Origin of the sequence: Burkholderia sp. S171 (genome assembly GCF_009766085.1) — a bacterium.
GTDB lineage: Bacteria > Pseudomonadota > Gammaproteobacteria > Burkholderiales > Burkholderiaceae > Caballeronia.
In genome coordinates this window covers 1-57,671 of the sequence record NZ_LMUF01000017.1, presented here as the reverse complement: position 1 = coordinate 57,671, position 57,671 = coordinate 1, and the positions used below count along the sequence as shown (strand labels likewise).

Sequence of the window (57,671 nt, the reverse complement as noted above, 5' to 3'; positions counted from 1 at the left end):
TAGCACCTGCCTCTTGTACGTCGTGCAGATGGATTACACCGTCAAGCCGCGGGCGTGCGTTGCGGCCGAGCGGGTATGCCGATTCATTACGGCAAGAGCGATCAAGCCGGCGACCAGCATCCCGACAATGACACTGAAAAACAAAGTGCCCCCCGGTCCGCCTGCCTCAAGCAGGACACCGCCGCCTAGCGCACTTAAAATGCCCCCGACCCGACTTATGCCGACGCATACGCCAAGCGCAGTTGCGCGGTAAGTCGCGGGGTAAACCGTCGCGGCGAGTGCGTAGATGGTTGATTGCGACATGCCGCCGCCGAATCCCGCAAACACCATGGCAATATTCAACGCCGAGACTTTCGCCACGCCACCTGCGAGAAGACTCGGGAAGGCAATGCTGGCGCAGATGCCCATTGCGATCGACAGCAAAAGCAACATGCGCGATCCCGCGCGCGGTAGAAACACTGCGCAAACGAGGACGCCGAGTACGGCCGAGAATGTGTAGACCGACGTGCATCGAATGGCGGCAGGCACGTCGAATCCCGCCCCCACGAACACTGCCGGCGTCCAGGTTACATATGCAAAGGCTGCATACGACAACGCAAAGAATCCGACCCAAAGCCCTGCGTTGACACGCAGATTCGACGACGAAAGCAAGCGCGCCCCAGCTTCCGGCACTGACGCGTCGAGTCTCTTCCGGTCGCCCCCGACCGGAAGAGCGGTGACATCGCCGCCGAGCACCCGCTTGATCCAGACGAGGGCCTCGTCCTGACGCGTCTTGCGAATTAGGAACACCAGTGACTCCGGCAAGTAGATCATGCTCAACGCCGCGGCGACAGCCGTGATTGCGCCGGCCGCCACGAAAATGCTGCGCCAGCCGTACGCCGGAATCAACCATGCGGCAAGCAATCCTCCGAGCGTACCCCCAAGCATGGTTCCGATCGACATCAGGAGGACTAGCTGACCGCGTAGCGCGCGCGGGCACCACTCAGATGCGAGGGCCATCGCGGTGGGCACAGCGACTCCGAAACCGATTCCCGACATCAGGCGCAACACGATCAGTTGCGTGACCCCTCCGGCAAGCGCCGTTCCAAACGTGGTCATGCCAAACGCGGCAACGATGACGATCAGCGTGCGGCGGCAACCAAAACGATCCCCCGCGAATCCACCTATTAGCGCACCCACCGCCGTACCAATTAACGATACGGCCAATGCCGGCGCAAGTTGAGCTTTAGTGACATGCCATTCGCTTAGCAAAACGGGGCTTGCGAACGCGAGCATCTGAGCGTCCATGCCGTCGATGATCAAAACAATCAGGCAAACGGCAAAGATGAGCTTCTGTCGCGTGCTGATTGGGCGGGCATCGATTAAATCGTCAAACATGGCGTCCCCTTCGTTCTTTATGTTCCGTCTTGTTTCATCGGTACTCTCGTGATAGCGCGCGTAATCAGAAGCGGGTCGCCAGTCCTATGTTCATCGCAGCCTGACGCGACGAAGACGACTGCGAGAGGCCGTTCAGCCACGCATACGCAGGGCCGTCGCCGCCCGCCTGCTGGAACGCGGCTATCAGATAGATATCGGTGCGTTTCGACAGCCAATATTGAACCCCGGCGGAAACTTGATTCGCCTTGTTGTTGCTGAGTTGGCTATTGCCTTTCATGTACTGGTAATCGATGCCGAGAAGCCATGCATCGTTCAACCATCGCTGAGCGCCCCCCTGGACAACCCACACCTTGGCGCCCGTCAATGTGTTTTGGGTATCGGTGAACAACGCGCTCAACGTCACGTTATAGAGGTTGTACTTGATGCCCGCGCCGAAATTGCGGATGCCGTCGAGCCCGTTGTCCATGGACGGGTAGCGTTTTTCCAGATAGGCGAGCGCAGCGGAGAAATTAGTGCCTTGGTAGTTGAGCCCGAATGACATCGACCGATCTGCATTGAACGCGCCGGCTACGCCACCGAAGCCATACTGAGCGCCCCCTGAAAAGCCGTGAAAATTGGGCGATACGTATTTGACGGTGTTGTTGACACCAGCCGCGCCGAGGCTGTCAAATTCAAAGGCGCCGGTAGGGTTTTGCGGAATACCAAGCTTGGCAAAGGGCCCCTGCCTAAGGTTATAAAGGCCACCGTAATTGTAGGCACCGTCGTAGCCTGCAAAAAGCAGGTTGTCCATCATGAAGCTGTACTGGTTGCCCACTGTAATTTTTCCGTAGTTCTCGTTACTGAGACCCACCAGGGACACACGGTTGAACAACGTTCCCGGAGTAATCAGTGCGCCCGTACCCACGCTGAACTGCGATACCAACTGGAAAACCGCCTTGGTTCCTCCTCCCAAGTCCTCAGAGCCCTGAAACCCAAACACACTGGGAAAGGAATACGAATCCTGCAGCGCAGTCAGATGCTTGCCTTGTTCGTTCGTGACAAAGGCGAAACCTTCATTGAGCTGTCCGAAAAGCGTCACGCTACTCTGCGCGTGGACACTTAGCGAAACCCCCAATATCGAAGCTGCAAAGGCGATTTTCTTCATGTTGTCTCCAGTTTTTTGATTTGTATAAAAATCTGCAAGCGAACCGCGATTACCCTACTTATTTTTTTTAAATAGATATGCCGAGTTGTTATTTACCTCGTCCCCTGCGGGGTTTTCTTTGCAACACGGTTTAATTCTTCTATATTCCAATAGGTCTTCTGCGAGGACGAGTGTCGAGAACACGGATGCAAGGCTTCTTCTCAAGCATCATGTTTTCAGTGGCCATTACGGGTCTTGCTCAAGGCGTAGTGGATATCCGTCGCCGATGTATCGGCACGACAAGTGTCGGGGGTTTTTCCGCCGGAAGACAGATGTCAAATCGATGGCGCTTATGCCATCAGCACATAGCAGCTTGATTTGCAACCAACACCTGATTGACGGGACGAACAAGAACAACGGTCGAGCGTTAGGCGACCGGGACGCGAAGAGCGCCGAATTCAATCGGCGCAGGCATGTCGCCTTACTACGGCATGCTCACTTTGGGAGAGCATGAAGAAGGGTCGATCGCCGGTTGGCACCGGCGATGATCGGCTTGAGGTTTAGCGGCGTTCACTCCGCCATGCGGCAGGAAACGCCCCGTCGGTGCGATAGCTAGAAAGGAACTTGAAACGCACCGTTTGCTCGTCGTTCGTCTCGGGGCCAACAGTCTTGCCCAGTTGCTGAACGACGCCGCCCTCTCCGAACGCTGGCCAATCCGGAAGGTCCGGACCGTTGGGGTCAGCAGCCGTTGCGAAATTGACCCAATACGACATCATTGTCTCGGACAAGGCTCGGTCTTCGTCCGATGGCGGCGCTTTACCGCCAACAATGAATTGCGGCGTCAATGTACCGAACACAAAGGGTATCTCGACGAGGTGGGAGGCGATGGGCACATACGGCGACGTATAAGAAAACCGATAACCATAGACTGCTGCCTGGCCCGCGCGCTTCTGCAGTTTCAACCACAACCAGGTTTGCTCTGAAATGATCAGATCTCCGGCGAGAGCGTCAGCCGATGCCTTCGCCTGCACGTCGGTGTCCGCCGGGTAAAGCTTCAGAAATTCTTCCAAACGATCTGCTCCGAACCATCGCTGCGCTGCATGACGGAAAACCTCGGCGCTTTCCTGTGGCAGGCCCAGCGCGCGGAACGGAAAATATTCCGCATCATTCCAGCCAGCGAGGAGAGGAATCTGCATCTGCTTGCCGTGCACAAAGGTCTTCGCAGGCACCTCAGGTACAACGTGTCGGTCTACGTTGGGCGAGAACGCGGCAACGATTGGATTTCTGTCGAAATTCCACATAGCCGCCGCGTTGAGCTGCTCAGCGGGCATGGCGCGCAATTCGGCAACGGACGAGGCGCCGATCCGCTTGGCAAACTCCACGCCGCGCAAATGCGCTTCGTCGAACGATTCGAGAGGACCATTGCTGCCATCCCAGAACGCGCCACTTTGGCCGATCGCCTTTTCAAACAGACCGACGGCGAGCGGAGACGACATAAGGATGCCGATCGCGTGAGCGCCGGCCGACTCGCCGAACGCAGTGACATTCTCAGGGTTGCCGCCGAACGCAGCAATGTTGGCCTTGACCCAGGCGAAAGCCGCAAGCTGATCTTGCAAACCGTAGTTCCCCGAAGGCGCTTCGTGGTCCAACTCGGGGTGCGCCATGAAGCCAAGTACGCCTACCCGATAGTTGAAACTAACGACGACGACACCCTTCTGCGCCAGCCGCGATCCATTGAATGAGGGCGATGCAGACGATCCAAACTGAAACCCGCCGCCGTGAACCCAGACCATTACCGGGAGCCGCTCATCGGTTTTCTGCAGGGGCGTCCAGATATTCAGGCTCAGGCAGTCTTCGCTTCTAGGAGGTCCCGGTTCGGGATCGGCTTCCCACGCGGACAGACAACGAGCGCCGTATTGAACACACTCGCGCACTCCAGACCAGGCTTCGGCAGCCTGTGGCGCGTGCCAGCGCAGCTTGCCTACAGGCGCCGCCGCGTACGGAATCCCCTTGAACGCCAGCACGCCCCGTTCATCGCGAGCGGCTCCCCGCACTAATCCGGAGTGGATCTGTAGGACAGCGCCTTGTCCGGGCTCTTCGGCCCATGCCTCACCCAATGAGCTTCCTTGTACATTCATAGTAGCCACACATCCTTGAAAAATGGAGTCACACGAAATACTACTACCTCGAAATACTACGACCTCGACATTGCCAGGAGATCGCAACCGATTTTTTCCGCGTTAATCCGGAGAGAAAAAAAGCGGCGTTATCGAAGGACACCCTGTATGCGCTCCGCGTAGAACATCCCTCAGTATCCCGATCCAGCAATCTGCGCAACAGATGCCAAACGCATACAGGCTATGCCATCAATACATAACGCGCCTGAACCTCCCCGATAAATTCCGTGCATGTGCGGACGCTTGTGCCGAATGCTCTCCGTGGATCGACAGATTTAACGGGCGCGGACTGAATCGACAGTGATTGCGATGTGTCCGAGTGTCGCGCAGGTGCAGCTTCTTGGTGCACGGCGCATGCCGATTTGCCGCCGAGGGCACGCTTATGCAACCTGAGCATAGCCCACATACATTTGTCATCTGTCGGATTGCGAGGAATGTTCCGACACTAGCGGAACAAGACAGTACATTAGAAGAATGGAGACATTATGTTCGAGGATGCAATCAATGACCGGCCCATTAGCGGGCGGCAAAAGGTGATGTTTTCCCTATGTCTGCTCGTCCTGATCATCGACGGACTCGACGCCGCGCTGCTCGCCTTCGCGAGCCCCGTGCTGCTCGCTGAATGGCACGTTACCAAGGCTCAACTGGCCCCGGCATTAGCGATGTCACTCGTTGGCATGGCCATTGGCGCGCCACTGGGGGGCCTGGCAGGCGACCGCTTTGGGTGTCGTCGGGCGCTCATCACGGTGGTCGCATTGTTCGGTCTGACTACGCTTGCCTGCGCTTCGGTCAACGGCGTGTCGCAGCTGATTGTATTTCGCTTTTTGTCGGGTATCGGCTTTGGCATCGCCGTGCCGACGGCAATGGCGCTTGCGTCCGAGTGGAGCCCACGCAAGCTTCGAGGGCAAATGATCGTGTTGATGTCGGTGGGCCCCATGGTAGGTGGCACCCTCGGCGCCTTGCTCGCCGCAAAGTTGATTCCGGCATTCGGCTGGCGTAGCGTTTTCGTCGTCAGTGGGAGCATTACTTTGGTCAGCGCAGTGTTAAGTGTGATCTATCTGCCGGAGTCGCTCGTATTCCTGATCCGCAAGGGACGGCAAACTGAGGCCCTCGACTGGGTCAGCCGGATGGTTCGTGGCAGTGCCACAGCGGTGCCGGTCAGCGCTGAACGACGATCGCTCGATGTCCCAACGACTGCGGCCGGCACGCGCCTGTTCTCCTTGCAGAATCTGCGCTTGAATGGCGGGTTGTGGATCGCGTTCTTTACGCTGTCATACGCAGCCTTTGCCTACATATGCTGGACGCCGACGTTTCTCGTCGCAGACGGATTCAATCTGGAAAATGCAATCCGATATACATCCATCTATACCTTTTCTGCGGTGATCAGCGTACCAGTGTGCGCAGTGCTGTTGCCGCGCACCGGATCGCGCGCACTGCTTCTACTGTCGATTGCGGCGACCGCGGCGGCAACCATCGCATTCCCAAGTCTGTTGACGACAGGCGTGACCCATGCCGCGGCGGTCAAGATCGCGATGTTGCTGGCGGGTTTCGGCGGCGGCATGTCGCAGTCGACCATCTATGCGATCGCCGGAACGGCGTATCCCGCGACTTATCGAGCAACCGCGCTCGGCGTGTGCGTGGGTGTCAGCCGGGCGGGCGGAATTCTTGGCGCTTTGGGAGGAGGCGTTCTGCTCGAAGCCGGCGGAACGACGGAGGTCCTGTTTTTCGGCGTCATCGCGTGCATGCTGATTGCCGGTCTGATAGCCCTTGCTGCAATGAACAGGCATATCGCGGCGGCGTCTTCAATCCCCCGTCGCGTGACGATCTGAGACGTTTCGTCAACACGTTCAGGAACAAAATATGAAGTCGTACCGCCGTCCCGCCCGGGTCGTTGAAAGTCGTTATAAACGGAGATAATAAATGACGATACTCAAAACATCTTTTGGTTTGTTAGTCATCCTGACATCGCTTAACGGATACGCTCAGTCGAGTGGTGCCGGAGGCGCTTCAGAACCGACTAACGGCCTGGCCGCTTCGCAGCCGGACATGGCACCGTCGGATGTGAAAGCCACGAAAAAGGCTGAAAAACTGGCCAATCGGGCACTGCAGAGCGACGTGCGCCGGGCGCTTTCCAGAACCAAGGGTCTTAATATCGCCAACGTCACGGTCCAAGCGCGCGGCGGCGACATAGTGCTGGAAGGTTATATGCAAAATCAAACGCAAGCTGATCAGGCGGCCGAGGTCGCGAAAGGCGTCAAGGGGGTTACATCCGTGAAAAACCGGATAAGAGTCCGCTCTACCATGACTTCGTAACACGGCGATAGCCCACACCGTCGTGCTTGAGCGGACCGTTGCGGCATTCAAGCCCGACCAGAACTGATCCTAAGGAATTACGTTGAAAAAGATCGATATATACAACCACGTGTTGCCTCCCGCGTACTTCGAACTCGTCAAGGCACACTCTAAAGATGCGGGTATTGTCAAACGCATGGCCGGCTTACGGATGCTGTGGGACCTTGAAGCCCGCGCCGCGATGCTCGCGGAGCAGTTTCCGGACGTGGCGCAGGTCTTGACCTTGAGCCAGCCGTCGCCGGAAATGCTAGGCGGCCCGGGCGAGTCACCCGAGTTTGCGCGCGTGGCGAACGACGGAATGGCCGAGATATGCAAACGATGGCCTGAGCAGTTTCCCGTTTTCGTCGCAGCCTTGCCAATGAATAACGTACCTGCCGCGCTCGAAGAAATGGACCGCGCCATCGGCAAGCTCGGGGCTCGCGGCGTTCAGGTGGTCACCAATGTCAATGGCCGCCCGCTGGATGATCCCGAATTCTTCCCGATTTTTGAGGCGATGGCCACGAAGTATGACCTGCCTGTGTGGATGCATCCGTTCCGTCCGGGAACGGCGTCAGACTACAAAGGCGAAGAGCGCTCGAAGTATGAAATCTGGCAAGTGCTCGGCTGGCCTTTTGAAACCTCTGTTGCCATGTCGCGCATGGTCTTCTCGGGCTTGCTCGAAAAGCTGCCGGCATTGCGCATCATCACGCATCACTGCGGGGGCATGCTGCCGTATTTTGCTGGCCGCGCGGAATCGCTCTGGGCGCAACTCGGTAGCCGCAGCGCCGACGGCAGCGAGGCCGAGGTCCTCAAGCGGCTCTCGAAGCCCCCTATCGAGTACTTCAAGATGTTCTACGGCGACACAGTGCTGGGCGGCTCCGCGTCGGCACTGCGCTGCGGCCTGGACTTCTTTGGCATTGATCACGTGGTGTTCGCATCGGACTGCCCTTTTGATCCCGAAGGCGGCCCGATGTTTATCCGCGAAGGGATACGTTCCATCGAAGGTCTGGGGTTAAGCGACGAGGACCGCGAGAAACTCTATCTTGGCAACGCCCTCAAACTGATGCGCATCCCGCGCATCGGCAAGCCATGAGCCCGTCGGCGGGGCAGCCCGCGCCGAACGGAGCGGATGCGCCAACCCGCGTTGCGATGCCGGTTCCCGCGCTCTGTCTGCCGCGCACGTTGTTCGCCCCGAATGCGGTCGCTTCACTCGCGAACGAGCTCGCTGCGCTGCGCGTCCGACGCCCTTTGCTGGTGACAGATCGCGGCGTGGTGGCAGCCGGACTTGCCGAAAAGATCCTCGCCGCTTGCGGCAAAGAACTATCAGTCGTAATCTTCGACCACGTCACCGAGAACCCGTTATTCGCCGATGTCGACAGCGGCGCTGCGCTCTATGCGCGTGAAAGCTGTGACGGGGTGGTGGCTTTGGGCGGCGGTTCTGTTCTTGATACGGCGAAACTGATCGCATTGCTGGCAACCAATGCCGGTTCCGTCGCCGACTACGCGGGCGTGCCAAACGTCGCGCACGTCGCGGGTGCCCCGCTGATTGCAATTCCCACGACGGCAGGCACGGGCAGCGAGGCATCGCCTTCCTCCGGTATCCACCCCGATGCCGCGACTGCATCCGTCGGCATGAATTCCCGCCATCTGGTGCCGAGCGTCGCCATCCTTGACCCCGATCTGACGCGCAGCCTGCCAAGGCGCCTCACGGCGGCAACCGGTATTGATGCGTTGTCGCACTGCATCGAGGGATATCTTTCGACGAAGAGCGTGCCACTTGGCAAAACGATTGCGCTGGATGGGATCGCGCGCGTCGGCGGCTACCTGCGACGCGCGGTGGTGAGCGGCGACGACGACGCCCGTGGGGAAATGATGATGGCCGCTTATGCGGGCGGCGTATCGATTGGCATGGGATTGGGCCCGGCCCATGCAATCGCCTTGTCATGCAGCGATCAGGGCTTTCATCACGGCACATTAAGTGGCATCGGCCTCGTCGCGACCCTTGATTTCACCGCCGAAAGCAGGCCTGAACAAATCTTGGAAATCGGCAATGCCCTGGGACTGGACGCGTCTATGTCTCTTGCGCGCGGAGTGGCGGCGTTGATGCGCGAATTGGGGCTGCCGGCGACGCTCGCCGAGCTGGGCTATTCGGCGAACGATCTACCGACGCTTGCACACGCCGCGCACGTCAGCCACTTCAATATTTTCGCACCCGCTCGTCCGGCTCGCGCCGACTACGCAGCAATGCTGGAGACGTCGCTTAAGCGGATGTAGCGCTGGAGATGTTACGCGCGGAGTTCAGCTAACTAGGGTGCGACAGGACCCCCGGCCTCCGAACAGGCGCATCACTCCGCAAGGGCACTGCGAACTCCAGGTGCAATTGCATATCGCCTGGTGTTCACGCGGCAGCAGATCTCATATTTTTCTTTGTATCGAATAAGGAATCGAGATGGAAAACGTTTCAACAACGCAGATAAAGAAATATCGTCAACTAATAGCTGGCGAATGGGTCGAAGCGGCGGCGGAAGCCACCTTCGATGACATGAATCCGTACGACAACACCGTCTTCGCGCACGTCCCGGCGTCAAGTGACGTGGACGCGCAACGTGCCATCGACGCTGCTGCCAAAGCCTTTCCTGCATGGGCGGCGATGGGCGCTCGCGACCGTCAGGGTCTATTTCTCAAGGCCGCTGACATTCTTGTTCGCCGCGCGGACGAAGTGGTCCTGCTCATGGCGCTGGAAACCGGATGCTCAAACGCATTCGCCCGCTTCCAGATTCAATGGGCGGCGGGACTACTGCGGCAGGCCGCCGGATATCCGTATCTTTCTGGAGGCGAAATTGTTCCGTCGGATACCCCTGGCGTGTTCGCCATGGCGATTCGCAAACCGTTGGGCGTTGTAGGCGGCATTTCTCCGTGGAACGGTTCCCTTGCGCTGGGGTTCCGCACAGTGGTCGCACCGCTTGCCTGCGGAAATACCGTTGTGCTGAAGCCTTCAGAAGATGCGCCGGTGTGCGCGGGTCTGCTGATGGGCGAAATCCTGACCGAAGCGGGCTTCCCCGCCGGCGTGCTGAATGTCATCACCCACGCGCCCGGACAAGTGGGTCCGATCGCCGACAAGCTATTCGAGAGCAGGCATGTGCGCGCGTACAACTTTACGGGGTCATCGGCGACGGGGTCGATGCTGGCGGCACGCGCGGGTAAACATTTGAAGCGGATTTCGCTTGAACTGGGCGGCTATAACCCGATGATCGTGCTCAAGGACGCGGACCTCGATTACTCGGTCGATACCGCAATTTTTGCGGCGTTCTTCCATCAGGGCCAGATTTGCATGAATACGCGCAAGATTCTGGTCGAGCGGCCACTGTTCAATGATTTTCTGGAACGCTTCATATTGCGCGCTAAAGCGATAACAGTGGGCGACCCGGCAGACCCCAAGAACAAGCTCGGACCACTAATCAACAATCAGGCCGTTTCCAATGTAATGAAGGGCATCAACCAGGCGGTCGAGATGGGTGCTCGCGTCGTGGCGGGCGGAAATTGCAATGGGCGCTGCTTCGAGCCTACCGTGTTAGTCGACGTCCCTCCAGATGCGCCCATTTACTGCGAGGAAGTTTTCGGTCCCGTCGTGCTGGTCGAGCCTTTCGACAGCGAAGCGGAGGCATTGGAAAAAGCGAATGGCACTCAGTTCGGCTTGTCGGCCTCCATCATGACCGCTGACGTCTGGAAAGGAGTCACATTGGGCGGCGAGCTACAGGCGGGCATGGTCAACGTCAACGGGCCGACCATGGGTGGCGAGCCGCAAATTCCATTCGGCGGTGTCAAGGACAGTGGCTGGGCACGCTTCGGCCGATGGGCCATCGAGATGTTCACCGATCTGAATCTGGTCACCGTCAGCCGGGACAAGCGCAAGTATCCTCTGTGAACGACGCCTCGCCGGCGTGAAGCGCGGTAAGCGTTGCCAGGGTTCGGACGGCCGCGGTAGAAACCGGGCAATCGAACCCTGGCAATCGCCCGCTCCGGCTATATGTTTGTGGCCTGGAAACTGACTTGTTGCCACGCGCCGCGCGCGCGTGCCCACACCTGGGTCGTCATCACGTGCATTTCCACGCGCTGGGCCGACTCCTTCAACTCGATGCTCTGCGTCAATGCTCCCGTGGCGATCGCCACGTCGCCATGGACTCGCACCTCAAGGTGTTCGCGCGTCGCCGAAAGGAAGCGGATCTTCTTTTCGACCGTCAGCAGATAGGCGGCTTTGTCGTCGGCGTGGCCGGTTGCATGCACGTGCACGACGTCATCGGATACGAGCTGGTCCAGCGCGTCGAGATCGGCTTCGACAAGCGCGCGACATCGCGCCTGTTCTAGTCGAGTAATTTCCTGCTGGATAGATGCATCGGTCATTACTTGTTCTCCTGATTCCGTGGATCAACCGGCTTCCGGCCGGACTACGTTCTCGATCGCGCCGATTTCGTCAATCTCGACCCTGACCCGATCGCCTGAGCGCAGCCAGCGCGGTGGCTTGCACGCGACACCGACGCCGCCCGGCGTGCCCGAAAGAATCACGTCGCCCGGTTCGAGCGTCATGACCTTCGATAAATGCTCGACCTGCTCAAAGCAATTGAAGATCAACTCCCGGGTGTTCGAATCCTGGCGTTTTTCCCCATTTACGAACGTGCGTATGCCCAGTGCGTGCGGGTCCGCGATTTCATCGGAGGTCACGATCCAGGGACCAAACGGCGCGTGCGTATCGAACGACTTTCCCAGCATGAATTGCGAGGTGCGAACTTGCCAGTCGCGCACGCTGACATCGTTCGCCGCGCTGTAGCCGAAGATGACTTCATGCGCTCGATCGCGCGAAACATGGCGGCAGCGCTGACCGATTACGAAGGCGAGTTCCGCCTCGTAGTCCAGTTGTTCGGACACGCGCGGTAGATCAATCGATGCAAACGGTCCGGCAGCCGATGTCGGCATTTTGGCGAACCATAACTGATCGGCAGGTTTTTCCATGCCAGACTCAGCGAGGTGGTCCGCGTAGTTCAAGCCAATGCCGAGTATCTTGCCCGGCCGGGGTACCGGCGCGAGCAGCGTGACCGCATCAAGCGAGACATCGGCGCGGGTGTTTGCCTCCAGTTGCTGCAACCGGCTTCGGAAGTCGGGCCACGCGCTGATCAGGCCGATCATGTCGGGGGGAGCATCGGCAATATGTTTCGCTAAGCTAACTATCCCGCTTTTTACTACCAGTCCTGTCGAAGGCGCTCTGCCCGACACGGAAAATGTAACCAGTTTCATCGATAACTCCGCTTATAGAACACTGGACTTGCGGACCGCCGCAGTCCCAACCTTGCACAACTCGGCGTCGCTTGCGCCCGCCTGCCACATTCTGACGAGCTCGTCGGCATCGAACTCAACGCCGATGGGATTTTTCGCGAAGTCCTCCGAATGGAAATAGGCTCCCGCGTCGTCGTTGTTATCGACCTGAAACTCAATATCGTTGCCTTCCGGGTCGCGGAAATATAGCGACGTGGTCGGTCCGTGATTGATACACCAGTACGGCAGGATGCCGACCGCCTTCAGGCGGGCGTAGGTCTTGAGCACTTCGCCGATCGTGCGGAAGCTGTAGGCGACGTGATGCACCCCTGCGGTTTCCACACCCTTGGGCGGAATGTCCGGCATGTTGAAGAATGCAAGCCGGTGATGTTCGTCGTCGTACGTGATAAAGGTCAGCACGTCATCTTTGAACACAATGTGCGCCTGGAACAGCTTCAGATACCAGTCGACGGTCTGGTCGCGCTGGCGGCACCGGTAGACCATGTGGGCCATCTTGAACGGCACGACATGCTCGGGTGTCTCGGGCTGCGCCGTCGCGGCTGGTTGAAGCGTTTGCGTGGCAGTCATGTTTGTCTCCTTTTCCGGTGGACGCCCCGTTGGGTCTGCACGGGGCGAATGTCAGTCAACAAGGTGTTGGGGTTGCTAAGCCCCTCTTTTCTTAGGTACTCTTTCCTGTCACTAGCGATTCCACGGCGCGCCATGGGCGGCCTCGATGTCATAGCGCTCAAGCGCAAGAGCCTGCTTTGCAGGGTCTATAGCCGATAATGCAGCCGCCACTATGTGATAGCGATCCACCTCGAAGAAGCGCCGCAATGCGGGACGCGTATCGCTGCGTCCGAACCCGTCAGTACCCAGCGCGATGTACGGCGCCTCGACGTACGACGCAATCAACTGCGCATAGGCACGAACGTAGTCGCTTGCGGCCACCACCGGGGCGCCGCCCGCAAGACAGCGCGCCACGTGGCTCGGCTCTTTGTCCCCTGCCCCGAACATCCTGTCGCGCTCCAGCTCACGCGCGCCGCGGGCAAGCTCCGAAAAACTGGTCACACTCCAGATCTCGGACGCGACGTCCCAGTCTGTGGCGAGTAAATCGGCAGCCGCGATGACTTCGCGCAGAATCGCACCGGATCCAAGCAGGCGCACAGCCGGCATGACGTCCTTCGCACCGCGCACGCCGTATCGACGCATGCCTTTGATGACGTCGTCATGAGCGTCTGCTTCGAGCGGCGCCTGCGCGTAATTCTCGTTGGTGACCGTCAGATAGTAAAACTCGTCGTGCTGCGCTTCGGGCATGCGCCGGCTGCCGTGATCGATGATCACCGCGGCTTCGCCTGCAAAGGCCGGGTCATACGCGCGGCAGTTCGGCACCGTGGAGGCGATCAGTTGGCTTGTGCCATCCTGATGTTGGAGTCCTTCGCCCGAGAGTGTGGTGCGGCCCGCAGTCGCGCCGATCAGGAAGCCGCGTGCGCGCTGGTCGGCAGCGGCCCAGATCAGGTCGCCTACGCGTTGGAAACCGAACATCGAGTAATAGATATAGAACGGCAGCATGGCGACGCCGTTCACACTATACGACGTGGCGGCGGCTATCCAGGACGAAATCGCGCCCGCTTCAGTGATGCCCTCTTCCAGCAACTGACCGTCCCTGGACTCCTTGTAGTAGAGCATCGAAGCGGCGTCTTCGGGCTCGTAGAGCTGCCCAAGTGGCGAGTAGATGCCAACCTGGCGGAACAGGCTTGCCATGCCGAAGGTACGCGCCTCGTCGGCCACGATCGGTACGATGCGCGGGCCCAGTTCCTTGTCCTTCAAAAGATTCGTAAAAAGGCGCACAACCGCGGTAGTGGTCGAAACCTCGCGCGGCTCGTCCGGCTGCAGCGCAAACTTCGCGTAGCTTTCAAGCGGCGGCACCGAAACCGGCAACGCATGGGTCGCGCGCTTCGGCATATACCCGCCCAGAGCCGCGCGTCGCGCATGCAGGTAGCGCATTTCGGCGCTGTCTTCAGGTGGCCGGTAGAAACCCATTTCACCGATGGTCGCATCATCGAGCGGCAGACCAAAGCGGTCGCGAAATGCCTTGAGCGCATTGACATCGAGCTTCTTCTGCTGGTGCGACGTGTTACGCGATTCGCCCGCCAGCCCCATGCCATAGCCCTTCTTGGTCTTGGCAAGGATCACCGTGGGACGCCCGCGATGTTTCAATGCAGCGTCGAAGGCCGCATACAGCTTGCGAAAATCATGACCGCCGCGTCGCAAGCCGTCGATTTCTTCCGGCGACATGTGCGCGACGAGCGCCTGCAATTCGGGATCGAGATCGAAGAAGTGCGCACGGTTATAAGCACCATCATTGGCGCCAAGTGTCTGGTATTGACCATCGACCGTCTGTGCGAATCGGCGCAGCAATAAATGCTTATGGTCGCGCGCGAATAGCGCGTCCCAATCCGAGCCCCAGATCACCTTGATGACGTTCCAGCCCGCGCCTGTGAAGGTCGACTCGAGCTCCTGGATGATCTGGCCGTTGCCGCGCACGGGTCCATCAAGCCGCTGCAGATTGCAGTTGATGACAAACGTCAGGTTGTCCAACTGTTCGCGCGCCGCGAGGGAGAGGGCCGCAATCGATTCCGGTTCATCCATTTCGCCGTCGCCAAACACCCCCCAAACATGACGTTGCTCCGTCCTGGCGATTCCGCGATGATCAAGGTAGCGTAGAAAGCGCGCCTGATAAATTGAGCTGATTGGGCCGATGCCCATGGATCCGGTGGGAAATTGCCAGAAGTCGGGCATCAGCCAGGGGTGCGGATATGAACAAAGGCCGCCGCCGTCAACCTCCTGCCGATACCGATCCAGTTGAGCCTCGTCGAGCCGCCCTTCCAGAAACGCGCGGGCGTATACACCTGGCGCCGAATGGGGCTGGAAGTACACAAGGTCCCCTTTCGAGGTCGCACTATCGGCGCGGAAGAAATGATTGAAGCCAACTTCAAAGATCTCCGCCGCCGACGCGTAACTGGCTATATGCCCGCCCAGTTCGCCATAAGCTTTATTGGCTTTGGCGACCATGGCCAGGGCGTTCCAGCGGATGATCGACGTGATGCGCTCTTCCATCGCCAAGTCGCCGGGATAGGCCGGTTGCTCGTCGAGTTCGATGGTGTTCTGATATAGCGAATAGGGATGAGCCGCAGGCGAAATGCCCAAATGACTCGCGTGCTCGGCCAGACGTTGCATGAGAAATACAACACGATCGACGCCTGCAACACGCGCCACGCCTTCCAGCGCGTCGAGCCATTCCGAGGTCTCTTCGCGGTCAGGATCGTCGCCCGACAGGCCGGTCAAGAGATTCAACAGTTCAAGGGGTTCCAACTCCATCCGGAATGCTCGATAAGGTAAAGGTGATCAGTGGGTACCGCTGAACGCACGCGCGGTCAGGGTGCGCATGTCAGTAATCGTGCGAGCGCCCAACCGTCTTATTGAAACTGTGCGCCATATCGTCGGGAAGGCCCAGATGTGGCAATCGATACAGCTATGCTTGTTCCGCATAGGCCGATGAACGTTTTCCCTAAGTTTGAGGTTTCGCGAGCCAAACATCCTGTTTGTTCGCGAGACGTATCGAATCGCCCTACCATCCTTCAATGAATCCGTTTGCATTGATTGTCGAAGGATGGGTATGAACTTGTTGGTACTTCCCGCTATAGAAGATCAGCGGCCTGCGCTGCTCGCCAAAGCGCAAATGCTCGACTTCGCCGATGTAAAGCAAATGATCTCCCGCAGGATGCACGTCGACCGTGCGAGCAACGATATGGATCAAGCTCCCCTCGAGCAACGGTGTCCCCCGATTTTCATAAAAACGGGGATCGATCCCCGCCACCGGATGGCCGCTGAAATGTCCGCTAAGCACGCGCTGGTCCTCGCCAAGTATATTGATGCCGAAGCGGACATCCTCTCGCACCCACTGGTTGAAACGGGAAGCGGTCCGAACGGAAACGAGTACTAACGGCGGCTCAAGCGACACCGACATGAACGCGTTTGCGGTCATTCCCCCCCGTTGCCCGTCGGCCTTGAAGGTGATCACAGTCACGCCGGTTGCAAACAGCCCCATGGCCGTGCGCAACAGTTTCGGGTCCACGGAGTCTGCGCCGTGATGCACAAAAGAATCGCCCATTGCTATACCAACGGCGTGACCGTATTTTCAACGCCAAGCAGCCCCTTGCCGTACACCTCATTTCCGATGGCGGGCAATTGAAGGGCATGACGCGCCGCAGTATTCGAATCACGCCACCAACGCTGCATCGGACTGCCTTCCGCAAAACTTCCCGCACCATGCGCCGACAACAGCACATTGATCGCGTCAGTTATAAGCGTCGTAATCAGCCCCGTGTCAGCGCGAACCCGCGCGCGGGTCACTTAGTCGAGCGACTCGCCATGCTGAGCGGCCGCATCGATTTCATCGGCCGACCGGAATGCCCGCAAATGCGCCGTATCGATGTTTAGCGCGGCATCTGCGATCTGCATCTGGAACACGGTGGAATCGGTCTGTTTCTCGTAGGACGTATAAGCGATCGCCCGTTGCGGCGCCTTTTCGATCACGTACTTGAGAGCCGCGCGCCCCATGCCCAGTTGTGGTCCTGTCAGGATCAATGCGGCAAACGGCACGAAGGCGGCGCGATAGTTCGCCTCTTCCTTCAATTCGGTTGGGTAGTCGCCTTGCACGGCTGCCAAGATGTCGATCAAACGATGGTCCGGCACGAACACTTCATTGCCGACGATGCAATTGCTACCCGACGCGCGCATGCCAGCGGTGTACCAGGTGTCCTCGATCGACAACTCGCTCATGGGTACGAGCGCCAGAAACTGCTTCTTGAATGCGCCATGCTGATCATGTTCAATGACGCCGATCATCGCCCAGTCCGCGTGAAGCGAGCCTGACGAGAAATACCATTTTCCGGAGATGACCAGGCCGCCTTCTACACGCCGCGAATCCTTGGAGGGCGTGAAGACCCCGGAAACTCAGGCAGCGGGATTCGCTCCGAACACTTCGTCTTGCGCCCGCTGCGCAAACAGGCCGGTAAACCAGGCGCACACGTTGATCAACGCGACGACCCACGCCGTACCGCCGCATCCTTCGCCTAGCGCGGCAGAGACCTCCAGATGCGAGCGAAGCGTGCCTTCGTAGCCGCCGTAGCGCTTGGGCACCATGAGCCGAAACAGACCGGCCTCGTCGATTGCCCTGATATTCTCTTCACTGGCCCGCCGGTTCTTGTCTGACTGAGCAGCGTTCTTGCTGAGCAACGGCTGCAGAGCTTCGGCTCGCGCGGCCAACTCGCGCAAACTGGGCACGCTTTCCGGCTGTGTGGACATGTTCGTTTCGACGAGCGCGATTGCTGCATGAGTCATCATTGTCTCCATAGCAGGTATGGGGTTTTTAACGTATTGTCCGACTTCAAACTTTACGCTTGAAAATTTTCATTCGGATTCCTGATCTATTGAATATAATCTCCGCGAACATTGACGGGGATGCGTTCGGAACGACACTTTCGTCACTACGAGAGGCGAATGGAAATATAGAAACTTAACCAGAGGGGCGCAAGGGAATCCGGGGAAAGTGAGGGTATGCAGCTAGACCTGATTTGTCACTATGACAAATTGTCGAAATGAAATACGCCGACACGGCTGACCTCTGCTTCAGGCCTAAGCGCAAGCCATCAAGGTTCCGATGGACGGACCTGATCCATAACTTCTACATGAGAGCTATGGTGGTTAAACTCAACTTGGCGACACTGCGATCGGAGACATGCATGCTGAAAAATAAAGTGGTGAAAATCGGCGAAATCGAAATATGCCGGATACTGGACAGCTATCTACTTGGCGAAACGATGCAGGCTTGGTTTCCAGACTTCGACAGAGAAGCGGTGAGGCCTCACGAATCCTGGCTATGCCCCACCCACTACGACCCGGAAAGCGGGCACTTTGCAATGCCCGTTCATAGCTGGTTGCTAAAGGTCGGCGGCTATAACGTGCTGATCGACACGTGTATGGGCAACCACAAATCGCGGCCTGGTCTCGCGGAAATGCATATGCTCGCCAATCGCTATCTCGAACGCATGGCGGAGTGCGGAGTGCGACCAGAAGACGTCGACTATGTGTTGTGCACGCATCTTCACGTCGATCACGTGGGCTGGAATACGCGCCTGGATAACGGCCGTTGGGTGCCGACTTTTCCCAATGCCCAATACGTTTTTTCAAGAACGGAATATGAAGCCGCGAAAGACGAGGCAGCCAATCCCGATAGCCCGCCTTTCCTCAAAACAGTATTCGAAGATTCTATTTTCCCGATTGCCGACGCAGGCAAAGCAGTCCTTGTCGACGGAGTAGCGGAATTTCTCGATTGCCTGACATTGCGCCCGGCCCCCGGACACTCTCCTGGCCACGTCCGCATCGAACTGAGATCACAAGGCGAACTCGGCGTTTTCGCGGGTGATTTATTGCACTCTCCCGTACAGATCCCGTTCTGGAACTGGAGTAGCCGGGTGTGTTGGGACAAAGCCTTGTCCGCGAAATCACGTCGCGAGTTGCTGGAGTTTTGCGCATCTGAAAACGCACTGCTCCTGCCGGGACATTTCGAGACACCGTATGTGGGACGTATCAGGCAATCCGCAGGATCTTTTTCAATTCTGTTCGGTTGGTGAGCCAAAACGCGGGATCCAGGTCGCTCAATCAATTCGCACCCTAGGGTTATCACTGATTTGCATACGTATGCAAGCGTTCGACAGTGTTCGCGTGTATCAACGACTGACCAACTTCCCGGATATTGAACACTATGATTACGTACCTCAAGCGAGGCCGCACGGCGGCAGGTAAATCGGACAGCGACGCAAAGGTGCGCGCCACCGTTGAAGGCATCATTGAACACATCGAGAACAAGGGCGACGAGGCTGTGCGTGAATACAGCCGCAAGTTTGATAACTGGGATCCGAGCGACTTCCGGCTATCGCGCTCGGAAATCGAAACCGCGCGCAAGCAGCTTTCGGCGCGCGAGATCGAAGACATCGCTTTCGCGCAAACCCAGGTGCGCAACTTCGCGCAGATCCAGCGCGACTCAATGCTCGACGTGGAAGTCGAAACCCTTCCCGGTGTCGTGCTGGGCCATAAGCACATCCCCATGAACGCGGTGGGCTGCTACATTCCTGGCGGCAAATATCCGTTGCTCGCGTCCGCTCATATGAGCGTGTTGACAGCCAAGGTAGCGGGCGTAGCCCGGGTTGTATCCACCGCACCGCCCTATCAGGGCAAGCCGCATCCGGCAATAGTGACGGCCATGGACATGGCGGGAGCTGACGAAATTCTCGTGCTCGGCGGTGTCCAGGCGGTGGTCGCCATGGCGGTGGGAACGCCCAGCGTGGCGCCCGTCGACATGCTCGTGGGCCCAGGCAACATGTTCGTGGCAGAAGCCAAGCGGCAACTGTTTGGACGAGTTGGCATCGACCTTTTCGCTGGACCCACGGAGACGCTCGTGATTGCGGACGAAAGCGTCGATGGCGAACTCTGCGCCGTCGATCTGCTCGGTCAGGCGGAGCATGGCGCTACGTCGCCGTCCATATTGCTGACCAACAGCGAGAAACTTGCTCGCGAGACGCTTGCGGAAATTGATCGCCAGTTGAAGATCTTGCCGACCGCCTTGATTGCCGCGCAAAGCTGGGCTGATTGTGGCGAAGTGATCGTGTGCGACACGTACGAAGAGATGCTGCAGGTGGCCAACGATATCGCTTCGGAACACGTACAGGTCATGACAAAAGACCCGGAGTACTTCTTGAAGAACATGACGAATTACGGTGCGCTATTCCTCGGCCCGCGCACCAACGTAAGTTTCGGCGACAAAGTGATTGGCACCAATCACACGTTGCCGACAAATCGCAGCGCGCGTTATACCGGTGGACTGTGGGTTGGGAAGTTCCTGAAGACCTGCACCTATCAGCGTGTGACGACAGACGAAGCCAGCGCCACTATCGGCGAATATTGTTCTCGCCTTTGTCATATGGAAAACTTTGCCGGGCACGGCGAGCAAGCCAACATCCGCGTTCGCCGATATGGCAACCGCCCCGACCTTCCCTGGTACCAGCCGGCGGAGGCGCAATCGTGATCGAACTGCCGGCGGGACCCGATTTTCGGCTCGTCGGCCGGCGCGCCTTGGTCACGGGCGGAAGCAGCGGAATTGGCCTGGCAGCGGCTGCAGCACTCGGCCGTGCCGGCGCGCACGTGACGGTAGTCGCGCGGCGACAAACGGAGCTTGAGTCGGCTTGCGAAGCACTGCGGGCGGCGAGCATCGCGTGTGAAGCAGTGGTGCTCGACGTCACGGATTCGGCGTCCGTGGATCGCGTGGTGAACGCCCGATCGCCGTTCGATATTCTCGTCAACAGCGCCGGCATGAATCGACCCAAGCCGCTGACCGACTTGACCGACGACGATATCGACGCCGTGCTTCAGCTCAACGTGAAAGCGGCTTTCTATACCGCCCGCGCAGTCTCGCGGCGACTTGTCGACGCCAACCTTGGTGGATCGATCATCAACGTTTCGTCTCAAATGGGACACGTCGGCAGCCCGCGCCGCTCGCTTTATTGCGCGAGCAAACACGCGGTCGAAGGTATGACCAAAGCACTCGCGTGGGAGCTTGGGCCGGCGAGGATTCGAGTCAACAGCCTTTGCCCTACATTCATTGAAACTCCCATGACTACGTCGATGTTCGCGCAACCGGGATTTCGGGAATGGGTGTGCGAGCGCATTGCGCTGGGGCGCGTGGGTGAGATGCACGAGATCATGGGCCCGGTTGTCTTTCTCGCCAGCGATGCATCGAGCCTCATGACAGGCAGTGCGCTCATGCTCGATGGAGGGTGGACCGCAGCATGAAAAGTGCAACTCGCGCCCAGGACGTAGCGGACCTGGCCAAGGTATCGCAGTCTGCGGTTAGCCGCACCTTTACGCCGGGAGCCAGCGTCTCGGAAGAAACGCGTCGCAAAGTTCTGGCGGCCGCTAAGAAACTTGCTTATCGGCCCAACGCGTTGGCACGTAGCCTGATCACGCGCCGAAGTCATATTGTCGCGTTGGTGATGAGCTACCTCGAGAATCAGTTTTATCCACTGGCGCTTGAGAAAATGTCGCAGAAGTTGCAGAAAGAAGGCTATCACGTTCTTATGTTTATCGCCGAAATGGACGAGGACGCGGACGCGGTGCTGGCCGACATTCTGGAGTACCAAGTCGACGGCATTGTCATGGCGTCCGCGAACTTGTCGTCGAGGCTGGCACGAACCTGTGCGGACCTCGGCGTGCCGGTCGTGCAGTTCAATCGCGTATCGGACCCACGGCACCGCAGCCAAAACACGCTCAGCTCGATTACGTCCGACAACTATAGCGGTGGCCAGATGGTCGCCAATTTGCTCCTTGATCGCGGGTATCGGCGGATTGCATTCCTGGCGGGCCTCGATAATTCATCGACCAGTATGGAGCGCGAACGTGGCTTCACCGATGCGCTTGCAGCACGCAAAGTGCCACTCGCTCGTCGTGAGACCGGTCACTACGATTTCCAGAGGGCGAAGGAAGCCACGCACCGCCTGTTCACAACCGGTCCGGCGCCCGATGCATTGTTCGTCGCGAACGATCACATGGCTATTGCCGCACTTGACGTGCTGCGTGGCGAGTTGGGACTGCGTTCACCCAGGCACGTTGGCGTCGTAGGATTTGACGACGTACCCCAAGCGGCGTGGGGCGCATACCAACTGACCACCGTGCGTCAGGATCTTGAACAGATGATCTGCTCAACTGTCGCGTTGGTTTGCGAGCAAGTGACAGGCGAATTGCGTCCCACCAACATAGTCATACCCTGCACGCTGATTGAACGCGCCACCGTGCGACCCGCCGCTTGAATTGGCGGCCGATTTCCGACGCGCTTGTTCAGCAAATATTAACATCTCAACGGACGGAACATGTAGCGCCAATCGTTTCTTCGATGGCGCGGTTTCCTCGACCATTGACATGAGGATCAACGATGCCAAAATGAAAGCGCCCTGAAGATAAGGCACGGCAACCAGACCCCAGCGGTCTGCGAGCATGCCGCCGACCAAAGGCGTAACCACGCCACCGATAATTTCACGGGTTCCCATGACCAGGCCGATGGCCGCCGCGACCCGGCCATTCGCCAGCGTCTCGGCGGGAACGGTTGCCATCAGCATCGGCGCAAGGCTGCTGACCGAACATCCTATAAACAGCATGACCGCCAACGCAACGGGCGTCTGCCACACATAGATAGCGCCGATGGGCATGAGCAGCGCGAGCAAGCCTGTAGTTAGCATGACCGGCTTGCGTCCGACTCGGTCCGATATGCCAGGCACGACCAGGCCGGAAATCACTGAAGATAACCCCATGGTGCTCATCATCACGCCTATCTCGGTAGATGACATTTGCAACGACTGAGCGAAGTACACCGGCAGAAATACGAAACCCAGTACGATCGTTCCAACCATGAGGCCCGACAAGGTCATGCACAGCACAATGTTGCGATGTTGAACCATGTCACGCAGCGTAGCCGAACCTTGATGCACGCAATCCTGCGTCGCGGGCCTCTTTACGGGGTCGCGTACGGTGCGCCATGCAGCCACTGCGCAAAGGAGCCCCGGCACGCCTGCGACAAAAAACGCAGCGCGCCAGCCCCAGTGACTAGCAATAGCAATCAGGACGATCGGTGCGAGGAAGGCGCCCAGAGCGTTGCTGCCGAACGTTTGCATGAGCCCCATGTTGAATCCTCTGCGCCGTTCTGACGATGCTTGGGCCATCAGCGTCTGTGCGATCGGCAGCACGGGCCCTTCGGCCACGCCCATCAGGGCTCTTGAAAGCAGCAGCGCGATGAACGAATACGCCAGTCCTGATATGAACGAGCACAGCGAAAACGCGATCATCGCGAGAACCAGAACGACGCGATAACTACCGCGTTTGTCGCAAATACGGCCAAACGCATAGCCCGAAACTGCCCACGTGGCGGAAAGCGCAGACGCGAGCATGCCAATCTGCACGTTGCTAAGCGACAATTCTCGTGCGACGAATGGCGCTAAAAGACTCATCGCGGCTCGATCGAAAAACACGAAGCCAAAAGTGAGAGTTAACACGCCAAGCAACCGGTTTTCGTACGACGCTAAGGGTACGTTCCTTACTTCTCCCATGACGGCACTCCTTCATGGTCATGGCACATAAGTCTTGCGACAGAGAGAAATGTTGCGGGAGCTAGTACGGTTTCTGCGCACTGACGAGGGACCTTACTTTCCACATAGGCGAAGCTGGGTTCTCTCGTTGCTTCGCGAAGTACTCTTGCGTTGAACATGCGTCTCCTCTTTGCCGGTTCGATGCCGGCGATATCGTCGGTGGTCATATGTCAAAGCATTGCTTAAGAAGAAGCGGTGTTCGACGCGTGTTCCATCCTGTTCTCATGCGGCGAGGGACGAACGTCAGCTTTTGTCTCGCTAAGCATCGAGGCAGGCTCGCATCGACAAGCAATGGACAGGTGAACGGTTAAACGCTCACCCTATGCGCAACGACACGGGTAGATATATGTCGATCCATGGTCGTTAGCCCTATCAGGCCGGTAACGAGAAAGCACGCGATAACCGAAAAGAACACACCGCCCCCGGCTCCGCTCAGTTCAAGCACCACTCCGCCGCTCAGCACGCTGCATATGCCCCCTCCCCGACTGAGGCCCACGCATATACCGATGCCGGTCGAACGATACGTAGCGGGATACGCCATCGCCGCCAGAGCGTAGATGGTCGATGTCGACATGCCTCCGCCAAAACCCGCCAACAGCATGGCAACTTCGACAATGCCTTTGCCCGGAGTGCCATTTGAAAGAATGCTGGGCAGCGCGACGGTCGCCACGATGGTCAACGCAATCGAGCCGATAAGTATCCTGAGTGATCCTAAGCGTGGCAAACAGACGGCGCCCGCAAGCACGCCGGTAGCCGCGGCAAAGGTATAGATCGACGTGCATTTGATCGCTGCGAGAAGACCCAAGCCAGCACCCACCAGGACCGCAGGGGTCCAGCTCATGAAGGCATAGGAAGCAAACGAAATCGAGAAAATCCCAATCCATAATCCCACGTTGACGCGCAAATTTCCCGCCGATAGCAAGCGCGAGCCGGCTCCTGTCAACTCGGGACGGCCCCATGCATCAGTGGCAATGTCGCCGCTCGTCGCGACGGTTCGACCCATCACTCGTGTGAACCAGGCATCTGCCGCGCTTTGCCTGCCTTTCCTGACCAGGAACGAGAGTGATTCAGGCAGATAAACAATGCTAACCAGCGCGCTAAGCAGCGTCAGGCCGCCACTGACAATAAAAATGCTGTGCCATCCGAATGTGGGGATTAACCACGACGAAAGTAGGCCTCCGAGCGTGCCGCCCGCCACGGTACCGATCGACAAGAGCACGACCAACTGACCACGCCGTTTCCGCGGGCACCACTCGGAGGCGAGCGCCATTGCCGTCGGAACGGCAACACCGAATCCAAGCCCTGACAGGAAACGCATGACAGCGAGTTCGGAAACGCCCGTAGCGAGCGCGGTTCCAAGCGTGGTAATACCGAACGCGGCCACAAACAGAGTCAGGATGCGCCGGCAGCCGAAGCGATCACCCGCCAGGCCGCCGAACGCCGCGCCGATTGACATTCCGAAGAGCGCGGCGGCGAGAGCGGGTGCGAGCTGCGACTTGGTAATTTTCCAATCGGTAAGCAGCACAGGACTCGCGAAGGCAAGAAGCTGAAAGTCCATTCCGTCGATAATCAGCATAACAAGGCACAACGCAAATATGATCGTCTGCCGGCGGCCTATGCGCCTTCCATCAATCAATTGGTCGAACATTCCGTCTCCGTACTTGAATTGTCTGCCGGTTTCTGAAATTTCAGTTCCGAGCTTATGTAAAGGGCACATCAGAATCAGACGAGTCGCCGGTTTCGTGACTTTTCAACATGAACTAGTCGACGCACGTTGTAAAGGCGCATGAACAGCGGCGACCTATAGCCATTCAAGTGTCGGCAATTCCCTCACTGCGGTGCAGATGCCAAATCTAGCAACGGTATGCCGTCGTCACATAAGGGTTTTGCATGACTATCGATCTGCACCCCTCCGAACCCTGTTAACGATTACTTGCGCGGCGAGCAACCTTGCACGCAGATCAAGACTCTCCATCGTTTCCAACTTCGCGCAATATTCGTTGGCGGCCAACTCAACGTTAGCATTTGACGTTTCGTTTAGGCGGAGCAGCAGTCTATTGATCCGACACTGGCCGGCTACAACTTAACCTTTACGATGACAAATTTGTCACTTGATCCATCTATTGCGTATAAAGTCGCTAGGGGAGCCGGACAAGTGAATTTCATATTCCATGAGGTTTCTTCGAAGATTGATTCTGTCATTTGAAATGTCGCGAAGGAATTAAATTTTGTTGAAGCCAAATTTGTTTTTCAGGAGGGTGAAGTGGTAGACCACCGTTCGAAGGTCGCTGAAAAAAAACGAATGTTGATGCGTGCAAAGCTGCTCGACGCCGCGATGCGCGTTTTTTGGGAAAGGAACCGACCCAATCCCGTCATAGACGACGTAATTCGCGAAGCTAAGGTTTCCCGGGGAACATTCTATAAATACTTCGATTCGCTGGAACAGCTTCTCGTGGCGCTCGGTCAGGAGTTAAGCAACCAGACGACCGCCGACAGCCTGCCCATATACGACGTATTACTGGAACCCTGGCAGCGCGCCGCTGTAGGATTTCGTCTATTCCTGGTCCGTGCGCTGCTCGACAGGAGTTGGGCCGGCTTCGTAACCCGCGCCGACGTCTGGCCTCATACCATGCTCGTCGCCCAGTACATGGGTGCAGACCTCGAGAGAGGTAAAGCCGCGGGACAGTTCTCATTAGAAAATATCGACGTTGCGAAGGACTTCTTGATGGGCGCGTCCGCTCACGCGATACAAGCCATTAGCACGGGGGTAGACGACCCAAAGGCCTACATGGACGCGAGCGTCAGGATGGCGATGATGAGTTTGGGTTGCGACTTCCAGACTTGCGACCGCGGCGTAGCGTTCTCACTTGCATACCTAAAGGCGTGGGCGACCGGGGAGCTGACGGCGACTAGGCCACTGTGGGCTCTTGATTTGACTTCCGAAGAAGCCCGACTGTTTCTTTCGCCCGATCCATCGCAGGGGATGGATTTGCAAACAGTGCCTATCAGCCCACAGGCGGGACATGATGATGGCGTTCGTGCTGAAACCATGGCACATCGATCGCAGAGACGCGCGTGACTTCGTAACGGTTCGGCCTATGGAGCCTGTTGCGACCTGTTCGGCTCGATCTACCCCGGCGGGGCAGGAAAACGGCGATCCTTACCAGTACGCTCTACCCTTGCACGAACCGCGCACCCCTCGTTGCGTTCGCTATGCCAAGGATGTCGAAGGTCTATTGCCAACCCGCCGGTCACGCGATTTCTGTCGTCGTTGCCGATTTGCTAATTCGGATCAACGAATCCTAATTGGTCGATATCGTCTACCGAATAGTCCGAGCCCAGCAATATGCCATCGATATAGCAGTCCGGGGTGAGCCGCCGCTAAATTATGGCTTAACGAATAGCATGACTTCCCGCCTGCCACACACGAAAGCCGCGCGGGACCACCTCTTTACATGGACGTTTTGTTCCGCCCCTGCTCACAAGAAAGCGTCGAAGACATTGGCTGCGATGAATAGCGCGATCATCTGCTTAACGTGCGAGTCGATATCGCTACGTACATCGTCAAGATTCTCGCCCATTAACGATCTGAGAATTATTGGAGAGACGACCGCATCGAGCATTACGGCCGCAATTTCGCGCGAGCGGCGCTTTCTTGATCTGCACACCCGGATGTCGCCAGGAGACTGTGAATAGCCGTCGATCACTTGTGCCAAGACTTCTATCCCGCGCATTCGTCCGGCTTCGCTCATCAACGTCACAAGTGATGGAAACCGCGGAGCGTCCGCCATCACCATTCTCATCAATCCGATCACGTCGTCGTTGACTAAGCGAGTCACTAGCAACATGGTCACCGTCGAAACCCGGTCCGCAAGAGAACTTTGTTGCGGGGTCTCAAAAGCGAGGCGCAAGCTCTGTTCGCTTTTTCGCGCAACCACATCCAAAAAAAGCGCCTCTTTACCGCTGTACCGACTGTACAGCGTTGCCTTACCTGCGCCGGCCGCCTCGGCGATCCGTTCTAGCGATGCACCTGCATAACCATGCTGTATAAATACCCTAGTAGCAGCATCAAGGATTCGCTCTTCAACATGGCCCACCATCGCATGGGAGGGTCGCCCTTTTCTCGAAAAAACCTCTCGCACGCGGCAGGAAATGGGCTCTTCAGACGCATTTTCGGGTGTGGGTTTCACAACGACTCGCCTTCGCAGCGTCTTCGGTAGCATGTGATCTCGTTTCAAATTGTAGAAACAAACCGTTCCGCTATATTTTCCAAGTAGGGTCACGCGCCGAAAGGAATGCGCCTTCCAAGTTGCCGAGGTGTCTCGTTCATGCGGACGGCTTTTTCGACGGCACCGCCTAGTCTCGCTCCGCGAGCGCAATTTTCACTCGCCTGTGGAGGCGGAGATCAAGAAATTCTCAAGGAACTTGAATCTCGCGATCTGCTGGCTTGTCGGCGGTCTTCCCGTTATTCGGCCGTCGGCCTCAATCTGGAGCATCGAATTGTCGGACCGAAACGATGGCCAAACCGGTAAGCCCGGCCCATTCGGATTTCCTGTCCTCGCGAAATTGGTCCAATAGGACGACATCTGATCCGATAAAGTCCGGTCGTGTTGGTCAGCAGGCGGACTCTTGGGCGCGAAGACCTGATGAACGAGATTTCCGAAGACAAACACAATGTCGGCGGTGTGGGACGCCACAGGGGAATAAGGAGACTCGTACGAAAACTGATAGCCGTAGACACCTGACTTACCCGTGCGCGAGTGAAGAACTAGCCATTGCCACGTTTCCGCTTTTTGTCGGATGTCCCCGTACAACTGTTCCGCAGACGTCTTGGCTTCTGCGTCAGTATTACAAGGATAAAGCGACGCGAACTCCTTCATCTTCGAAGCCCCGAACACTCTTTCGGCTGCGGTACGGAACTCGGCCGCATTGCTATGGGGAAGGGTCTGGGAAAGGAAAAGAAACTCTTCGCGCTTATTGTATCCAGCGATGAGGGAGACATCATTCTGCTTGCCTTGTGCGAAGACGGTAGTCACCTGATCAGGCAAAACATTTCCGTCGATAGCGGGCGCAAAAATAATCGGCGCGCCCGTTTCAAAGTTTCCCGTGGCCGCCGTGTTTAGGCGCTCCGCGCTTATGGAACGTAAGTCGTCCATCGATTTCGCGCCCAACGCGCCAGCGTATGCCGCGCCGCGCATGGACATCTCGCCGGCATCAGGAAGACTCTGCAATGAGGATCCGCTCTCGCCGATCGCTTTTTGGAACAACCCTTTGGTTAGCGGGGAGGACATCAGCAGACTTACCGCCTGCGATCCGGCCGACTCGCCGAACAGCGTGACATTATTCGGATCGCCACCGAAGTTCGCGATGTTTGCCTTTATCCATTTGAGGGCTGCAATTTGATCCTGCAGTCCGAAGTTAGCGGACAGTTTGTTTGCCTCACCCCGAAGCGTCGGATACGAGAAGAAACCGAACACGCCAAGGCGATAGTTCAAGCTCACCAGTATTACGCCCTTCTGCGCGAGGAGCGTTCCGTCTGTTGCATGCTCCCCGCTAGTCCCGAACTGGAAACCGCCCCCATGAAGCCACACCATCACCGGCCGACGCTCGGACGCTGATTTGGCGGCGGTCCATACATTGAGGTACAAACAATCTTCATCCTCCGGCACGCCCGCTATTGCACCTCCGATTGCCTTGTTGGGTACATTCACCCAGCAACGATGGCGCAGCGCGGAAGCGTCCCGGACGCCGTCCCACGGTTTAGGAGGCAGCGGAGGCTGCCACCGCAACGGGCCAACGGGCGCGTCGGCGTAAGGAATGCCTTCAAACGCGAGAACGCCCTGGGAGTCGCGCTCGCCCCCCCGTATCTCGCCGTTCGCAACCCGAACCGTATCCCCGAGTGTTGAATCGTTTTGCACCGCCTGGTCCATAAGCTCTCCTGTTGCACCAAGCGCAGTCGCGGCGCAAATGCAGGAAAAAACGAGTCCTGCCAAAGTCAGCACGATTCGTGATCTTTGTTTGGTTTTACGAACAATGCTTTGCATGTTACTTTTGTCGCAGCGCGTTTGTCTTCCAGCGTTGACGTGCCTATGCGATACCCGAGCGGTCATGGCAATTTGGCTCCGATTAATAGAGAGAGATCAAAGGAATGTTTTTACAAAGACTGAAAGCAGGGAACTCAAATCGATGATCAGCCACCTTCGGAACAGCATTGCGATGCTGCAACCCTCCCAGCCAATGCGTCGTCCCGCGGGTCCATAGAATCCCATCATTATGCATATTGCGAGCCACTTGGTTGTTTTTACAATGGTTGCTAACGCAAGTGTATGTGAAAATTTCGAACTCGACAATACCGCGCGTGCCAACGATCGACGATGCACGGGAATCTCATGAGTTGGCCGCTTTCCTAGCGGACTATCCTAGCGAACGGCTTACACACCTCCGTTCGGAGGTACGCTGACAAAGGACTGAACATCCACACGGCGGGTACACGTTCTTGTCGCACTAAGGATGGTGAGGCAAGCGAAGGCTATATGCGAAGGCATGTTTAATTCGATCGATTGCTTCAAACAATTCAGCGGCGCCATCGTCGGTGGAATCGACGTATATGCGAAAGGAGCGCTTGCCAAACGTAGACTTAGTACTACAGCCGTAGATAAAAAAAAGCGGGAGGTACGCAGCCGCGGCGCCGGTAGTGACACTGCTGGGCGCGGTACTGGTGCCTGCGCCGCCATGTCGACCAGGCCAGCACGTACTCGATGGAGTGAGCGCCGCGCCATAGGAGGCGGCACAGTAGCCGGCGGATCTCCTGCACACTGAGCGGTACCGAATCTTCAGGTGTTTTTTTTGGCGCGCACCCGCAGGGTAACGAGCACGGCATGGGCCAGCAGCGCCAGCGTGATGTGGCGGTACCAGCCCTGCCATCGGCGTACCTCGTATTGATCGAGTCCGCATTCGCCTTTGGTCGCCTCGAAGCCGGTTTCGATTTCCCATCTGCGGCCCGCGACGTTGACCAGGGTTTGCCGTGTGGCTTTGCTGCGCGGGGCGTATACGACGTAATACGCATGCTCGCGTTGCTCGTCCAGGCTGCGCCGCACCAGCAGGTAATGCCCGAAGCGGCGCTCTTCTGTGGTGATCTGCAGACGCCACAGTGGGGTGAGCGCCCAGTCATACAGGCGCTCGCCTTTGGCGCCGGCACCTGCTGACAGGCGTCGCCATGCCCGTGCCGGCAAGGCTTCGGCGATCCGGTCGGCCCGTACGTAGTCGGGACCCTGCCACCACAGGGGTTCGTTCTTCGCGACGGCCAGTACGAAAGACTGGCCGTGCGACTCGAGCCACAGCCGCAGGTGACGGTCGCCGCCGTAGACTTCATCACCCGTGACCCAGCCGCACGGCACACCTGCGTCCAGCGCCCGCTCAAGCATGCTGCGCGCGAGCCGCGGCTTCGTTGCAAACTCCACCGCCTCGGGAATGCCCGCTGCCTCGCAGCGCACACGGTCATCGGTCCACGCCTTGGGCACATACAGTTCGCGGTCGATAAACGCGCTGCCGCCGCGACCGGCATAGCAGAGGAACACGCCGATCTGGCTGTTCTCGATACGGCCTGCCGTGCCACTGTACTGGCGTTGCACACCGGCCGAGTGCTGCCCCTTCTTGACGAAGCCGGTCTCGTCCACAATCAGCACCGCGTCACGCTCGCCCAGTTGTTCAACGACGTACTCCCGGAGCACATCGCGCGCGCCATCCGCATCCCATTGCGCCCGCTCGAGCAGGTGCTGCACGCCATCAGGCGTTGCTTCGCCGATCCATTCGGCGAGTTGCCAGCCGTTCTTGCGCTCGACTGTGCCCAGCAGGCCCTTCAGGTAAGCGAGAGACCGATGTCGGGGCTAGGGGCGCCTGAACAGTTCTCCGAGCCGCTGGTGTAGCGCCTCCAGTTCACGCTCCCACGCTCTCGCCGTCGAATGCATTGCTTACTCACGTAGTAGTACTAAATATTGTTAGTATAGTAAAAAATCTACGGCTGTAGTATTAGAGGCGGTTTCAAAAAGGCTGAATAGATCGCTTAAGGGTGCTCCAGCAGATGACGCAAGCGGCGAACTTCAGGAAGGCTTCATGGATCTTGGCAAGTCGCTCGTAGCGCACGAAGACGAGGGAAATTATGGAACCAAGCGTGAGTACGCTCGACTACCCATCTATATTTTCCGAGGCTACTGCCATGCTCGGTGCGGCGCTTCGCAAGAACGGGTTTGATACCCCGATCGCGCAATTTCTGTCGGTGTGCTTCGGAGTCGTATCCGCGATCAGCTCAGACGACTTGAGGCTTTTGCAAAGGGCGACCGCGGATACCACGCATGGGTGGAATCGCGTCAATGAGCGGCAACAATTGTGTGACGTCATGGCGATGTGCGCCGGTCAAGTCCAACCCGCCAGACTCGGCCGACATGCGTCTCAATTGGCTGATGTCCGACTCTAGTTCCGAGCTTTCGTCGCCGCCAGACAGATTGTAAACAAGACCACTTCTGCCGGCAACACATAGCGCGTCACTTTTTAGTCAGCCAGTGTGATAGCAGAAGGCGCTACCTTTAAGCGAGCCGGCGCTGTCTCTTTGAGACACAGCGCGACGACAAAGCCTGCGGCGAGCGCAATCAGACCGAGATACATGATGTGTTGAATACCGAAGTGCTTGGCGACATATCCAGCGATCGCGGGCGCAACCCCACCTCCGAACACCTCCCCAACCCCAACGACGAGACCCGAGGCCGTTGACATCAATTTAGGTGGCACCGATTCAGCACTCAGCGGCCCAACCGTCAGCGTGATCAAGCTGAAAATGAACAGGAGCGTCAACATCAGATGGGTGAACAAAAGGGTTGGGTTCGGGCCAGTGTGCATCAAGGCGGAGAGGAAAATCGCGGCTCCCGCGACCGATACGACCATAACCGGCTTACGTCCAACCCGGTCAGAAAGCGCCGGCATCAACAAGGTGCCGAGCGACCCACCAAAACCGATTGCCGACAGCACATACCCCATCTGCTGCATATCCAGCCGCAGATAATCGATAAGGTAACTGGGAAAGAGCGCGGTCAGGACGATCAGGCAGGTCAGCCAGCACAACATCCCGAGCATATTCAGAGGAACATTGCGATAGCGAAGGACGTCTGTCCACTTGTGCTTAGTTGCGTCGTGGACTGCGGTATGCTTGGCCGCCGCCGAGGGCTTAGTGTTGCGCAGAACTTTCCACAGCAAGAACGCAACAATCAGTCCCGGGATAGTGACAACAGCAAAGATTAGATGCCATGGTAAGTACTTGAGCAGTTGCGTCACGAGAATTGGCGCGAGGCCCAATCCGAATAGCGGAGATGCGACCTGCTGAATGCCGACGTTGCGCCCATGACGCGTAGGCTTCGATGCATCCAGCGTGGCGATGATGCTTGCAGGCGCCGATGCGCCTTCTGCGAGACCCATCAACGCACGGATCATGACGAGCGACAGCATACCGGTTGCAAGGCCACTCAATCCCGCCAGCAAGGAAAAGGCAATGATCGCCGGAATGATCACTTTTCGATGCCCGATGCGATCGGACAGGTTGCCCGTAAACATGGCAGAAATGCCCCACGCAATGGCTAGCGCGCCGGTGATATGCCCGAGGTCCTGATAGTCGAGATTCAGGTCTTTCATCATGACTGGGAACAGCGGCATGATCATGAACCTGTCGATACCGACCAGCCCAAATCCCAGCGAAAGCAGGAGTACCGCTTTCCATTCGTACGCAAAATCCCAGTGCGATTTTAGATTGTCATTCATGTTTATTCGCAGAGTATCAAGTCAGGATGGCATAACAAATAAGCCTTGCTATCGATCTGCTAATTACCTTAGCATTCCTACGTTATATATATCGAAAAAATGAATTTCGTCCGCGACGTCTGATGGAATATATTGCCGCGCCCTTAGCTGTGCAAGATAATTCTACGGTTGTAGGGTTTTTGACTAGCTCGATTTTGTCACTATGACATTCGTATATTCTGATAACAACGACTGCTGTTTTTGCGAAGTATCAAAGAGGCGAAGCAGCAAGTTCAAATCCCAATGCGTCGAGGCGCGTCCAGTGCGAGTTAGCGCTTTATTCGGTTCCTCGCAACAGTGGTGCGCGAGCGCCTGAGAGCGGTGACAACAACTAATGAGATGGTCCCTCCCGCCTCGCGAGTGAGTTAGCCTAGCGGTGCTAAATCCCGATCGGAGACCATCATGGAAGACGTGACACTCGTTGGCATTGATTTAGGAAAACACACGTTCCGCTTGCATGGGCAGGATAAGAAAGGAAAAGGCCTGTTTCGCAAGAAGCTAAACCGCAAGCAGACGATCGAATTCTTCGCGACGTTCCATGCCTGCACCGTGGTGATGGAGGCCTGCGCCGGCGCACATCACATGGCTCGCAAGCTGGCGTCGTTTGGACATCAGGTCAGGCTTATCTCGCCGCAGTTTGTCCGGCCCTTCGTCAAGTCAAACAAGAATGATTTCGTCGATGCAGAAGCCATCTGCGAAGCAGCTTCCCGGCCGGCCATGCGATTCGTGACTCCAAAAACAGAGGCGCGGCAAGTCCTTTCAGCGTTGCACCGGGTTCGCGAATCTTTGGTGCGAGATCGGACGAAGACCGTAAACCAACTCCACGGATTTCTGCTGGAGTTTGGCGTCAGCTTGCCCGTCGGGAAAGCCATCATGACGCGTCTTCCGGCTATCCTCACTGAACATTGTCTTCCACCGACTCTTGTAGTGATCCTTGAGCGATTGCATGCCCACTATAAATATCTTAACGAACAGGTCACGGAAAACGACAAAGAAATATCGGGTCACCTTGCCGCCGATGAACTCGGTCAGCGTTTGCTCGCTATTCCTGGCGTGGGCCCCATCACAGCAAGCGTGCTAACGGCAGAGATGGGTGATGGGACCCAGTATCTGAACAGTCGCGATTTCGCAGCTTCGGTCGGATTAGTGCCGCGGCAGTACAGCACAAGCGGGCGGGCCAATCTCCTCGGTATCAGCAGACGAGGAGATAAGAACATTAGGCGATTGCTCGTGTCGTGCGCGCGCTCGTACATGATGCGACTCGACAAGCAGACCGGCGCCTTAGCGGATTGGGTTCGAACCCTGCTGACGCGTCGGCACTCGAACGTCGTCGCCTGCGCACTCGCCAACAAATTGGCACGAACGGCCTGGGCAATGGCGACGCATCATACTGTATTCCGCAGTGATCCGACCGCTGCTGTTTGAGAAGACGGCTAACACCGCAACACCCAACTGCTTTTGCGACGACTGAAATTTGATGACGTGAATGGCATAACGGCCTGACAGACAACCTGGTCAACTAATCGGCTTGTTGAAGCCGCTCAACTTTTTAGGACTATCAGGCGCGAATCTCATCGTGGCGCGGGGAGCGATCCTCACAACGACGCCGAATAGATTTGTGCAAGCCACCAACGACATTGAAAACCAGGGGTGCAAAAATGGGAGGGACCATAGATTAGTTGAAATCTATTAACAACTTTAGTGTGCGACACGAAGCATGAGGCTCGGTGTTGCCGAGCGCAGTGCATCATTGTTCGGTCATGCAGGAAGGTCTGCATGGTAGTGAACCCGCTGTACGACCAGCGGTAGCCTAGGAAGGGGTATTCGTCCTTTTCGTGCTAAATCTGGCGGTTTTCTTTGAAGCACCATAATTTATGGGCTGCCAAGGGGTTCCGACTTTTGTCCGAAGGCTCAAAAAAGCATCTGCGATAACATATCTGCCCGCGATTACAGATCGCGCCACCTTGACGGGAGGCGGGGATGCCAGGCCTGGAATTTCGTTATGTGGGACAGGATCGCCTGCCTGCTCGACTATCGGAATTCGACGTGGAGCGTTACTTCACGTTGACTGACAGCGACATTGCAGCAATCAACGAGCGCTTTCGGCGCGATCGCCTTGCCGGCGTTGCCATCCAACTGGTCTTTCTGCGGGCCAGTGGCCGCACCCTCGATCATGTCGGCACACTCCCGCGCCAGTTACTGCGCCACATTGGCGAGCGGCTCGGCCTGCCCACCCCGACTATCGCGTCCCTTCGCACACTTTATCGGCGCTATAAGACGCTGTACGAGCATCAGGTCTGGATCTGCGAATATCTCGGCCTGACGTCGATCGGACCGAGCCACTGGGCAGGACTGGAAGCGTGGATGCGACAGGATGCCATCGAATCCCTTACCCTTGATGAGCTGCTCCAGCACGCCCATTGCTGGCTGTATGAGCGTCGCATCCTGATACCCGCCGAACGGAAACTGCGGGACCTCGGCAGTTCGATCTGGTCGGATGTTGAGCGTTGTCTGCTCGCCCGCATCAAGGCAACAGTCACGAAAACACAGTTGGTTCATGCCGATTCTGTCCTCTCCGCCCAGCATGGGACTTCTGGGATGAGAGTGCCCGAATGGCTGAAGGCGCCACCAGCGCAACACAGTCCCTCGACGCTCACCGAAACCCATATGAAGGTCCGGCCTCAAGGAACTCGGTGCGCATACGGGGATACTCGACGCCGTTCCAATCGAAAAGCAGCGTGCGTACGCGCAGCGCATCCAGGCGCGCCGGCCTGCGAAGGTCCGCGAACTCAAGGAGTCGACTCGCACCATCGAGATGATCTTTTTCCTGCGCGTCACGCTGCTCGAGTTGACGGACGCGCTACTCTATCAAACAGGGCGTAGGGTCTCAGACCTCGTGCGGCAGGCTTACGACCGAACGACCGTCAGGCAGGCACGCTCGGCTGTCGAATACCGGCAGCAACTGGTCGCGATCAAGGCGCTGGTTCAGGATAGCAAGCGTACGGCGCAAGAACGTCTCGATGATATTGGCAAGGTTCTCGAGGATCTCGTAGACAAACCATCGGCAAGTCACGCAGCCAGCGTACGCGAAACGCTCACCAACGATCATCACCGTATCCGCAATCTGCTCGGGCCGTTACGCGAGCTAGGCTTCGTAGGCAGAGAAGCGGAACCAAGCCTGCGACAATTCGAACTTATCGGCGCACTGCATGACAGCGGCGCGAGCGAATTGCCGCCCGACAGTGACGTGCCGGTCAGCGCCGCCTGGAGCGATCTCATCAAGGGTGGCGATCGGGTGCGCGCGTTGCGGGCACTGGAAGCATCGGCAATCACGGGGCTGCGTAAGGGGCTTCGCCGCGGCTCGGTCTGGGTCAACCACAGCCTGTCGTTCCGGGAACGCGATCAGTTACTGATACCACCCGCGCAATGGGAAAGCGATCGCGGCCGTTATCTGTCGTCGCTCGGATTGCCGGGAACCGCAGAGCCGTTTCTTGAACGGTTGACGGAACACCTGAAGGTAGGCCTGGCTGCGCTGGAGGAAGCGCGCGAGGCAGGCCGCGTGACGATCGGCACCGACGGCGTGATGCACCTGTCCGCCATCGAGGCATTGCCGACCGACGGCATACCGAAACGCACGCGGGATCTGATATTCAAGCAGATCGGAACCGTGCAGTTCGCCGACATGCTCACGGAAATGGATGCTCACACTGGCTTCAGTGAAGTGCTCCGGTCACGCAAGGCGCGCGATGCGAATGAACTGGTCTCGCTGTACGCTGCGTTGATCGCTCACGCCACGGAAATCGACGTGAAGAACGTCGCCGCCATGATCCTGAAACTGGACCCAGCGCACATTTCGACGGCAATGCGCCTCCTTGAGATGCCCGGTCGGCTGCCACGTGCAAACGACCGCGTGGTGGAATTCCAGCGCACGCATCCAATTACGGAACTCTGGGGCACCGGGCGGCAGGCATCGAGCGACTCAATGAGTCTGGATACGTCACGACACCTCTTTTACGCGCGGGTCGACCCGCGACGTCGTACTCATGCTGTTGGCATGTACACGCACGTGCTGGATCAGCATGGCATTGTCTATAACCAGCCGATCGTGCTGAATGAACGTCAGGCTGGAGTGGCGATCGAGGGCGTGATTCGTCATAACGTGAACCGTGACGACGGTGGGGTGCTGCGACTTTCGGTAGACACCCACGGGTACACAAATGTTGGAATGGCGGTGTCGAAGCTGCTCGGCTTCGATCTCTGCCCGCGGCTGCGCAACCTCTCAGAAAGGAAACTGTATTTGCCGCGACGAGTGGCTGGTCCCGACGGGTTGGCATCGGTCCTTGCCTACGAGATATCCTTCAAGGCGATTCGTGGTGGCTGGGACGAGTTGCTGCGCCTCGTCGCGTCGATTCACTCGGGACGCGTGAGCGCAATTGTCGCATTACAGCGGTTCGGCAGCGCGGCACAGGGTGACCCTGTGTACCGCGCTGCGGACCACCTTGGCAGGCTACTGCGCACGCTATTCTTGTGCGATTACTTCAGCAACGTGGAGTTTCGGCGCGAAATTCACACGTTGCTTAACCGCGGCGAATCGGTTCATCAACTGCAGCGTGCGATCTACACCGGCAAGGTCGCTCCTGAGCGCGGACGGCGCCGTGACGAAATGATTGCAATATCCGGCTCGCTTACCTTGCTGACAAACCTGGTGATTGCGTGGAATACGCAGCGCATGCAGACCACGCTTGATGACTGGCAACGCAAAGGACAGGGGATTGACGACGACTGGTTGCGGCGACTGGGGCCGGTGCACTTCGCGCATGTCAATTTCCGCGGAACGTTGAGCTTTCCGATCGAGCGCTATCGCGACATGTTGCTGGATGCGGCGCCTTGGCGACGCATGGTCGGATCGTAAAGCGGGTCTGCAAAGGCTCGAAGACGAACTTCGATACAGAAGTCATCGTCTGTCGGAACGAGATCACGCAGTTGAGCCTAGACAACGCGCGTGTCGTCGCCAAAGCCTGGCGCCGAGACGAAGCGTAGACGCGAATAAGAGCAGGTGCATGGTGCGGATTTGCTGGCCACCCTCGGTCGCGCGCTCACCGCGCGGCAGAATGAATGCGCCAGATTTTGCACCAGCGGGACTGCATCTAGCAAAGTCAATGACTTCTCAATCCATTGATTTTATGCGAAAAAACAAGGCAAGCCGCCAGATTTAGCACGAAAAGGACGAATACCCCGATCAGGTCGTTGGCCTGAACCGCCGGAGTACCCTCATAAATCGACAGGATTCGCGCATCGCGGTAGTACTGCGCCGCGCCCGTTTCCTCAATGAAGCCCATCCCGCCGTGAACGGAGTTGGCGCAGCAGTTCGAAGTACACCTGGACCGGATAACTGGAAAAAGAAATTGCAGGAACGCGTTGCCTAAAGGTTTTAGACGGGCAAAGACGTCAGCCGAGCCCGCCCCGGCCGACGTCAAGGTGTTGCACGTGAAGGTTGAGCAGTTGACACTGAAGAAGGATTTTTTTAAGGCGCGCTCAGGAAGGTGGCATTGCTGAACGTAACACGATGATTGACCACCAGCATGCGCTGTTGGTGAGCCGGCCGGCCATCGCCGGAGAACCTGACTCCGCCGCCTTCGACGCGCTTGCCCGCTGAGCCGCATTCCTCACTGAGTTCTTTACAAAGGCTTTGCATTGTTATCTCTCGCCGTGTCGACCCGATAACATTTCGCCAGAGACGCATACAGGACATTGCTCGGCTCAATCGCGAAAAACGCGCGGCTCGATGCCCCGTATGATGCAAAATGGCCGGGGCCATCTCAACCTGCCAGCTTCGCTCTGATAATCGTTCCTGATTCTGCCGCGAGTGCCGCTTGCTCACGACTGCTGGAATGGACCTAGCGACGCCGGTGATCTTTCTCCGACCTCGTGTGAAGCGTCACGTCACGATGGTCAAACGCCAGCGTTGCTTTCGGCATGGGCAAAAATCTGCTTCCAAATCGACACTTCGTCGGTAACGAAAAATTCCGTCATTACCTTGTCTTTCGTGAGATTCGCGTGCGACATGCCCATGACGTAGACAGGCGCGCCGGTCGGTTCTCCAAAGTGTCCGAAGCCGCAATGCGTGCCCGTGAGCGACCAGCGCACCGCAACCCTGACTGGCTGCTCAGGATCGCGATTCACCCGTGCGCTTTCGACTTTGAGCACCGCATCGGGAAATGACGCGAGATAACCAAGCGCGAAAGTATCTATATCACCATGCCCGTACAGCACATCTCCCCCAGGCGCATGAAACGCAGCGCCGTGGAAATACATGTCGCGAATCACGGCGGTTTCCTTGTCGTGCCAAAGACGTTGCATCCCGCCGAGATAACGGTGAACGGTTTCGTCGTCGCTTTGCACCGTTGCCTTATAGCGGCTCGGCTTGTCGTGCTCAGGCGTGAAAAAGGAAATTGGCACGCCCTGCTTAAGTTCCCGGTCGGTCATGCTGCGGGCGAGCGCGCGCGCACTTGTGCCCAGGCACCGCGCGAAAGCAGCCTGGTCCCGCACGAGCCACTCCTCGATCACGACTTGATCCCTTACCCAGCAATCCGCGATGATCCGGCTGCGGACCATGCGTCCCTCGGCGCGGCCGAGAATGCCGTCGCCGGTATGACGCATCACGGAGGTCAATCTATGCGACGAAAGAAAGGTGCCGTCGCCATACGGCGTCCAGATCACATCCTCACCAACGAGCTGGCGGTCAGGGAACTGATGCAGCGTCTGCAGCGTCTGCGCCGTGACGCCTTTGTTGCTTCCGGTAAATCCGGTCGCGGCGCGCAGCAGGATATCGGGCGCGTAATGCTTGTCGAGCTTCCCGCCGATTCCCCGGTCCTCCCAAATTTCACGCGTGATTCCATAAATGAAGTCCGGGACATCGTTGTACGACCCTAGGTCAAAGCTCACCTTATGCTCCTCTCAATTGAAAGCTCAAAAAGCTCATCCATGCTTAGAAACGATGTCGGATACCGCCCACCACGGCAAGCTGCTTGTTGGTGGAAGAAGCCGATGTAAAGGCGAGTTGCGCAACGGCCGGGCCGCCCACGGAATTGGTCCCGCTGGCGTTCTGACCATATGCCCAAACATACACATCCGTGCGTTTAGAAAGACTATATGTTGTTCCGATGTTGATTTGGCGATAAATCGCGCCTGGTGCACCACCCGTCGAATTCACGCGCGTATAGATGAATGCAGTGCCCGCACTGAATGCCGGCGTGAAATGGTAAAGGTAGTTGATTTCGCCGGTATTCAAAACGCCAGTGCCGGAATACCCTTCGGGATTCGGCCCCGAACCGCTGCCCAGTTTGCCAAAGTCGACGTTGCTGAAAGTCCCGCCAATCGTCGAGTTTCCGAACGTGTATGAGGCGCCAAGAGCGCTGATTTGCAGGCTTTTCGCCGATACGAAACCGGAGTAGCTCAACCCCGACACGGTCACGCCGGTAGTGGTGTTCGTTCCGTCGTACACGGATGTATTTGGATGATCGATATGCGAATACGACGCCGCAGCCGCAAAGCCGCCGATTGTGTAAGTGATGCCGGCGCCGTACGTGCTGTTGTTGGTGACCGACCCGAGCGTGCCTCCGAATGAATACACCGCACCGACAGTCAATCCGTGATACGGGTTGCTGACGAACTTGACGGCGTTGTTCAAGCGAAAGCTGGCGTTCATGTTGTTATTATCGCCGGGCTGCGTGCCGGGACCGCCAGACCATGCATAACCCGATTCGAACGGCCCCACGAAAGTCGTTTCGAAATCATATTGACGACCCAGCGTGACCGCGCCGTAAGGCGTCGAAATGCCTACCCACGACTGGCGGCCGAACAGACGGCCGTTCTGCCCGAGCTTGCCGGTGTTTGCGTTAAAGCCGTTCTCCAACTGGAAGATAGCCGCATATCCGCTGCCGAGGTCCTCACGACCCCTGAAGCCAAAACGCGAAGCGCTCAATGTTCCGCTGGCCAGTTGATAAGCGTGGCCGCCCGCCTGGTTCGTCGTGTACTGGAAGGCTTCGTCGATAATGCCGTACAACGTCACATTGCTTTGTGCATGAGCGCTAATGGCAGCGGAACAGCAGACAATGGATAAAAGCGCGCGGGTCGGTTTCATTTCACGTGGCTCGTAAAGGTTGTGTTGACGTGCGGAATGTCTTGCGTGGATTTGGGTATCGGCGGCGAAAAGAAACTGACGCCTCAACAGTTTTTCTTTCAGCGTACTTTTTAAATCGGTTTCCTAACTAAAAAGTAATCTATTACTTCCGGCGATCAATTTCCATCAAACGGCTAGGAATTCATTCTCAGCAGCCATTGCTGCATGGCTTGATTACATGCATCAGGTGACTCGAGCGTTGCAAAATGGCCGCATCGTGCAATGAACACCGTGCTCGCTTGCGCAAGCTCTTGCGCCATCTCGTCCTGCCGGTCGCGCGGCGTCAACACGTCCGAATCACCGCAGATCAATAGAACGGGCACGGTTATCGATTTCAGCATCGGCCTTGAATCCGGACGATCGCTTGCATAGCGCGACTGGTTCGCAAAATTCGCCGCGCTCGAATGCGCCATCGCCCTAATCAGAGCTGTCAATTCACCACGATGCCCGCATTCAGGCGAAAAGTAATAGGGCAAAAGAAACTCATCGAGCACACTTTCCAGCTCGCCGGCTTCGACCCGTTCAACCAGCTTCCGGCGTTTGTCCCTGCTTGGTTCAGGATCGGGCCGCGCGTTGGTCGAGACAAGGATCAAGCCGGCCACACGATCCGGCGCCTGTCTGTAAAACTCCAGCGCCACAATTCCACCGAGCGAAAAACCGCCGAGAACGAACCGCGGCGGGAGTATCGCAAGATACGAGGCCACCTCGGCCTCCATGGTCCGTTCGCTGCCCAACTCGCATACGACGACCGGCCGCTGCGCCGACAATGTGTCGACCTGTGCGCGCCAGACACGCGCGTCGCACAGTGTTCCCGGTAACAAGATTAGCGGAATGGCGGCCATTGCCCTGTTCCTTCAGCGAGTTTCAGTAGCCGCCGCGGGCTGTTGCTCCGCCCGCGCCACGCGCCGCCAGGAGGCGCGACGTGCTTGCAACTGCAAGCGCGTTAGCGTCATTGCCAGGTGTCACGAGATGAAAACCCTCTTCCAGCCGGCTGTGCGCCGCGGCGCCGTCGCTGCAGAATATGCCGGCAAGCAGACCGCGATCACGGGCGCCCCGCAGGATTCGCCCGATCACTTCTTCCAGCCTCGCGTTCGGTTGCATGCCGGGTTTCATGCCAAGGCTCAACGCAAGATCGTTCGGGCCAATGTAGATACCGTCGAGGCCGGGTGTATCGAGGATTGCATCGAGTTGATCGAGCGCTTGCTGCGATTCGATCATGGCAAGCGTCACGACGGTGTCGTTGGCGCAACTGAAGTAATCGGGTCCGCCATAAAGCAGTCCGCGCGCCGGACCAAACGAGCGCTGCCCGGCGTCCGGATAGCGGCAGGCAGAAACGAATTCGCGCGCCATCTCGGGGGTATCGATAGAAGGACAGATCACGCCGTAAGCGCCTGCGTCGAGCAGCTTCATGATCTCTGGCGGATTGAGCGAAGGACAGCGGACCAGAGGTGTTGCAGGCGTGATGCTGACCGCCTGCAACATGGTCAATGCAGATTCGAAACCCATCATCCCGTGCTGCAGATCGACTGTCACCGAATCGAATCCTTGGGACGCCACGACTTCCGCCGCATAACTGCTCGGGATGGAAAGCCATGCATTGACGATGGGTTCGCCCGCGAGGAACTTCTGTTTGACTAAGTTGGGACGCATGGTGACTCGTTCTCCTGGTTCAAACTTAAAGCTTATGCAACTGAATAGGGGCAGCCCGCACCGTCAGCCGGTCTTGATGCGCTCGCCGGTCGTGCCGTCGAACCAGAACATCTTCGATGGCTCTGGCCGCACGATGATCCGGTCGCCATCGGTGTATCGAATGGATTTGTCGCCTTTGACCACAAAGTGCTCACCGGCAAGTTTCAGCGTGATGAGGGTGACGTCGCCGAGCAGTTCGAACGCGAAGATATCTGCTGAAAAAGCGCCTGGCAGATCACCCGCGCCGACCACGACGTCTTCCGGGCGCACGCCCAGATAAAGCGGTCCGTTGCGCGGAGGCGCGATGGGAAAAGCAAGCCCGTCCGACATGACAAACTGACCACCCCTGCCTTCGCCGCGCAGCAAATTCATGGCCGGCGAGCCGATAAAACCCGCGACGAACGCATTGGCCGGTTCGTTGTAGATTTTCTCGGGCGCGTCGATTTGCTGAAGCACGCCCTCTTTCATGATCGCGACGCGCGAGGCGAGTGTCATCGCTTCGACCTGATCGTGCGTGACGTACACCGTCGTAACGGCAAGCTCGCGTGCGAGGTGCTTGAGCTCCGCGCGCATCGACCCGCGCAGCTTGGCATCCAGATTCGACAGCGGTTCGTCCATCAGGAAAACGCGCGGCCGCCGCACGATGGAACGCGCAAGCGCCACACGTTGACGCTGACCGCCGGATAACGCCGCGGGGCGGCGAGTGAGCAACTGGCCAAGTTCGACCCGGTCCGCCGCACGCCTGACTTCGCGATCGCGCTGCTCGCCGGTCACACCCCGCAGCTTGAGCGGATAACCAATATTGTCGTACACGCTCATGTGCGGATACAGACCGTAGTTCTGAAATACCATCGATACATCGCGTTGCCGTGGCGGCACGCCGTTCATGCGCTCGCCGTCGAACATCAGGTCGCCGCCGGTGGGATCTTCGAGGCCCGCGATCATGCGCATGGTCGTGGTCTTGCCGCAGCCGGACGGTCCGAGCAGCACGAGGAACTCCCCTTCGGCAATGCTCAGGTTCAAGTCCTTGACGGCGTGGAAACCACCCCAGTTCTTGTTGATGCGATTCAATGTGACCGTGGTCATGAACGTCGCCTTAAATAAAGAGTTGAAGCACGGATCAGCGGACAGCGCCGGCCGTCGTACCGCGAATCAGATAGCGTTGCATGAACGAAGCGAACAGGAACATCGGCAGCATGATGAGAATGCCGGTGGCGGAGAGCAGTTGCCACAGATCGCCCTCTTCGCGGTTGAACAGGCTCATGGCGACCGGCAGCGTGACTGCATCTTCCGAAGTCAGGATCACGGCAATGATGAAATCGTTCCACGACAAGATGAAGCAGAAGATGCCCGCCGTGACAATGCCCGGCAGCGCGATCGGCATGATCATCTGGTAGAGGACCTGAAGACGGGTCGCACCGTCTATCAGCGCGGACTCTTCAATATCGATCGGAATCTGGTCTATGAAACCCTTGATCATCCAGATCGCGAACGGCATGACAAGCGCGGTTTGCACCACGATCAACGCAATGCGCGTGTCGTAGAGTCCAAGATCGCGGAACATGAGGAAAAACGGCAACACGATCACCACGGGCGGCAGGAACTGCGTTGCGAGCACGGCAACCAGCATCGACTTGTGCGCGAAGAGTCTGAAGCGCGAAAACGAGTACGCGGCAGCGGTTGCGATCGGCAATGTGATGATGACCGTGCTCACGGAAACAATGATCGAGTTGATCAGTTTGTCCTGCACGCGAAACGGTTCGCGCATGATCTCGAAGAAATTGCCGATGGTAGGCGTGAACGTCACGCGCAACTTGTAGATGTCCACGTAATGCTTGAACGCGGCGGACAAGATCCACAACAGCGGCAACACGATCACTACGAACAGCACAGCCATTGCAACGCCGCGTCCAAACCAGCCGAGCGAAGCGCGAAACCTGCGCGGCGTCGCATAGCCGGCGGGGGATGCGGATTGCGTATGCGGCAACATGTCGGGAATGGATTTCGAGTTCATGTCGTTCCTTATTTCCCGCGCTGAGAAAGACGGACGTACAGCACGGTCAACGCCATCATCGGGATGACGAGAAGCCAGCCGAGCGCCGATGCATAACCCATGTTCAGGTACTTGAAGCCTTGGAAATAGATGAAGTGCGTGAGTGTTTGCGTAGCCTGTCCGGGACCGCCATTTGTGATCATGACGACTTGGTCGAATACTTTCATTGCGAAGATGGCCTTGAGGACCATGGCAACCGCCAGAACCGGCCACAACTGCGGCAGCGTGATCGAGAAAAACACTTGAAGCGGGCTTGCGCCGTCTATCTCTGCCGCTTCCTGGCTTTCCTTCGGCACCGACGCCAGCGCGCCAATGAAGATGAGCGCGAAGTACGGCGTCCAATGCCACACATCGCTGGATAAAACCAGCCAGAACGCCGCGGTCGCGTTACCAAGGATGTCGATTTCCTTCAGATGCAGCGCGCGGCTGATTGCGCCCGCCACCCCGAAGTCGGCGTTTGCCATGAAGCGCCAGAGCGCGCCAATCAATGCGGGGCTCATGGCGAACGGCAGGATCAGCATGGAGCGCAGGACCGCGCGAACCAGGCCGCCGCGAAACAGCAGCACGGCGATTGCGAGCGCGAACCCAACGGTCAGCACCACCGAGGCCACCGTGAAGCGCGCCGTGACCCACGCTGAATTCCACATCGACGGGTCGGTCAGGGCTCGCGTGTAGTTATCGAAGAGATAACCAATCTGTGACACGCCGTCGGAGGGCAACCATAAGGACTTCGATTCATTCGCGCGGCCGAGATTCCAGTCGCGAAAGCTGAGATAGAAGGTTGTGACCAGCGGATAGAGCGCCGTGCCGAGCACGATCAGCAATCCCGGCGCAACCATTCCATACTTGGCGATACGTTCAGACATGACACATGTTCCTCAAGTGGACGCGTACTGCTCGAGATCTAGCGAAGCGCGCGCTGCACGACATGGTTCGCGCGCTGCGCTGCTGTATTCATGAGTGCATCGACGTCGCCGCCGGACGCCGCCTGGTTGATCGCCACCGAGGCAAGATCTGCCACTTCCGGCCAGTAGACGACTTCGGGCATCGGTGCGGCATTGCCTTCGAGCGCCGCTTTGGCCGCAAGCAGGATGTGGTCGTTTGCAGCATTGACCTGGGGATCGCCCATGCTCGACCAGCGGTTCACCACGCTGTTCACAACGGCAAATCCATTGACGTTGCGCTCAATCGCATTGCGTTTGTCCAGATCGGAATTCGTGACCCATTTGAGGAATTCCCACGATGCGTCCTTGTGCTTCGAATAAGCCGAGATGGAAACCGGCATCACGTTGATCACAGTGCTTGGCGGATCGCCCGCCTTGTAGGCCGGCATGGGCGCAAAGCCAACCTGATCTTTCGTGAGCGTCGAGTCCTTCGGATTCGTGGCGGCTGAATAAGCCCATTGCCAGATCGGCAGTACCGCACTTCTGCCCTGCTGAAAGGCGACGCGGCTGTCCTGTTCCACATTCGATGTCGCGCCAGCCCCGCACAGGTTGTTCTTCGTCATCAGGCCGACGTACGCGCGTGTGGCTTCCATTGCTTTTGGCGAGGTCCATGCGGGATAGCCCTTGTCATCGAGAATCCGGCCTCCCGCGCCACGCACGAAGTCCGCCCATGCAAAAAGGTTCTGGCGGTTGCCATCCGCGCCGTAGTAACAACCGAGCGGCGCGACACCCGGGTAGGCTGCACGGATCTTCGGGCCTGCATCGATCAGGTCTTGCCAGGTCTTTGGCGGCTTCAACCCGAGCTTTGCAAAGATGTCCTTTCGATACAGCATCATTTGCACGTTGCTGCGTAAAGGGAGTCCGTTGAGCTTGCCGTTGATGGTGAGAGCTTCGAGAAATGCCGGTGGATAGTCGTTGAGATCGAGCTTGTCGCGCGCAATGTAATCGTCGAGCGGCATCAGCCAGTATGCATAGGACGCGCCCCACTGATCCAGATAGTTCACTACATCAAAGTTGCCGTTCGCGGCTACGCCCACGCTCGTGACTTTTTCTTGGAGCGCCTTGAACGGCACGAAGGACCACTTCACTTCTATGCCGGTCAAGTCGGTGAATTCCTGCGTGCGCTTTTGCAGCGCAGTGAACTGCGGCGTCGATACCGCCATGACCTTGATCGACTGCCCCGCATACGGCTTGCCGGCCTTGAGTCCGTAGGGTGCTGTCTCGCCGGCTGCCGCAGCCGTCGTCACGACACCGGTGACGGTCATCGCGACATAAAAGGCCACACAGGCAATTCGATGAAACATGGGGTCGCTCCATTGATGCGTTCCGGGTCTTGATCGGTGCCTTGGTTCGCGCCTTGTTACGGCGTGGAAAGAAATTTGCGCCGGTCAATTTGTTCTGTCTAATATATTATTCGTTGGAGTTTCATACGTTTTAGGAATGAAACATGATCGACTTGCGCCAGCTTCGTTATTTCGTCGTGCTTTCGGAAGAGCTCAATTTCGGACGCGCGGCATCGCGCCTCCATATCACGCAGCCGCCTCTGAGCCAGCAGATCATGCAGTTGGAGGCGAGCCTGGACACGCCGCTGTTTATCCGCGGCAAACGCCCGCTCAGGCTCACTCACGCAGGTGTCGAGCTGCTGTCGGGGGCGCGCCGGCTGCTGGCGCAAGCAGACGTTGTGATCGAGCATGCGAAGCTCGCCGGCCGTGGCGAACGAGGACGCCTCGGAATTGCTTTCGTGGCAGGCGCGTTGCCGCAGCTTTTGCCTCAATGCATTGGCGCCTATCGCTCACAACATCCCGACATTCGCCTCGAGCTGCGGGAAGGCGTGACGCAAAGACAGCGCGAAGCAATCCTTGCCGGCGAGATGGACATAGGGTTCGTGCGCCCGATCGGTAATGACGGCGGCGAACTCGCCACGCGCACGCTGATCCGCGAACCCATGATGCTCGCGCTGGGCGAACATCATCCGCTGGCGCACCTCAAACGTGTGCCGGTCGAAGCGCTGGCTGCCGAACCGTTCATTCTTTTCAGCCGCAAGGACGCGTTCTACTTCCACAAGATCGTCTCGGATATTCTTCACGAAGCCGACGTCATGCCCGAGATCGTGCAGGACGCAACCCAGCTCTACACGGTCGTGGCGCTGGTGTCGAGCGGCGTTGGACTTGCCATCGTTCCAGCGTCCGCGAGGCACATGCGGTTCCCAGGCGTCACCTTCCGGCCGCTGGATATCGACAAACCTGTCAGCGCTGTCCTGGACCTGATCTGGCGATCCGACGACGATCATCCCGCGTTGATGAACTTCATCGACATCGCGGTTGCGCAGGCTGCGCAATACCTCGAAACCAATATCTCCTGACGTTTTCCCAAGCGTGCCAGTTCTTCATTGAACTTGCCCTTCTCGCTCGTTTTGCATTAGCCTATGCATTCGAATGCATGAAGTCGCGAAAACACGGGAACGGAGAGATGAACATGGGTGAAGCAACGACGCTCGACCAGGCCGCGGTAAAGAGCCGCCTGGTTCTCAGATCGGACATGGTGGCGTGCAAGGTGGCGTTCATCGACTGCAAGATGAAGGGTTCCGAGCGCAAGGAAAATTATTCGTTGATCGGAGCAGGCGTATCGCAAAGCGAAGACCAGGTGGTCAATCTGCGCGAACCACATGGCTTCAGTCTCGGCGTCGCGGCCATGCCGCCCGGCGTCGTGAACAACCTCCACGTACATTACACGGCAGAGGTCTTCATGATTTTCCGCGGCCGCTGGCTGTTCCGGTGGGGTGCGAATGGAGACGAAGGCACCGTGATCGGCGAACCCGGCGACGTACTGAGCATTCCCACCTGGATCTTTCGCGGCTTCAGTAATGTTGGCGATGACGACGGCTGGATCTTCTCGGCGCTTGGCGGCGATGACACCGGCGGCATCATCTGGCATCCATCGATCCTTGAGCAGGCGGCGCAACATGGGCTCTACCTGACAAAGGAAAATTTCCTTGTGGATACCAGCAATGGCACGCCCAAGCCTTCAGACGACGCGCTGCTCAAGCCCGTCGACCAGGAAACCGCCGAGAGCCTGCGTCATTATTCGCCCGATGAAATGCGCAAGCGCATGGTCAAGGTCGCCGACCGGAAATGGTCGCGGCATGCCCTGCTCGACAGCGTGCTACCTGGTCATCGCGCCGAGGTCGCAAGTATCGTGGGCTTCGGCATCACGCAGGATCGCGACCAGCAGGCGGAGATTCTCTATCCGCACGGATTTTCTATCGACTGGTTGCGGATCGATCCGGGGCAGGAGATCGGGACTCATCGCGTGGATGCAAAGCAGGTCCTGATCGTATTCGACGGTGAAGCCGAGTTGGTCCTGAACGAAGGCGCCGACGAGACGCCCGTTATCGTGCCCCGTCAGGCGTTGTACTCGGTGCCGGCCAATGTCTGGCGTTCCGTCAGATCTGTTGGCGACACACCGCTGCTTGTCGCGGTCATGACGACGGGAGATCAGAAAAAGCACGTGATATGGTCCGCGGCGATCGTCGCGGCGGCGGCCCAAGAGGGCTTTGGCGTCGACCACAATGGCTATGTGGCGCCGCTGCGCCTGCTACCGTACGAGACTCAGCAAGCTGTCGCCGCAATGGGCCTGCCGGCCTGAGCGGGCGGCCCGGTTAGAATCTCGCTTTCGGCCGCGTATCCATTTGCTATCTGGCCAGGGCGGATTCATCCGTCCAACACCCACGCCATGCCGCCAATAGACACCGCCTCGCCCCGCCCTGCCCGCGCGACGTCCTACGACGTTGCGCTCGCCGCGGGCGTGGCGCAATCGACCGTATCGCGCTGCTTCCAGAAAGACAGCCCGATCTCCCCGGACACACGCGCGCATGTGCTGGCTGTCGCGGAGCAGCTCAACTATCGGCCAAACGCGCTGGCACGCTCGCTCATTCTCGGGCGCTCCGAGGCGGTTGGCGTCATCGTCACGAAATACACGCTGCGATACAACCCCGACGTTTTGTTTGCGCTAGGCGAAGCCTTGGCCGCGGCGAATTCGAAGTTGCTGCTTATCACGGTCGAGAGCGACCAGGCTGTTCATGAAACGCTCGGTCGCGCACTGGATTTTCCACTCGATGGACTCATCTCCTGTGCCGACCTGTCGGCCGTCGACATCAAGGCCTTTCAGCAACACGACGTGCCTGTCGTGCTCTTCAACAGGCATTCCACGGCGCGTGGCGTGGATTGCGTCGCAACAGACAATGCAAACGCGTCGAAGCGCATCGCCATGGCGTTGCGCGAAGCCGGACACAGCCGCTTTCTGTGCATCGGCGGTCCGGAAGATGCGCCCGTGAGCAGAGCCCGAATCGATGCTTTTGTCGAAGAAGTGCAGCGACTTGGTGCGATCCGGGTAAATGCGGTCCATACCGACTTCTCTTACGAAGAAGGAAGCTCGGCAATGTCCGCGGCGTATCGAAGGTCGAATGGAGAAATCGACGCGGTTTTTTGTGCGAACGACCAGACCGCACTCGGCGCGCTCGATACATGTCGATTCAATCTTGGCTTGAGCGTTCCGGAAAACATATCGATTGTCGGCTTCGACGACGTGCCCGATGCGTCGCGTCCCACTTATATGCTGACCACGGTTCGTCAAGACGTTCGGCAACTCGCGAGCGAGGCTGTCCGCATGCTGGCGCTCCGGCTCGCAGATCCATCTCGGCGCGCCTGCACGGTCATCGTACCCAGCGAATTGATCAAACGTGAGTCCGCGAATCTAGGCTTGTAGACCTTGCCGCCTGGCTCTTCAACGCAACTCAGATCAGCACGTGGATGTCCGCTGAACCGCCACAAACCGCGCGCTATCGAATTTTCCTCGCCACCGTCTGCAACTGCGTGAAGGCCTGAAATTTGGTCTCGTGCAGGGTCGCGAGATCTCCCCCTGCCGGCTCGTAGGTCTTGCTGATCTGCGACATGCTTCTCATCGCCGAGTGCACATTGGCGAACCGGCCGCGAGCCACACCACCGCAGAATTGCGGCGCCCAGCAAAACAGGTTCGTCCACCTCAGCTGCAAGCACAGGCTTGCCGGTGGTATCAGCGAGCAGTTGCCGGACGAGATCAAGGCACCCCAGTAGACCGATTTTATTTTGCCACCATTGCGGGATCTACCCTTGTTCCCAGCGCCCGCAACGGACGCGGCGATCAGACCCCGTCGAGCGCTACATCCAAGCTACTGTCGGTTGAAAATCTCGCCCCGCGAAATGCGGGCTCTTTTTGCAGCGCCGGCAATGCTGTAACCGGTAGTATCAGCATTGAGGTTTAGCCAGATGTGTACAGCCGCCGCCCCGCTGATTTAAGAGGCGCCGATTCGAAGACAATCACCCCGCCTGTCAGAGTAGACGTGTGGCGCTCACGAGAAACGAAGCGTTTTTGGCCGAAATTCGCGACTGCCCGCGCAAACTACCACTTTGCGTTTTTGCGCAAAGTGGCGTATTGTGAAAACTATGCAAATCGATCCGACCGACTTTCGAACACCAGGACAGTACATCGATGCCCTTCTGGAAGCGCGCGGATGGTCAAAACGCGTGCTCGCGGTGATTTTGGGCGTCGACGACAGCAGCATCAACAGGCTCGCCTCTGACAAACGACCGGTGGACGCCGCAATGGCGGTGTCGCTCGAAGAAATCTTCGAGGTGCCGGCCGAGAATTTTCTTGACCTTCAAAAGTCCTTCGATCTCGCTAAAGCCCGGATTTCAGCTAGGCCGGATCCCGGCCGGGCTACTCGCGCTCATTTGTTCGGGGGCTTACCTGTCATCGAGATGATTAAGCGCGGTTGGCTAAACGCCGACGACGCGCGGGATGTCCAATCTGTAGAAAATGCATTGGCAAAATTCTTCAAAGCGGAGACTCCTAGCGAAATCGAAGTGCTCCCGCATGCCGCAAAGAAAACTCTCGTGCACGGGGATCCGACGCCCGTTCAAATTGCGTGGCTGTATCGTGTTCGCGAAATCGCAAGCGAAATGCTTGTCCCGAAATATAGCCCTCAGATGGGCAAGCTGGCAGTCGCAAAACTTGCAGCGCTCCTAGCCGCGGCCGAGGAAGCGCGAAAGGTGCCCAAGATCCTCGCTGAATGTGGAATTCGGTTTGTCCTTGTTGAGTCGCTTACATCCGCGAAGATCGACGGAGTGTGCATGTGGCTAAACGATCACTCTCCCGTTATCGGCATGACTCTTCGTCACGATCGGTTGGACAACTTTTGGTTCGTTTTGCGCCACGAACTAGAACACGTTCTCCAAGGACATGGAAAGGACGCAATCATCCTTGATGCAGAGTTGGAAGGCGAAAGAGCCGGCACTGGAGAAGCCGTCAGTGAAGAGGAAAAAATAGCGAATGCCGCCGCTTCGGATTTCTGCGTCCCGAGAAAGAAAATGGACTCATTCATCGCGCGCAAAGCGCCTTTCTTCGCGGAACGAGACCTCTTGGGCTTCGCCAAAACTCTCAATGTGCATCCCGGATTGATCGCGGGACAGCTTCAGCACCGTACAGGACGCTATGATCGTTTCCGCACTCACTTGGTGAAGGTACGTTCTATCGTAACGCCGGGTGCGATGGTTGATGGCTGGGGCGACATTGCTCCGGTTGGACTTTGATTGGGGAGTTGAAGTGACTAAGCATGTGGAAATGCAGTACTTGATTCGCTTGTACAAAGAAATAACCGGCGAACACGAAGTCGATATGAAGAAGGTAGCCAAGTTTGCGCACCAGCGCGGATGGCCATTGCCCAAACCCAAAGATCCCTTCGACATGTTGGCGACGGAGTTCACACAGGCTGCACGACAAGAGTTTCGCCGCGATCCCAGGACGGGAAAACCATACCGCGCCAACCACGCCCTGCCGGTTAGCCAGGGAGGGGTACAGCTCACGTTGTGGATCGACATTGACGAAGCGCCGCGACACCAAATGCACAAGTCGCTAATTAATCGCCGTGAGCAGATGGTCGGCGATGGCGTTCAGCTTTCGTTGGACGCAGATCACTGGAACAGCATTCACGAAGAGGAAGACCCCATCGCCATCCCGATGGACCTTACTGATGACATTGAGTGGCGGAAGAATGCGCCAGACGAAGATGAGGATGCCGCATAGGCCACGGAGGATGATCGCAAACAGACGACAACTTTGAGAAGCTACCGCGTTTAAAGCGGGAAAGCCCCTACCGGCAATCTTGGCGGATCCGGCAGAGGCTTAATGTTCAATCTACTAGGACGAACACGTGGATACTACCACCACGGCGCGGACGCGCCAAATTAAAGTACCGTTTTACGGTGTGGATTTATACCTGATCGAGCACAAAGGTCAACCTTACACCCCGATGAAATATCGTGGGAGGGATCGGCCTAGATTGGGCGAGCCAGTACCGTAAAGTAACTGACAACCGTACACGATGGGGTGTTGTCGATTTGACAATACCTTCTGTTGGCGGCCCGCAAAGCATGACATGTCTGCCAATTCGAAAAATGGCTGCGTGGCTTACGACGATCGAGCCTGGGAAGGTGAAGAACATTCGTGTACGAGATCGAGTCATTCAGTTTCAGAACGAATGCGACGATGTACTTTGGCAGCATTGGACAGATAGTTACTCTGTAAGCCCTCGTACCGATGATGCTGAGGCGCTTGCGCAGATCAGCAAGCGATCCGATCGTGAACCGCTTCTCATTCGCGCGGTGCGGCTCGTCGTTGAGCGGGGCGTGACATTTCCAGAGGTGTACAAGATCATGAACATGTATGCAGGAACCCGTCACCTCCGCAACATGACTGTCGAGCAAGTCAACGAAGCCTTCGGCTTTACTGAACGAGTTCTTCTCGGCGGGGATACGGACGGGGATTGGGCAGAGATTGAACGAAACCGGGCGGCGTTGTTCGAGGATATGATTCAGTTGCCTCTCGCCGGTCTCGTACATCCTCGGCTGCTAAGCAAATAGGTGAGCCCTAGCCGTCACGGGTCCGGGCGGTTTTCGGCTTACCTGCTCGCGTCAGAAACTACACCCATAGAACGCGCGACGACGATTTTTATGGGGTATTGATGGAGCTACAAATCACACCATGTGCCTCAAGACACTTGTCCCGTTTGTATGAATTCTGCGCGAGCGATGTGAACTACCTGCAGCACGGTTATGTCGTTCGCGCCGATCAGTCGTTTTGGCATGGCTACCTCAGCATTGGCCCGTGAATCGGCACGAGTCGACAAAGCGCCATGCGAGCGAAAACAACGGCGTAAATGTGCAATTGATTGCCACGCCGCTAGCCCTTCGACAACGAGTTCAATGACCCTTACTCACTCCCTATTCACACGGGTGGTGCCCACCGAAGAATCTTGAAGAAGATTCTAGATACGCGGTGGAAACACATCGCAGAGAATCCAGCAAGTGCGATCCAGACAGGCCCATACCAATATGGGAGATGTTCGTTCCAGAAAAAACCCGCCATCGAGTAGACACTGAAACATAGGCAACCATAGAGCGCGCCCGCTAGATAAGTGATGAGATCATCAATGTAGCCGGATGCTCGCAGACGGCCCACAACTGTGTCGGTAGGCAAGGCCGCAAGGATAGCTTGGGCGGTGGCGATAAATCCAGTGAGTATTGCACCGACGCTTATGGCCGCCGACAAGAATTCCTTTATCGCTTCCGGCAATGGAAGTTTGAAATGCCACCATGCGATGCCCGCTGCGCCTGATATAACGAATGGGTACCAACGCTCTGTTTTCAGTGACATGGTCATCCCGCGATAACGCGCCCCCAGCCATTGCGGGCGCGAATTAATCCATCCCACCGGGAGCGTTGAGTGTACCGCCGATCGGCACCTAGGATAAGGTCGCCGATTCGTTGTTCAAGCTTTGGTTTTAAGAGGTCGACAACATCGAGCGGTTCCAGCAAGGAATCACGTCCGACGACTTCTAGCTTTGACACAATCGGATCTTGGTCTTCCCCTACATGGCGCATCTCCATCAACCGACGCGCAAGTGCCCTTGCCCGCTGGAATGATAATGCCGCGTTCCCGCTTCGACCAGCGGAGACGATAACCTCAATGGTTTCCGCACCTAGGTTATCGCTAACATCCAGCGAGCGACCAAGGGATACGTTACCGTCACGCTGCGCCTGTGTCATTCGAGGCGGCGCAATTTTGAAGTGCATTTTTGTGATGATTTCCTTCTGGGCAAACTTCACATCAGCGCTTTCGTCCATACGAATGTTGAATTCGTAAGACCCCACAGCGTTAGCGTCATGGCCATAGAGCGCAAAGTAATTTTTCATGATCGAGGACCGCACGCCATAGTGGTTGTACTGGATCAGTATCACTTGTCGTTGCGGGTCATACAGCGCCGCCGTCTCCTCACCGAACCCTTGATCTGCTTCGAGTTCAAAGCCCTCAATCGGATCTTCTCTGCTTGCCTTACCAGGCCCGTGCTCGAATCGAATCTTCGTAAAATCCAGAAGCCAATACGCGGTATTGTTATCCGCGCTGCGGGGCGGCGCGATAGTTTCTAGGCGGACCTCTTGCTGACCAACAGTCTTCAAGCGATTAGCAATGCCGTCTTGGTGAATACGCTCCAACAGTTCGGTCAGCGGAGGCGTCCTTTGAATCGCTCGCACATCAAACAAATGAACAGCCATTTCTCCCGCCATCAATCGTCCCCTCAGATCGTTAGATTCATTGTTTTTATGACGAGCAGAACTGTAGCATTTTGCGGATCAAAACGCCGATTACGCCGAATTCTAAGTATCTGGTCGGGTTTAATGTTCCCGTTCGATGTGCGGAGGCGCACCTTGAAGCGCGTACGCGCCAGCCGCCATCGCCCGTTGCGACGCGCTGGGTCGTCCTAAGGCGACTTCGGTGGTGGAGATACCGCGTTACGAGGCTTGAGCGCGATGTCGAACTTCGATGGTGACGCCGACATCGGATACCGCCGCGATGCAATCAAGATTTGCGCACGCGTGGCGATTTCCGCATCGGCGCACTACTCGTGCGCGGGCCAGTTGTCCGCTCCGCTGCCCGTTTTGCCGTTGACACTTGTCGCTTTGCATCGGCATGCGTCAGCGACAGTGCCAATTGGTCGCGTTGATTACGCGCCTGCGCCGCTTCAGCGACATAACGCGCATTCGCGGTGCGCAGCGCCTCCAGATTACCCTCCAGCACACCGACTTGCTGCCGCAGATTACCAAGTTGTCCCTGCAGCTTTTGCACGTCATCGCGATGACGGCTGACGCCCTGTTCCGCTTTACGGGTAACCGTATCAAGGTCCTTCTGCAAGCGTGCGGCCGCTTGCCGCTCGCGTTCGATTTCCAGCAGCGCCCGGGTCTCGGCAGCTTTGAGCCGCTCCTGCGCCAGCGTGCCGTCTGCACGCAGCTTGTCCAGTTCAGAAGCGAAATCATGCCGCGCGGTTTCGAGCGCCCGCTGCAACTGCTGCTCGCCCTGTTGCGCAAGATGCAACCGCTCCTCCAGCGTCGACACCGCGGCGACGGAGATGGCCAGCGCCTGGTCCAGTTCCGTGATGCGGATCTGCGCTCCGTCCAGCGCGGCCGCACTGCCTTTCAGTTCTTGACGCACCTGGTCGCGTTCGGCCTCGGCCTGAGCTTGCCTGACCTGTGCGTCCGCGACCGATCGTTGCGTTTCGAGCTGCGCGGTCGCCAGTTGTTCTTGCGCCATGTCGACCGCCCGCGTCCAGAGCGCGGCTGCCAGTTCCCCGGTGGCGGACTGTAGTTCCGCCGGCAAGTCGGGATGCTCGATGCGCACCCGGCTCTTTTCCCGCAGGGTCATCCAAAAGCGTGCCAGCGCCTCGGCCGGCGCGCTCATGCTGCCCTTCTTCACCAGCTGATAGAGCCGGTTCGCGGTGGGGGTGATGCCGTGCCGGAAAAACAATAACACGCAGACCTCGCGATACAGCTCCTGGGTGCGCGGAAACTGCGTGCGCAGCCGGTCGATTTCCTGCGCGATGTCCGCGTGCAGTTGCGCCTCCAGGGCGGGCGAAGCATCCATGGCAAGCAGTTCCAGACAATTGATCTGTTGATAATATAACGTATAACGTTAATTACCTTGAATAGAAATCCATAATTTAGACATTATGACTATAATGTCGAGTAAAATGAGTGATTGTGTGAATTGAGCGCGTCTCACCCCAACATGCCGTTTTCTGAGCCCCTCCGCATGTCCGAAGGCACCCTACTGTCGCTCAAGCCGCTTGAACAGCTACAGCTGCCGCCCGAGTTCGACGGTGGCAATGGCACGAACCGCGCGCTCGGCAACCGTCCTCAAATTGCTGCACAAAATGACGTCGACGCAATCAGGGCGTGGCTCGCGCGCTTCATCGATACGAAGGCGACGTTCGACACCTACCGCAAGGAGTCCGAACGCCTGCTGCT

Annotated in this window: 43 protein-coding genes and 6 pseudogenes; 19 read left to right on the top strand and 30 right to left on the bottom strand. The window is 57.7% G+C overall.

Annotated elements, in window-relative coordinates:
- Positions 1-33: 33 nt before the first annotated feature.
- The 3 genes from GSQ93_RS10525 to GSQ93_RS10515 form a co-directional block, all read right to left on the bottom strand.
- A complete protein-coding gene (locus tag GSQ93_RS10525) occupies positions 34-1,377 on the bottom strand; it encodes an MFS transporter (RefSeq protein WP_158935595.1) in 1,344 nt (447 codons plus the stop codon).
- A gap of 64 nt (positions 1,378-1,441) precedes the next feature.
- Positions 1,442-2,521 (bottom strand): porin, encoded by a 1,080-nt coding sequence (locus tag GSQ93_RS10520; RefSeq protein WP_158935594.1) that lies wholly within the window; start codon positions 2,519-2,521, stop codon positions 1,442-1,444.
- Between the two features lie 539 nt (positions 2,522-3,060).
- Entirely contained in the window at positions 3,061-4,638 is a 1,578-nt protein-coding gene (locus tag GSQ93_RS10515) for a carboxylesterase/lipase family protein (RefSeq protein ID WP_158935593.1), read from the bottom strand.
- 524 nt (positions 4,639-5,162) lie between these two features.
- Here GSQ93_RS10515 and GSQ93_RS10510 point away from each other — a divergent pair.
- The 5 genes from GSQ93_RS10510 (at position 5,163) to GSQ93_RS10490 (ending at position 10,933) form a co-directional block, all read left to right on the top strand.
- Positions 5,163-6,506: an MFS transporter gene (locus GSQ93_RS10510; RefSeq protein WP_158935592.1), complete on the top strand. Its 1,344-nt coding sequence runs from the start codon at positions 5,163-5,165 to the stop codon at positions 6,504-6,506.
- 91 nt (positions 6,507-6,597) lie between these two features.
- Positions 6,598-6,990, top strand: a complete 393-nt coding sequence (locus GSQ93_RS10505; protein WP_158935591.1) for a BON domain-containing protein — start codon at positions 6,598-6,600, stop codon at positions 6,988-6,990.
- A gap of 82 nt (positions 6,991-7,072) precedes the next feature.
- Positions 7,073-8,101, top strand: coding sequence for an amidohydrolase family protein (locus GSQ93_RS10500; RefSeq protein WP_158935590.1), 1,029 nt, complete (start codon positions 7,073-7,075; stop codon positions 8,099-8,101).
- The gene (locus GSQ93_RS10495; RefSeq protein WP_254073830.1) at positions 8,098-9,282 is read left to right on the top strand and encodes an iron-containing alcohol dehydrogenase; all 1,185 of its coding nucleotides are present in this window, start codon (positions 8,098-8,100) and stop codon (positions 9,280-9,282) included. Before GSQ93_RS10500 ends, GSQ93_RS10495 begins: the two co-directional genes overlap by 4 nt.
- A 175-nt stretch (positions 9,283-9,457) precedes the next feature.
- Positions 9,458-10,933, top strand: coding sequence for an aldehyde dehydrogenase family protein (locus tag GSQ93_RS10490; RefSeq protein ID WP_158935589.1), 1,476 nt, complete (start codon positions 9,458-9,460; stop codon positions 10,931-10,933).
- A gap of 98 nt (positions 10,934-11,031) precedes the next feature.
- On the opposite strand, the gene GSQ93_RS10485 is transcribed toward GSQ93_RS10490, so the two are convergent.
- The 7 genes and pseudogenes from GSQ93_RS10485 to GSQ93_RS37750 form a co-directional block, all read right to left on the bottom strand.
- Positions 11,032-11,409 (bottom strand): nuclear transport factor 2 family protein, encoded by a 378-nt coding sequence (locus GSQ93_RS10485; protein WP_158935588.1) that lies wholly within the window; start codon positions 11,407-11,409, stop codon positions 11,032-11,034.
- 24 nt (positions 11,410-11,433) lie between these two features.
- Positions 11,434-12,297, bottom strand: a complete 864-nt coding sequence (locus GSQ93_RS10480) for a fumarylacetoacetate hydrolase family protein (RefSeq protein ID WP_158935587.1) — start codon at positions 12,295-12,297, stop codon at positions 11,434-11,436.
- A gap of 12 nt (positions 12,298-12,309) precedes the next feature.
- Positions 12,310-12,903, bottom strand: a complete 594-nt coding sequence (locus GSQ93_RS10475; protein WP_158935586.1) for a VOC family protein — start codon at positions 12,901-12,903, stop codon at positions 12,310-12,312.
- 111 nt (positions 12,904-13,014) lie between these two features.
- A complete protein-coding gene (mdeB, locus tag GSQ93_RS10470; RefSeq protein WP_158935585.1) occupies positions 13,015-15,693 on the bottom strand; it encodes an alpha-ketoglutarate dehydrogenase in 2,679 nt (892 codons plus the stop codon).
- A 250-nt stretch (positions 15,694-15,943) separates the two neighbouring features.
- Positions 15,944-16,450 carry a flavin reductase family protein gene (locus tag GSQ93_RS10465; RefSeq protein ID WP_158935584.1) on the bottom strand — a complete coding sequence of 169 codons (507 nt, stop codon included), beginning with the start codon at positions 16,448-16,450 and terminating at the stop codon, positions 15,944-15,946.
- Between the two features lie 38 nt (positions 16,451-16,488).
- Positions 16,489-17,115, bottom strand: a pseudogene (locus GSQ93_RS38055) (hypothetical protein).
- A 216-nt stretch (positions 17,116-17,331) separates the two neighbouring features.
- A complete protein-coding gene (locus GSQ93_RS37750) occupies positions 17,332-17,721 on the bottom strand; it encodes an acyl-CoA dehydrogenase family protein (RefSeq protein ID WP_216857604.1) in 390 nt (129 codons plus the stop codon).
- Positions 17,722-18,119: 398 nt separating this feature from the next.
- Here GSQ93_RS37750 and GSQ93_RS10455 point away from each other — a divergent pair, with 398 nt between their 5' ends.
- The 4 genes from GSQ93_RS10455 to GSQ93_RS10440 all read left to right on the top strand — a co-directional run bounded on the left by GSQ93_RS10455 (position 18,120) and on the right by GSQ93_RS10440 (position 22,238).
- Positions 18,120-19,010 (top strand): MBL fold metallo-hydrolase, encoded by an 891-nt coding sequence (locus GSQ93_RS10455; RefSeq protein WP_158935583.1) that lies wholly within the window; start codon positions 18,120-18,122, stop codon positions 19,008-19,010.
- 131 nt (positions 19,011-19,141) lie between these two features.
- Positions 19,142-20,461 carry a histidinol dehydrogenase gene (gene hisD, locus GSQ93_RS10450; RefSeq protein ID WP_158935582.1) on the top strand — a complete coding sequence of 440 codons (1,320 nt, stop codon included), beginning with the start codon at positions 19,142-19,144 and terminating at the stop codon, positions 20,459-20,461.
- Positions 20,458-21,225 carry an SDR family NAD(P)-dependent oxidoreductase gene (locus GSQ93_RS10445; RefSeq protein WP_158935581.1) on the top strand — a complete coding sequence of 256 codons (768 nt, stop codon included), beginning with the start codon at positions 20,458-20,460 and terminating at the stop codon, positions 21,223-21,225. Before hisD ends, GSQ93_RS10445 begins: the two co-directional genes overlap by 4 nt.
- The gene (locus GSQ93_RS10440; RefSeq protein ID WP_158935580.1) at positions 21,222-22,238 is read left to right on the top strand and encodes a LacI family DNA-binding transcriptional regulator; all 1,017 of its coding nucleotides are present in this window, start codon (positions 21,222-21,224) and stop codon (positions 22,236-22,238) included. Before GSQ93_RS10445 ends, GSQ93_RS10440 begins: the two co-directional genes overlap by 4 nt.
- Here GSQ93_RS10440 and GSQ93_RS10435 read toward each other — a convergent pair.
- Positions 22,131-23,528, bottom strand: coding sequence for an MFS transporter (locus GSQ93_RS10435; protein WP_158935579.1), 1,398 nt, complete (start codon positions 23,526-23,528; stop codon positions 22,131-22,133). The genes GSQ93_RS10440 and GSQ93_RS10435 overlap by 108 nt on opposite strands.
- Positions 23,529-23,874: 346 nt before the next feature.
- Positions 23,875-25,215, bottom strand: coding sequence for an MFS transporter (locus GSQ93_RS10430; RefSeq protein WP_158935578.1), 1,341 nt, complete (start codon positions 25,213-25,215; stop codon positions 23,875-23,877).
- A gap of 615 nt (positions 25,216-25,830) precedes the next feature.
- On the opposite strand from GSQ93_RS10430, the gene GSQ93_RS10425 reads away from it, so the two are divergent.
- On the top strand, positions 25,831-26,646 hold the full coding sequence (locus GSQ93_RS10425) for a TetR/AcrR family transcriptional regulator (protein WP_216857602.1): 816 nt from the start codon (positions 25,831-25,833) through the stop codon (positions 26,644-26,646).
- A 400-nt stretch (positions 26,647-27,046) separates the two neighbouring features.
- Here GSQ93_RS10425 and GSQ93_RS10420 read toward each other — a convergent pair whose 3' ends face one another.
- From GSQ93_RS10420 to GSQ93_RS10400, 5 genes and pseudogenes are all read right to left on the bottom strand, one after another.
- Entirely contained in the window at positions 27,047-27,757 is a 711-nt protein-coding gene (locus GSQ93_RS10420; RefSeq protein ID WP_158935577.1) for a TetR/AcrR family transcriptional regulator, read from the bottom strand.
- Positions 27,758-27,949: 192 nt separating this feature from the next.
- Positions 27,950-29,611: a carboxylesterase/lipase family protein gene (locus GSQ93_RS10415; RefSeq protein ID WP_216857601.1), complete on the bottom strand. Its 1,662-nt coding sequence runs from the start codon at positions 29,609-29,611 to the stop codon at positions 27,950-27,952.
- A gap of 599 nt (positions 29,612-30,210) precedes the next feature.
- A pseudogene (locus GSQ93_RS10410) lies at positions 30,211-31,429 on the bottom strand (IS701 family transposase).
- 178 nt (positions 31,430-31,607) lie between these two features.
- Positions 31,608-31,983, bottom strand: a pseudogene (locus tag GSQ93_RS10405) (transposase); the annotation flags it as partial.
- A gap of 131 nt (positions 31,984-32,114) precedes the next feature.
- A complete protein-coding gene (locus GSQ93_RS10400) occupies positions 32,115-33,371 on the bottom strand; it encodes an MFS transporter (RefSeq protein ID WP_158935576.1) in 1,257 nt (418 codons plus the stop codon).
- A 441-nt stretch (positions 33,372-33,812) separates the two neighbouring features.
- On the opposite strand from GSQ93_RS10400, the gene GSQ93_RS10395 reads away from it, so the two are divergent.
- Together GSQ93_RS10395 and GSQ93_RS10390 are read left to right on the top strand one after the other, a co-directional pair.
- The gene (locus GSQ93_RS10395) at positions 33,813-34,835 is read left to right on the top strand and encodes an IS110 family transposase (protein ID WP_158935575.1); all 1,023 of its coding nucleotides are present in this window, start codon (positions 33,813-33,815) and stop codon (positions 34,833-34,835) included.
- 555 nt (positions 34,836-35,390) lie between these two features.
- Positions 35,391-38,322, top strand: a pseudogene (locus GSQ93_RS10390) (Tn3 family transposase).
- Positions 38,323-38,632: 310 nt separating this feature from the next.
- On the opposite strand, the pseudogene GSQ93_RS10385 reads toward GSQ93_RS10390, so the two are convergent.
- The 10 genes and pseudogenes from GSQ93_RS10385 to GSQ93_RS10340 all read right to left on the bottom strand — a co-directional run.
- Positions 38,633-38,761 (bottom strand): annotated as a pseudogene (locus tag GSQ93_RS10385) (acyl-CoA dehydrogenase family protein); the annotation flags it as partial.
- Positions 38,762-38,934: 173 nt separating this feature from the next.
- Entirely contained in the window at positions 38,935-39,105 is a 171-nt protein-coding gene (locus GSQ93_RS10380) for a hypothetical protein (protein WP_158935574.1), read from the bottom strand.
- A 257-nt stretch (positions 39,106-39,362) separates the two neighbouring features.
- Complete coding sequence (locus GSQ93_RS10375; protein ID WP_158935573.1) at positions 39,363-40,355, bottom strand: ester cyclase; 993 nt, start codon at positions 40,353-40,355, stop codon at positions 39,363-39,365.
- Between the two features lie 43 nt (positions 40,356-40,398).
- On the bottom strand, positions 40,399-41,553 hold the full coding sequence (locus GSQ93_RS10370; RefSeq protein ID WP_158935572.1) for a porin: 1,155 nt from the start codon (positions 41,551-41,553) through the stop codon (positions 40,399-40,401).
- A 173-nt stretch (positions 41,554-41,726) separates the two neighbouring features.
- Complete coding sequence (locus tag GSQ93_RS10365; RefSeq protein ID WP_158935571.1) at positions 41,727-42,434, bottom strand: alpha/beta fold hydrolase; 708 nt, start codon at positions 42,432-42,434, stop codon at positions 41,727-41,729.
- 22 nt (positions 42,435-42,456) lie between these two features.
- A complete protein-coding gene (locus tag GSQ93_RS10360; RefSeq protein WP_158935570.1) occupies positions 42,457-43,242 on the bottom strand; it encodes an HpcH/HpaI aldolase/citrate lyase family protein in 786 nt (261 codons plus the stop codon).
- 63 nt (positions 43,243-43,305) lie between these two features.
- Positions 43,306-44,367: an ABC transporter ATP-binding protein gene (locus tag GSQ93_RS10355; protein ID WP_158935569.1), complete on the bottom strand. Its 1,062-nt coding sequence runs from the start codon at positions 44,365-44,367 to the stop codon at positions 43,306-43,308.
- Between the two features lie 34 nt (positions 44,368-44,401).
- Positions 44,402-45,295 carry a carbohydrate ABC transporter permease gene (locus GSQ93_RS10350; RefSeq protein ID WP_216857600.1) on the bottom strand — a complete coding sequence of 298 codons (894 nt, stop codon included), beginning with the start codon at positions 45,293-45,295 and terminating at the stop codon, positions 44,402-44,404.
- A gap of 8 nt (positions 45,296-45,303) precedes the next feature.
- Positions 45,304-46,200, bottom strand: a complete 897-nt coding sequence (locus tag GSQ93_RS10345; protein WP_158935568.1) for a carbohydrate ABC transporter permease — start codon at positions 46,198-46,200, stop codon at positions 45,304-45,306.
- A 38-nt stretch (positions 46,201-46,238) separates the two neighbouring features.
- Complete coding sequence (locus GSQ93_RS10340; RefSeq protein ID WP_158935567.1) at positions 46,239-47,582, bottom strand: sugar ABC transporter substrate-binding protein; 1,344 nt, start codon at positions 47,580-47,582, stop codon at positions 46,239-46,241.
- Between the two features lie 143 nt (positions 47,583-47,725).
- Here GSQ93_RS10340 and GSQ93_RS10335 point away from each other — a divergent pair, with 143 nt between their 5' ends.
- The 6 genes from GSQ93_RS10335 (at position 47,726) to GSQ93_RS10305 (ending at position 54,233) form a co-directional block, all read left to right on the top strand.
- Positions 47,726-48,640 (top strand): LysR substrate-binding domain-containing protein, encoded by a 915-nt coding sequence (locus tag GSQ93_RS10335; protein ID WP_158935566.1) that lies wholly within the window; start codon positions 47,726-47,728, stop codon positions 48,638-48,640.
- Positions 48,641-48,753: 113 nt separating this feature from the next.
- Entirely contained in the window at positions 48,754-49,923 is a 1,170-nt protein-coding gene (locus GSQ93_RS10330; RefSeq protein ID WP_158935565.1) for a hypothetical protein, read from the top strand.
- Between the two features lie 87 nt (positions 49,924-50,010).
- Complete coding sequence (locus GSQ93_RS10325; RefSeq protein ID WP_158935564.1) at positions 50,011-51,042, top strand: LacI family DNA-binding transcriptional regulator; 1,032 nt, start codon at positions 50,011-50,013, stop codon at positions 51,040-51,042.
- 716 nt (positions 51,043-51,758) lie between these two features.
- On the top strand, positions 51,759-52,904 hold the full coding sequence (locus GSQ93_RS10315) for a helix-turn-helix domain-containing protein (RefSeq protein WP_158935563.1): 1,146 nt from the start codon (positions 51,759-51,761) through the stop codon (positions 52,902-52,904).
- Between the two features lie 13 nt (positions 52,905-52,917).
- The gene (locus tag GSQ93_RS10310) at positions 52,918-53,397 is read left to right on the top strand and encodes a hypothetical protein (RefSeq protein ID WP_216857599.1); all 480 of its coding nucleotides are present in this window, start codon (positions 52,918-52,920) and stop codon (positions 53,395-53,397) included.
- Positions 53,398-53,633: 236 nt separating this feature from the next.
- Positions 53,634-54,233: a phage antirepressor N-terminal domain-containing protein gene (locus tag GSQ93_RS10305; protein WP_216857598.1), complete on the top strand. Its 600-nt coding sequence runs from the start codon at positions 53,634-53,636 to the stop codon at positions 54,231-54,233.
- A 364-nt stretch (positions 54,234-54,597) separates the two neighbouring features.
- Here the strand turns inward: GSQ93_RS10305 and GSQ93_RS10300 are convergent, their stop codons facing one another.
- The 3 genes from GSQ93_RS10300 to GSQ93_RS10290 form a co-directional block, all read right to left on the bottom strand.
- Positions 54,598-55,026, bottom strand: coding sequence for a hypothetical protein (locus GSQ93_RS10300; RefSeq protein ID WP_158935562.1), 429 nt, complete (start codon positions 55,024-55,026; stop codon positions 54,598-54,600).
- A gap of 2 nt (positions 55,027-55,028) precedes the next feature.
- The gene (locus GSQ93_RS10295) at positions 55,029-55,925 is read right to left on the bottom strand and encodes a DUF6731 family protein (protein ID WP_158935561.1); all 897 of its coding nucleotides are present in this window, start codon (positions 55,923-55,925) and stop codon (positions 55,029-55,031) included.
- Positions 55,926-56,229: 304 nt separating this feature from the next.
- Positions 56,230-57,288 carry a DNA-binding protein gene (locus GSQ93_RS10290; protein WP_158935560.1) on the bottom strand — a complete coding sequence of 353 codons (1,059 nt, stop codon included), beginning with the start codon at positions 57,286-57,288 and terminating at the stop codon, positions 56,230-56,232.
- 168 nt (positions 57,289-57,456) lie between these two features.
- On the opposite strand from GSQ93_RS10290, the pseudogene GSQ93_RS10285 reads away from it, so the two are divergent.
- Positions 57,457-57,671 (top strand): annotated as a pseudogene (locus GSQ93_RS10285) (integrase); the annotation flags it as partial.

Bases quoted from the DNA above. Each gene is read 5' to 3' on its own strand.
- GSQ93_RS10525 (WP_158935595.1), bottom strand. From the start codon at position 1,377: ATGTTTGACGATTTAATCGATGCCCGCCCAATCAGCACGCGACAGAAG.
- GSQ93_RS10520 (WP_158935594.1), bottom strand. From the start codon at position 2,521: ATGAAGAAAATCGCCTTTGCAGCTTCGATATTGGGGGTTTCGCTAAGT.
- GSQ93_RS10515 (WP_158935593.1), bottom strand. From the start codon at position 4,638: ATGAATGTACAAGGAAGCTCATTGGGTGAGGCATGGGCCGAAGAGCCC.
- GSQ93_RS10510 (WP_158935592.1), top strand. From the start codon at position 5,163: ATGTTCGAGGATGCAATCAATGACCGGCCCATTAGCGGGCGGCAAAAG.
- GSQ93_RS10505 (WP_158935591.1), top strand. From the start codon at position 6,598: ATGACGATACTCAAAACATCTTTTGGTTTGTTAGTCATCCTGACATCG.
- GSQ93_RS10495 (WP_254073830.1), top strand. From the start codon at position 8,098: ATGAGCCCGTCGGCGGGGCAGCCCGCGCCGAACGGAGCGGATGCGCCA.
- GSQ93_RS10490 (WP_158935589.1), top strand. From the start codon at position 9,458: ATGGAAAACGTTTCAACAACGCAGATAAAGAAATATCGTCAACTAATA.
- GSQ93_RS10485 (WP_158935588.1), bottom strand. From the start codon at position 11,409: ATGACCGATGCATCTATCCAGCAGGAAATTACTCGACTAGAACAGGCG.
- GSQ93_RS10480 (WP_158935587.1), bottom strand. From the start codon at position 12,297: ATGAAACTGGTTACATTTTCCGTGTCGGGCAGAGCGCCTTCGACAGGA.
- GSQ93_RS10475 (WP_158935586.1), bottom strand. From the start codon at position 12,903: ATGACTGCCACGCAAACGCTTCAACCAGCCGCGACGGCGCAGCCCGAG.
- mdeB (WP_158935585.1), bottom strand. From the start codon at position 15,693: ATGGAGTTGGAACCCCTTGAACTGTTGAATCTCTTGACCGGCCTGTCG.
- GSQ93_RS37750 (WP_216857604.1), bottom strand. From the start codon at position 17,721: ATGATGACTCATGCAGCAATCGCGCTCGTCGAAACGAACATGTCCACA.
- GSQ93_RS10455 (WP_158935583.1), top strand. From the start codon at position 18,120: ATGCTGAAAAATAAAGTGGTGAAAATCGGCGAAATCGAAATATGCCGG.
- hisD (WP_158935582.1), top strand. From the start codon at position 19,142: ATGATTACGTACCTCAAGCGAGGCCGCACGGCGGCAGGTAAATCGGAC.
- GSQ93_RS10440 (WP_158935580.1), top strand. From the start codon at position 21,222: ATGAAAAGTGCAACTCGCGCCCAGGACGTAGCGGACCTGGCCAAGGTA.
- GSQ93_RS10435 (WP_158935579.1), bottom strand. From the start codon at position 23,528: ATGGGAGAAGTAAGGAACGTACCCTTAGCGTCGTACGAAAACCGGTTG.
- GSQ93_RS10430 (WP_158935578.1), bottom strand. From the start codon at position 25,215: ATGTTCGACCAATTGATTGATGGAAGGCGCATAGGCCGCCGGCAGACG.
- GSQ93_RS10415 (WP_216857601.1), bottom strand. From the start codon at position 29,611: ATGCAAAGCATTGTTCGTAAAACCAAACAAAGATCACGAATCGTGCTG.
- GSQ93_RS10400 (WP_158935576.1), bottom strand. From the start codon at position 33,371: ATGAATGACAATCTAAAATCGCACTGGGATTTTGCGTACGAATGGAAA.
- GSQ93_RS10395 (WP_158935575.1), top strand. From the start codon at position 33,813: ATGGAAGACGTGACACTCGTTGGCATTGATTTAGGAAAACACACGTTC.
- GSQ93_RS10380 (WP_158935574.1), bottom strand. From the start codon at position 39,105: ATGCAAAGCCTTTGTAAAGAACTCAGTGAGGAATGCGGCTCAGCGGGC.
- GSQ93_RS10370 (WP_158935572.1), bottom strand. From the start codon at position 41,553: ATGAAACCGACCCGCGCGCTTTTATCCATTGTCTGCTGTTCCGCTGCC.
- GSQ93_RS10365 (WP_158935571.1), bottom strand. From the start codon at position 42,434: ATGGCCGCCATTCCGCTAATCTTGTTACCGGGAACACTGTGCGACGCG.
- GSQ93_RS10360 (WP_158935570.1), bottom strand. From the start codon at position 43,242: ATGCGTCCCAACTTAGTCAAACAGAAGTTCCTCGCGGGCGAACCCATC.
- GSQ93_RS10355 (WP_158935569.1), bottom strand. From the start codon at position 44,367: ATGACCACGGTCACATTGAATCGCATCAACAAGAACTGGGGTGGTTTC.
- GSQ93_RS10350 (WP_216857600.1), bottom strand. From the start codon at position 45,295: ATGAACTCGAAATCCATTCCCGACATGTTGCCGCATACGCAATCCGCA.
- GSQ93_RS10345 (WP_158935568.1), bottom strand. From the start codon at position 46,200: ATGTCTGAACGTATCGCCAAGTATGGAATGGTTGCGCCGGGATTGCTG.
- GSQ93_RS10340 (WP_158935567.1), bottom strand. From the start codon at position 47,582: ATGTTTCATCGAATTGCCTGTGTGGCCTTTTATGTCGCGATGACCGTC.
- GSQ93_RS10335 (WP_158935566.1), top strand. From the start codon at position 47,726: ATGATCGACTTGCGCCAGCTTCGTTATTTCGTCGTGCTTTCGGAAGAG.
- GSQ93_RS10330 (WP_158935565.1), top strand. From the start codon at position 48,754: ATGGGTGAAGCAACGACGCTCGACCAGGCCGCGGTAAAGAGCCGCCTG.
- GSQ93_RS10325 (WP_158935564.1), top strand. From the start codon at position 50,011: ATGCCGCCAATAGACACCGCCTCGCCCCGCCCTGCCCGCGCGACGTCC.
- GSQ93_RS10315 (WP_158935563.1), top strand. From the start codon at position 51,759: ATGCAAATCGATCCGACCGACTTTCGAACACCAGGACAGTACATCGAT.
- GSQ93_RS10300 (WP_158935562.1), bottom strand. From the start codon at position 55,026: ATGTCACTGAAAACAGAGCGTTGGTACCCATTCGTTATATCAGGCGCA.
- GSQ93_RS10295 (WP_158935561.1), bottom strand. From the start codon at position 55,925: ATGGCTGTTCATTTGTTTGATGTGCGAGCGATTCAAAGGACGCCTCCG.
- GSQ93_RS10290 (WP_158935560.1), bottom strand. From the start codon at position 57,288: ATGGATGCTTCGCCCGCCCTGGAGGCGCAACTGCACGCGGACATCGCG.